Here is a 40,932-nt window from a genome sequence, read left to right on the forward strand (position 1 = left end):
GAGGGCGGACCCACCGGGGGCGCGTCGGCCGGACTGGGGCCGGGCAGCCGGAACCGGGAGGTCAGCGGGCCGCCCGGGCCGCCATCCGGGCCTTGCGGGCGGCGAGCTTCTCGTCGAACTTGGCGGCCTCGGAGTCCAGGCCGTTCATATAGAGCCCCAGCTCCTCCTGTGCCTTGAGTCCGTCCGGACCCAGGCCCTCGATCTCCAGCACCTTCAGGAAGCGCAGAACGGGGGAGAGGACGTCGTCGTGGTGGATGCGCATGTTGTAGATCTCACCGATCGCCATCTGCGCGGCGGCCCGCTCGAAGCCGGGCATCCCGTGGCCCGGCATCCGGAAGCCGACGACGACATCGCGGACGGACTGCATCGTCAGATCCGGGGCCAGCTCGAAGGCCGCGTTCAGCAGATTCCGGTAGAAGACCATGTGCAGGTTCTCGTCCGTCGCGATCCGCGCGAGCATCCGGTCGCATACGGGGTCGCCCGACTGATGGCCGGTGTTGCGGTGCGAGACCCGGGTGGCCAGCTCCTGGAAGGCGACGTACGCCACTGAGTGCAGCATCGAGTGCCGGTTGTCGGACTCGAAGCCCTCCGCCATGTGCGCCATCCGGAACTGTTCGAGCTGGTCCGGGTCGACGGCACGGGAGGTGAGGAGGTAGTCGCGCATCACGATGCCGTGCCTGCCCTCCTCGGCGGTCCAGCGGTGCACCCAGGTGCCCCAGGCACCGTCGCGGCCGAAGAGGCTGGCGATCTCGTGGTGGTAACTGGGCAGATTGTCCTCGGTCAGCAGATTGACCACGAGGGCGATGCGTCCTATGTCGGTGACCTTGGACTGTCCCTGCTCCCATGCCTCGCCGTCCTCGAAGATGCCGGGGAAGTTGCGCCCGTCGGAGAACGGGACGTACTCGTGCGGCATCCAGTCCTTGGCGACCTTGAGATGACGGTTGAGTTCCTTCTCCACGACCTCCTCCAGCGCGTACAGCAGTCGGGCGTCGGTCCACGCTTCCGAACTGCCGAGGTGGGGAGAGGTGATGCTCACGGATGCTCCTGGGGACGGGAGAGTTACCTACGGACTCGTAGGTTACGAGACCGTAGGTTAAGGGCGCGATAAGCCCCCGGCCAAGCCGGTCACGGGTGCGTCCGGCTACGTACCGTTATGTCACCAGGTCGGACAGGGTTCGGGCGCCCTATGCGTGCAGTTCCCGCAGCCGGACCGAGAGGCAGGTCACGCACCCTTCGAGCTTCTCGAACTCGCCGATGTCCACCGGAACCGGGTGATAGCCGAGATCCGAGAACAGTTCCGCGGTCTTCGGCGCGCTCGCCGCCATCAGCAGCTTGCCGTCGCCGAGCAGGACCACATGGGCGCCGGACTCCTCCGGCACCGGCAGATGGCTCGGGAAGACGGTCGGGATCTCGACCAGCGGCGGATAGCCGATGACGGTGGTGTCCGGCAGCGCGGTGACGGCCGACTTCAGATGCAGCACCTTGCTCACCGGCACGGCCACCACCCGCGCCCCCAGCGGCTCGAATACCGCGCGCAGCTGCTGGACCCCGGCCGCGTTGGTCCGGCCGCCGCGCCCCACGTACAGCGTGTCGCCGACCCTGAGCACATCGCCGCCCTCCAGGGTCCCCGGCTCCCACACCCAGTTCACCGAGCAGCCCAGCCGGGCGAGGCTCTCCTCGACGGTGACGGTCTCGGGCCTGCGGGACGCCGCTCCCGGGCGGGTGATCAGGGCGACATTGCGGAACACGACCACGGTGTCCTCGACGAAGACACCGTCCGGGCATTCGTCGGCCGGTTCGGCCTCCACGGTCTCCCAGCCGTGCGCCCGCAGGGTCCCGGCGTACGCCTCCCACTGCGCGAGCGCCAGATCCGCGTCGACGGGGGTGCGTTCGACATGGGTGACCAGCCCTTCCGCGAGGCGCGGGCTGGGGCGGCGGATCAGTGCTTTCCTGCTGGGCACGAGGACTTCTCCAGAGTGGTCGGGTCCGGTGACGCCCATCATGTCCCGGCGCACCGGGGCCAAGGAATCCCCCGGTGCCGCACCCCTGCCGGCTGTCCCGAAAGTCACCATGGCCCCTGCCGCTCCGGCGGCTCCACCGACCCGGGGGAGTGTCAGCCGGAGGTGCCGTCGTCCATCCCGAGGTCACGGCGCAGAAACTGCGCCGTGAAGGATTTATGGTGCTCAAGCAACTGCTCCGGAGTGCCCTCGAAGACCAGTTCCCCGCCGTGCTTGCCACCGTCGGGCCCCAGGTCGACCACCCAGTCCGCCCGCTTGACCACATCCATGTTGTGCTCGACGCAGATCACCGAGTTCCCCGCGTCCACCAGCCGGTCCAGCAGCGTGACCAGGGTGTCCACATCGGCCATGTGCAGTCCTGTGGTCGGCTCGTCGAGGACGTACACACTTCCCGTACGGTGCAACTGGGTGGCGAGTTTGAGCCGCTGGCGCTCGCCGCCGGACAGCGAACTCAGCGGCTGCCCCAGGGCCAGATAGGTCAGCCCGACGTCATTGAGGGCGCCCAGCCTCCGGCGCAGCGCCGGGTCGTCGATGAACTCCGCCGCCTGCGCCGCCGTCATCTCCAGGACGTCCACGATGGACCGGCCCGCCACCCGGTGGCGCAGCACATCGTCGTGAAATCGACGTCCCTCGCACACCTGGCAGGTCGTCGTCACCGGGTCCATGAAGGCGAGATCGGTGTAGATGACCCCCCGCCCGGCGCACTCCTGGCACGCGCCCGTGGAGTTGAAGCTGAAGAGACCGGGCGATACGCCGTTCTCCTTGGCGAAGAGCTTGCGGATCGTGTCCATCACCCCGAGGTAGGAGGCCGGTGTCGACCGGGTGGACGCGGTGATCGCCCCCTGGTCGATCACGATCGCCTCCGGGTGCGCGGCCGTGAACACCTTCGACACCAGCGTGGACTTCCCGGAGCCCGCGACCCCGGTCACCGCGGTCAGCACCCCGGTGGGGAACCGTACGTCGATGCCCTTGAGGTTGTGCAGCTCCGCCCCGGTCACCGGCAGCCAGTCGGCGGGGGAGCGGAACGACTCCTTCAGCGGGGTACGGCGGCGCAGGCACCGCCCGGTGAGGGTGTCCACCGTGCGCAGCCGCTCCACCGGGCCCTCGTAGACCACCCGCCCGCCGTCCCGGCCCGCCCCCGGGCCCATGTCGACCACATGGTCCGCGATCGCCATCACATCCGGGTCGTGTTCGACCACCAGCACCGTGTTGCCCCGGTCGCGCAGCCGTACCAGCAGATCGTTCAGCCGTCCCACATCGCGCGGATGCAGACCCACGCTCGGCTCGTCGAAGATGAAGGTGAGCCCGGTCAGCGAGCTGCCCAGATGGCGCACCATCTTCAGCCGCTGCCCCTCGCCGCCCGACAGGGTGGTGGTCTCCCGGTCCAGCGAGAGATAGCCGAGCCCGATCCCCACCAGCCGCTCCAGCCGTTGCCGCGCCGCCGCCGCGATCGGGGTGGCCACCGGGTCATCGATCCGTTCGAGCACCTCCACCAGATCGGCGACCTCCATCCGGGTGTAGTCGGCGATGCCCAGTCCGTCGATACGGGTGGCGAGCGCGGCCCCGTTCAGCCGGGCCCCGCCGCACGCCTCGCAGGGCTGCTGCGTCACGAAGCGCTGCGCCGCCTCCCGGCGCTTCTCCGAGAGGGTGCCGATGTCGCGCTTGAGGAACAGCCGGGTGAACCGGTTGACGACCCCCTCGAACCGCATGTCGAACGAGCCGGCCTTCATCTCCATGCGGACCGTGAAGTCCGACCCGTACAGCAGCAGCTCGCGCTCCTCCGCGGTGAAGTCGCGCAGCGGCTTGTCCGGGTCGAACCGCCCCGACTCCGCGTACAGCTTCCACTCCCAGCCGCCCACCGAGAGCCCGGGGAGCAGCAGCGCCCCCTCATTGAGCGACCTGGACCGGTCCACCGCCCGTTCGACGTCGAGCCGGACCGTCTTGCCCACCCCGTCGCACTCCGTGCACATTCCGGTGGGGTCGTTGAAGGAGTACGCGGTCGCCGACCCGGCGCTCGGTGCCCCATGGCGGGAGAACAGCACCCGGAGCACCGAGTTGATGTCCGTCATCGTGCCGACCGTGGAGCGGACATTGCCGCCGATCGCCTTCTGGTCGACCACGATCGCCACCGACAGCTCGTCGATCTCGTCGGCGTGGGGGCGCTCGTACTTCGGCAGCCGGTTTCTGATGAACCAGGTGAAGGTCTCGTTCAGCTGGCGCTGCGATTCGACGGCGATGGTGTCGAAGACGATGGACGACTTGCCGGAGCCGGAGACCCCGGTGAAGACGGTGATCCGGTTCTTGGGGATGGTGAGGGTGACGTCCTGGAGGTTGTTCTCCCGCGCACCGGCGATGACGATGTTCTGGACCATGGCCCCGAAGCTAATCGTGAATCCAGACATCCTCTGTCGGGATTTACGGTCGGCTCCGGGGCCGGTCGCACCGCTCGGGTCGTTCCCGGGCGCCGGGGCGGCCTGCCCGCGCTGTCGGTCCGCCCAGGCTGTCAGCTGTCCCCGGGCGGGTCAGCCTTCCCCGGGCTGCGGGTCCGGCAGCCGCAGCGTCCCCTCCCGCACCTCCTCCACGCCGACGTCATGAAGTCCGCCGTCCAGCAGCAGCCAGCGCGTGATGCCGATCGACTCCAGGAAGGGCACATCGTGGCTCGCCACGATCAGCGCCCCCTCGTACGCGTCGAGTGCCGCCGTCAGCCTGCGCACACTCGACATGTCCAGATTGTTGGTCGGCTCGTCCAGCATCAGCAGCCGAGGTGCCGGCTCGGCCAGCAGCAGTGCGGCCAGCGTCGCCCGGAACCGCTCACCGCCCGAGAGGGTCCCGGCCGGCTGATCGGCCCGCGCGCCCCGGAAGAGGAACCGGGCGAGCTGCGCCCTGATGCGGTTGTTGGTCGCCTCGGGAGCGAACCGGGCCACGTTCTCCAGCACGCTCAGCCCGCCGTCGAGCACATCGAGCCGCTGTGGCAGGAAGCGCAGCGGAACCTCCGCCACCGCCTCGCCGCCGACCGGCTCCAGCTCACCGGCGATGGTGCGCAGCAGGGTCGTCTTGCCCGCGCCGTTGCGGCCGACCAGCGCGATCCGCTCCGGGCCGCGCACCTCGAACTCTCCCTTCAGCTCCGGCCCGTGGCGCAGCCGCAGTTCGCTCAGCCGCAGGACGCCGCGGCCCGGGTGAACCGTGGTGTACGGCAGCTCGATACGGATCTCGTCGTCGCCGCGGACCGCCGCCGCCGCTTCGCCGAGCCGCTCCTTCGCCTCCGCGAGCCGCTCGGTGTGCATGATGCGGTGCTTGCCCGCCGACTCCTGGGCGGCCCGCTTGCGCGCGTTCATGACGATCTTCGGCTCGCGTTTGGAGTCGTTCATCTTCTGTCCGTACCGCTTGCGGCGGGCCAGTTTGACCTGGGCGTCGGCCAGCTCGCGCTTCTGCCGGTGCACATCCGCCTCGGCCACCCGGAGCATGCGCTCGGCGGCCTCCTGCTCGACGGCGAGCGCCTCCTCGTACGCGGAGAAGTTGCCGCCGTACCAGGTGACCTCCCCTTCGCGCAGCTCGGCGATCTGGTCGACCAGATCCAGCAGTTCACGGTCATGGCTGACCACGACCATCACCCCGGACCAGGTCGCGATGGCGTCGTACAGCCGCTGCCGTGCGTACAGATCGAGATTGTTCGTCGGCTCATCGAGCAGCAGCACATCCGGCCGGGCCAGCAGCAGCGCGGCGAGCCGCAGCAGCACGCCCTCACCGCCGGACACCTCACCGATGGTGCGGTCGAGCCCGATATGGCCGAGACCGAGCTGCGCGAGGGTGGCGAGCGCCCGCTCCTCGACGTCCCAGTCGTCGCCCACGGCCGTGAAGTGCTCCTCGCCGGGATCGCCCGCCTCGATCGCGTGCAGCGCGGCCCGGGTGGCGGCGATGCCCAGGACGTCATCGACCCGCAGCGCGGTGTCGAGCACCACGTTCTGCGGCAGATATCCGACGTCGCCCGTGGTGCGGACCGAGCCGTCGGCGGGCGGAAGCTCTCCGGCGATCAGCTTCAGCAGGGTCGACTTTCCCGAGCCGTTGAGACCGATGAGCCCCGTTCTGCCCGGACCGACCGCGAGCTGGAAGCCGTCGAAGACCTTGCTGCCGTCCGGCCAGACGAAGGTGAGGGAGGTACAGATGACATGGGTGGAAGAGCTGGACAAATGGGTCTCCCGGTTGCATGGAAGGGATCAGGGCAACAGGTGAGACACCGGGATACGTACGAGTGCCGACGGGAAGACTGGGGAAGTCCGGAAGAACGGCCCGGTCGGGGAGGACGGCTCGGATGCCGAGGTCGCACGCGCTGCGCACCCGCCGGAAGGGCGGTGTCGCACGGTGTCCCAAGACCTCAGACGAGCAACGTCCTTCTCCTATCGACGACAACAGAACCGCCATACACCGTACGACGACGGAATGGACGGTGTCAACGAATATCATGATCATCACCTGTGCGCACCGAGGGGGTCCGACCATGCCTGATGGAATGTTCGCACTCGCCGCCCGGCTCTATCTGCTGGCCTGGGACACCGACCGGATGAAGGTCACCGGCACCACCCATCTCGCCGATCTCGTCCGGGCCGGGGCGCTCACGGAGCTGGCCCAGCGCGGACTGCTCAGCGACGAGGACGGTTACGCACGGCCGCTCCCGGACGCCCGCACCGGCGACCCGGTGCTCGACCGGCTGCTGGAGCTGATCGAGGAATCCCGCCCCCGTAAGTGGAAGAACTGGGTGACCTACCGCTCGTCGTACACCCTGGACGCCGTCCGCGCCCAGCTCGCCGAGACCGGCTATCTGCGCGCGAGCAGCGGGCTGTTCGCCAGGACGCGGTACGACCTGGAGCGGCCCGGCGCGGTCGTGTCGCTGCGCGCGGAGGCGCGGGCCGTGCTCACCGGGTCGACACCGGTAGCGGAGACCGCCGAGCGGGACGCGGCGTTCGTCGCCCTCGCCGCCGCCGCCGAGCTGCGCACCTTCGCCACCGCCAGGGAGCGCAGGGCCTACAAGGCCAGGATCGAGGCCCTGACCGCGCGCAGCGGCGCGGCGGCCCCGGCGCTGAAGAAGGTGATCCAGGAGGTGCGGGCGGCGGTCGTCGCGGTGGTCATGGCATCGGCCGCCGGAGCGTCGGCGTCGGGCGGCACCTGACGCCCACCGGTTCGGTCCGCGCCGTCAGGCGGCGTCGCGCAGCAGCTCGGTCAGATTCTGGTCGAGGTCGAGATACAGATACTCGCGTCCGGCGGGGACCACCCCCAGCGCGCGCTTCAGAAACCGGCGCAGCTCGCTGGTGCGGACATGCAGCACGGCGACGCCCTCAGGGGCGCGGAACTCCATCACCGTACGGTCGTAGCCGTACGGCCGCACCCGTACGTCACCGACCCCGGCCGGTTCGTCGACGCCCGTGACCAGCAGCTCGCGCCCGAACGCCCAGGAGATATCGGTGCCCTCCAGCGTCGCCGGGGCCGGGAAGTCCATCCGTACGGCGAAGGGGTCCTCGCGGTCGTACCGCAGGGTCGCCGGGACGGTTTCCATCCGGGGTGCCGGCGCGACAAGCCGGGCTTGTACGGGCTGCTCTATGACAGTGGACAAGGTGCTCCTTCGCGCGGCCGACGCCTCCCTGACACCAGGGAAGACGGCTGAACGGGGCGCGGAGTGCATTCGGGGAGTGGGTGAGTTGTGTCACCGCGGGTGTGGTACGGGCGGGCAGACGCGTCCCGCCCGGGCCGGGTCGGGCCGGACGGCCGGGCTTCCTCCGGCGCGGGCCGGGTCGACACGGCCGCCACCGTCCGGCGGACGCGTCACAGTTCGGCACAGCGGCCCGAGTGGTCGCAGTACGGACGGTTCCCGGTCGCGCCGCAGCCGCACAGCGTCACCCGGGTCTCCCGGCGGACGCCGCTCCCGGTGCGGACGGCGAGATCGCCGCGCACCACCAACTGGCCGGCGGCGGTGGTGACGACGGTCGTCGGCCGGTCGGGCTGCTCCGTGCCGCCGTCGGTGTACCGGTAGCGCAGCGCGCCGGACGGACAGCGGCGGACGACCTCGGCGACCCGGCCGGCCGGGGAGCCGTCCGGCGAGACCCACGGCCTGCGCTCCAGATCGAAGGTCTCCGGGAGACCGCCCACGCACTCCGCCGCATGCAGACAGCGCCGTGCCTCGAAGGTGACGGTGATCTCCCGGCCCGGGTACTCCTTGGGTTTCTGGGGCTGGGACATGGATTCAGCCTAGAAATGGCTGCCCGGAATCGCACCCTGGACGGGGTCCGGACGGTGGGCTAGCTTCCAGCGCCATGACGACGGCCATGCGAAACACGGGGCGGACGAGGCAAACAGGGCAGCCGGGGAGGTCAGGGCAGACGGGGAGGTCAGGACAGCGGGGGAGGCCGGGGCAGCGGGGGAAGCCGGGGAGAACGAGGCGTGCGGTGACCCTAGGGCTGTGTGTGGCGGCGGTGGCCGCTGTGCTCGCGGCCCCGGCGCGGGCGGCCGGGCACCCGGAGACCGCGTGGGCGACCGGGCACCCGGAGTGGAGCGGTCCGGTCTGGAGCCTTAAGGCGGCCGGTACGGACGTACGGCTGCGGGGGCTCGCCGCCGTCAGCCGTACGACCGCATGGGTGGCGGGCTCCAAGGGGACCGTCCTGCGCACCACGGATGCCGGCCGCACCTGGCGGAACGTCTCACCGCCCGGGGCCGGGGCGCTGGAGTTCCGCGACATCGAGGCGTTCGGCTCCCGCCGGGCGGTGGTGCTGGCCATCGGCGAGGGCGAGGCGTCCCGCCTGCTGCGCACCACGGACGGCGGAGCCACCTGGACCGAGACGTTCCGCAACACCGATGCGAGGGCGTTCTACGACTGCGTCACCTTCTTCGACAGCCGGCACGGCCTCGCCATGAGCGACCCGGTGGACGGCCGGTTCCGCATCCTGTCGACCCGCGACGGCGGAAAGTCCTGGCGGGTGCTGCCCGCCGCCGGGATGCCCGCCGCCCGGCCGGGCGACGCGGGGTTCGCCGCCGGTGGCCAGTGCCTGGTGAGCGCCGGGCCGAAGGACGTCTGGCTGGCGACCGGCGGCGGCCCCACCGCCCAGGTGCTGCACTCCGCCGACCGGGGGCTGAACTGGACCGCCGCCGATTCGGCCATCCCGGCGGGCGACCCCGCGCGCGGCGTCTTCGCACTCGCCTTCCGCGACCGCCGGCACGGCATCGCCGTCGGCGGCGACTACCGCACCGGTCAGCCCTCGCCCCGCGCCGGGGCCCTCAGCCGGGACGGCGGCCGTACCTGGCGGGGAGCCACGACACCGCCGCCCGCCTACCGCTCCGGTGTCACCTGGCTGCCGCGCCACTCGTCCGCCGCGCTCGCGGTCGGGCCGACCGGCACCGATCTGACCGTCGACGGCGGCCGAACCTGGCGGACCGTCGACACCGGCTCGTACGACACCGTCGACTGCGCCCCCGACACCGGGTGCTGGGCCTCCGGCGAGAAGGGACGGGTGGCACGCCTGGAGTTCCGGCACTGAGAACCCCGATCCACCCCCGGGTGTACTCAGCCCCTCCGGGTGTACTCAGCCCGTCCGGCGTTCGCGGACACCCCGCAGGGGTGCGCGTCAGCCGACGGACAGCGCGGCTGGTTGTGGAATCAAGCCCGTCCGGTGTTTGAGGACGGACCCCGGGCCACAGGGGCGATCACCTGGCACCGCACGGGAAGCCGGCCGGCCCGCCGACAGTCACGCGGCCCTTGCCGTGCAGGAAGAGTTGCTGGCTGGCCCGGGTCGTACGGGGGGAGTCGGGTCCGGAGCCTCAGCGTTCCGCCGCCACCCGGAAGCGGATGCCCGCGGCCTGGAGCCGGGACAGCAGCGCGTCGCCCATCGCGACAGCGGTGGTGAGCTGCCCGGAGGTGTCGGGCAGCCGGTCGAAGGCCAGGCACAGCGCGGTCTCGGCGAAGATCTTCGCGGTCTCGTCGTAGGACGGATCGCCGCCCGAGACCTCCGTGTACACCCGCCGGCCGCCGCCCTCGCCCACGTACCGCAGTGAGAACCAGTTCTTCGCCCGGCGCTGCTCACCGGGTCCGTCGCCCGGCTTGAGCCGGTCGGAGAGCCGGCGCCGGGCGGCGGGCAGTTGGGCGGCACCCAGCAGCGCGCCGATGGCCGCCACCCCGCCGACCGCCCTCGGCAGGGAGGTGACCGCCGCGTAGTGCCGATAGCGGAAGTCGGGGCCGTACCGGGGCAGGGCGCTCGCCGAACGGGCGATGATCTGTCCGTCGATCAGGGGCAGCGGCAGGGCCCAGGCGCCGGTCTCCCGGCTGAAGCGGGGCCCGCCGATCGGAGCCCGCGCCCGCCGCCCCACCAGCCGGGGTTCGTGCAGCCGCCGCCGGCGTGCCGCCCGCAGTGCCTGCTCGCCCCGGCTCATCGAGTTGAGGGCGGCGGCGAGGGTGCCGCCCGAGAACGCCGCTCCGGCGGACACGAAACCGTCCACGTTCAGCGGAACACCCTCGGGCAGCCGCTGGACGGTGAAGTACGCCCCCAGATCGTGCGGTACGGAGTTGAAGCCGCAGGCGTGCAACATCCGGGCCCCCGTCTCCCGGGCCCGTGCGTCATGGCGTACGTACATCAGATCCACGAACTCCGGCTCACCGGCCAGATCGAGGTAGTCGGTCCCGGCATCCGCGCAGGCGGCGACCAGCGCCTCGCCGTACCAGAGGTAGGGGCCGACCGCCGTCGCGACCACCCGCGCCGAGCGGGCGAGCAGGGCCGCCGCGGCCGGATCGTCGGCCCGTGCCTCGATCAGCGGCAGATCCGCACAGCCCGGATGTGCCGAGGTGAGCCGTTCGCGCAGGTCAGCCAGCTTCCCGGGGCTGCGCCCCGCGATCGCCCAGCGGCACCCTTCGGGCGCGTGCGCCGCGAGGTATCGGGCGATCAGCTCCCCGGTGAACCCCGTCGCGCCGAAGAGCACGATGTCGTACGGGCGCTCCGCGCCACCGGTCACGTCCTCGCTGTCCACTGGCTCCCTGCCTCTTGCGTCGGGTTGCCGCCGTGTACGGGTGCACCTGCGAACCTGCGCACCTGTGCCGCCGTCGGCGCCGAGGTTAGCGCGCCGACGCGCCCGGGAAAACGCGAGCGCGCGCCCGGCTTCCGGTGAATCCCGGCGCCCGCCCGGCCGAGGGCCTTGTCAGTACTGAAGCACGTTCATACCATCGTTGGTGTTACATCAGATGTGTCATATCGAATGTGTCAGCGCAGAGACTGGGGAATCCATGGCGGCGACCGTGACGGCAGCGACAGGAAACGGCCCGCTCAGCGGGGTGCGGGTGGTGGAACTCGCGGGCATCGGACCCGGCCCCTTCGCCGCCATGACGCTGGCCGATCTCGGCGCCGATGTGGTCCGAGTGGACCGGCCCGGCGGCTCCGGGCTCGCGATCGACCCCGCGTACGACCTCACCAACCGCAACAAACGCTCCGTACTGATCGATCTGAAGGCCGGTGACGGGCCCGCGCGGGTCCTCGATCTCGCCGAGCGCGCCGACATCCTCATCGAGGGCTACCGCCCCGGGGTCGCCGAACGCCTCGGCGTCGGCCCCGAGGAGTGCCTCGCCCGCAATCCGCGCCTGGTGTACGGGCGGATGACCGGCTGGGGCCAGGAAGGGCCGCTCGCCGACCGCGCCGGGCACGACATCGGGTACATCGCCGTCACCGGCACCCTCGGCATGATCGGTGAGTCCGGCGGCCCGCCCGTCGTCCCCGCCAACCTCGTCGGCGACTACGCGGGCGGCTCGCTCTATCTGGTGATCGGCGTCCTCGCCGCCCTCCAGCACGCGCGCAGCGAGCACGGCCAGGGGCAGGTCGTGGACGCGGCCATCGTCGACGGCGCCGCCCATCTCGCCACGATGATCCACGGCATGATGGCGGCCGGCGGCTGGCAGGACCGGCGCGGTGCCAATCTGCTCGACGGCGGCTGCCCCTTCTACGGCTGCTACGAGACCGCCGACGGCGAGTACATGGCGGTCGGGGCGCTGGAGCAGCGGTTCTACGACGAGTTCATCCGGTTGCTCGGCATCGCCGGCCAGGCCCCGGCCCGCAAGGACTTCGACCGCTGGAGCGAACTGCGCACCGCGGTCGCCGACCGCTTCCGGACCCGGACGCGCGCGCAGTGGACCGCCGTCTTCGAGGGCTCCGACGCCTGTGTGGCGCCGGTGCTCTCCCTGAGGGAGGCCCCCGCGCACCCCCACCTCGCCGCCCGCGCCACCTTTGTCGATCACGGCGGGATCACCCAGCCGGGGCCCGCGCCCCGGTTCTCCGCCACCCCCGGTGCCGTGCGTTCCGGCCCCGCCCTGCCGGGCGCGGACAGTGCCGGGGTCGCCCGCGACTGGGGGCTGCCGCCGCGCGCCGGGGACGGCACACCATGAGCCCGGCCCGCGCACGGCACCGCGCACGGCACCTCGCCGACCCGTTCCCCATCCCAGAAAGGCTGTCGTTGTGACCACCGAAGCGTATGTGTACGACGCGATCCGCACCCCGCGCGGCCGGGGCAAGGCCAGTGGCGCCCTGCACGCCACCAAGCCGATCGACCTGGTCGTCGGACTGATCCAGGAGATCCGCGGCCGGTTCCCCGGGCTCGACCCCGCCGCGATCGACGACATCGTGCTCGGTGTCGTCAGCCCGGTCGGCGACCAGGGTTCCGATATCGCCCGGATCGCCGCGCTCGCCGCCGGACTGCCCGACACGGTCGCCGGAGTACAGGAGAACCGCTTCTGTGCGTCGGGTCTGGAGGCCGTCAACATGGCGGCGATGAAGATCCGTTCCGGGTGGGAGGACCTGGTGCTCGCCGGGGGCGTCGAATCGATGTCCCGGGTGCCGATGGGCTCCGACGGCGGTGCCTGGTTCGCCGACCCGATGACCAACTTCTCCGTCGGCTTCGCCCCTCAGGGCATCGGCGCCGATCTGATCGCCACGATGGAGGGCTTCAGCCGCCGCGATGTCGACGAGTACGCCGCGCTCTCCCAGGAGCGGGCCGCCGCGGCGTGGAAGGACGGCCGCTTCGACCGCTCCGTGGTCCCCGTGCGCGACCGCAGCGGACTGGTCGTCCTCGACCGCGACGAGCACCTGCGCCCCGGCACCACGGCCGATTCCCTCGCCGCCCTCAAACCGTCCTTCGCGGGCATCGGTGACGTCGGCGGGTTCGATGCCGTCGCGCTCCAGAAGTACCACTGGATCGAGAAGATCGACCATGTCCACCACGCGGGCAACTCCTCCGGCATCGTGGACGGCGCGGCCCTCGTCGCGATCGGCTCGAAGGAGACCGGGGAACGCTACGGGCTCACCCCGCGCGCCCGGATCGTCTCCGCCGCAGTCTCCGGCTCGGATCCGACCATCATGCTCACCGGACCCGCCCCCGCCACCCGGAAGGCCCTCGGCCGCGCCGGACTGACGATCGAGGAGATCGACCTGGTGGAGATCAACGAGGCGTTCGCCGCTGTGGTGCTGCGTTTCGCCCGCGACCTCGGCCTCCCCCTGGAGAAGATCAATGTCAATGGCGGGGCGATCGCCCTGGGGCATCCCCTCGGCGCGACCGGCGCCATGATCCTCGGGACTCTCGTCGACGAACTGGAGCGCCAGGACAAGCGGTACGGCCTCGCGACGCTGTGCGTCGGGGGCGGGATGGGGATCGCGACGGTGATCGAGCGCGTGTAGGGCCGCGCGGAACGACCGGCCGCGCCCGTGCGCCCGATCGACCGGCGGCGCCCGTGCGCCCGATCCGTACCACCGCCGCTGCCGCGGCACCACCACGACCTCCTGGAGACCGGACCATGACCGAGAGCACCACCATCCGCTGGGAACAGGACGACACCGGAGTCGTCACACTCGTCCTCGATGACCCCGACCAGTCCGTGAACACCATGAACCAGGCGTTCGGCGACTCCCTCAGGGCGGTCGCCGACCGGGCCGAGGCCGAGCAGGACTCCATCCGGGGCATCGTCATCACCTCGGCCAAGCGGACCTTCTTCGCGGGCGGCGACCTCAAGGACATGATCGGGCTGCGCCCCGAGCACGCCCAGCGGGCCTTCGACGGCGGAATGGACATCAAGCGCTCCCTGCGCCGGATCGAGACCCTCGGCAGGCCGGTCGTCGCCGCGATCAACGGCGCGGCGCTCGGCGGCGGCTACGAGATCGCCCTCGCCTGCCATCACCGCGTCGCCCTCGACGCCCCGGGCTCCAGGATCGGGCTGCCGGAGGTCACCCTCGGACTGCTGCCCGGTGGCGGCGGAATCACCCGTTCCGTACGGCTCCTCGGGATCGCGGACGCCCTGCTCAAGCTGCTGCTCCAGGGCACCCGGTACTCGCCGGCGCGCGCTCTGGAGAACGGCCTCGTCCATGAGGTCGCCGCCACCCCCGACGAGATGCTGGTGAAGGCCCGCGCCTTCATCGACGCCAACCCGGAGTCCGCACAGCCCTGGGACACCAAGGGCTACCGGATCCCCGGCGGCACCCCGGCCAGCCCGCGGTTCGCCGCCGACCTCCCCGCGTTCCCCGCCAATCTGCGGAAGCAGACGGCGGGCGCGCCCTGCCCGGCACCGCGCAGCATCCTCGCGGCGGCCGTCGAGGGCTCCCAGGTCGACTTCGAGAACGCGGAGGTCATCGAGGCGCGGTACTTCACCGAACTGGTCACGGGCCCGATCGCCAAGAACATGATCCAGGCGTTCTTCTTCGACCGCCAGGCCGTCAACTCCGGCGCCGGCCGCCCCGCCGGGGTCGAGCCCCGCCCCGTCCGCAGAGTCGCCGTCCTCGGCGCCGGGATGATGGGCGCGGGTATCGCGTACTCCTGCGCGCGCGCCGGGATCGACGTCGTCCTCAAGGATGTCTCCGATGAGGCGGCGCGGCGCGGCAAGGCGTACTCCGAGAAGCTGCTCGGCAGGGCCCCGGCCAAGGGCCGTACGACCGAGGAGAAGCGGGACGCCCTGCTGGCCCGGATCACCCCGACGGCCGACCCCGCCGATCTCGCCGGGTGCGACGCCGTGATCGAGGCCGTCTTCGAGGACCCCGCCCTCAAGCAGAAGGTGTTCGAGGAGATCCAGGACATCGTCGCGCCCGGCGCGCTGCTGTGCTCCAACACCTCCACCCTGCCGATCACCCTGCTCGCCGAGGGGGTGGCGCGGCCCGCTGACTTCGTCGGACTGCACTTCTTCTCGCCCGTCGACAGGATGCCGCTGGTCGAGATCGTCAAGGGCGGGCGTACCGGCGACGAGGCGCTGGCCCGCGCCTTCGATCTGGTCCGGCAGATCAGCAAGACGCCGATCGTGGTCAATGACTCCCGCGGCTTCTTCACCTCCCGTGTCATCGGGCAGTTCATCAGCGAGGGGGTGGCGATGGTCGGTGAGGGTGCCGACCCGGCCTCCGTCGAGCAGGCCGCCGCCCAGGCCGGCTACCCGGCGAAGGTGCTCTCGCTGATGGACGAGCTGACCCTCACCCTGCACCGCCGGATCCGCGACGAGACCCGGCACGCGGTCGAGGCGGCCGGCGGAAGCTGGACCGGGCACCCGGCGGACGGGGTCGTCGACCGGATGGTGGACGAGTTCGGGCGCCCGGGCCGCAGCGGCGGTGCCGGATTCTACGAGTACGGCGAGGACGGCAAGCGGACCGGGCTGTGGCCGGGGGTGCGTGAGCACTTCACCCGGCCGGACGCGGCCGTGCCGTTCGCCGATATGAAGGAGCGGATGCTGTTCTCCGAGGCGCTGGAATCGGTGCGCTGCCTGGAGGAGAAGGTACTGACCTCGGTCGCCGACGCCAACATCGGCTCGATCATGGGCATCGGATTCCCGGCGTGGACCGGGGGAGTGCTCCAGTACATCAACGGCTACGAGGGCGGTCTGCCCGGCTTCACGGCACGGGCCCGGGAACTGGCCGCGCGGTACGGCACCAGGTTCGAGCCGCCCGCACTGCTGGTGGCCAAGGCCGAGCGGGGCGAACGGTTCACCGACGGGGACTGAGCCGACGGCGGGGAGCGACGGACGGTCGGAGCCCGGTCCGGGCGGGGACCGGTCAGTGCCGGGGACTGATCGGTGGCGGGACTGATCGGTGGCCGGGCCCGGTCACCGGCGGGGACCGTGCCCGGTGGGGACCGGGCCCGACGGAACCGATCGCCGGGCTCGATCACCGGGCTCGACCAGCGGCCGGGCCCGGGGCGGTGAGCGCGGTCCGCGCCCCGCGCAGGGGCCGCGCCCCGCTCAGGGGCCGGGTTCCCGCTCCGGCTCCGGGTCCCCGCCCTGCTCCGGCTCCAGGTCCCCCTCAGGGGCCGGGTCCCGCTCCGGCTGCGGTTCCGGGGCCCCGCCCCGCTCCGCGTCCGCCCGGCCGGGGCCCTGCTCCGGTGCCTCATCGGCTCGGAAGGCGGCCCGCAGCTCTTCCTTAAGCGACCGCTGGAAGGCGGTGACCAGGACCTGCACCACCATCGGCTGCATATGAGCGGCCGACAGCGACCGCATCGCCGCCACCCGCTCCGGGTCTGTCTCCGCTTCCCGGTACGGCTTCCACACCTGGTCCCGGAAGAGCCGGGTCAGCTCGTACGCCGCCGAGCGGGTGTGCTCGGCCAGTACCGTACGGGCGGCCAGGATCGTCTCGTACGCGATGGGCACATCCAGCAGCTGCACCCCCAGCCGCAGCAGCCCCGGATCCACCCGGTACACACCCGGCCCGCCCGCCCGCCGCAGCACCCCCATCGCCGTGAGCCGGTCGATGTCCTCCTCGCCCAGCGCCCGCCCGGCCCGGCGCTCCAGCTCGGTCCCGGCCACCTCCTCGGCGGAGTCGGGCGCCCAGCCGGCCACCAGCGCCCGGTGGATGGCGAGATCGTGCGCGCTCAGATCCTCCGGGAGCTGTTCCAGATAGCGTTCGATCGCGGAGAGCGTCATCCCCTGGTGCTGAAGCTCCTCGATGAGAGCCAGCCGGGACAGATGATCCGGTCCGTAGTGCCCCACCCGGCGGGGGCCGATCACCGGCGGCGGCAGCAGTCCCCGGGTGCTGTAGAAGCGAATCGTCCGCACGGTCACGCCCGCCCGCGCGGCCAACTCGTCCACGGTGAGCGTCGGCTCTCCGGTCCCGGTCGCCATCCTCGCGCCTCACTTCCCGCCGCCCGCCTCAGACCATTCTGCGGTGCAACAGTATTGCTGTCTCACCAGTGTGGTGAAAGAGGCGGGAGGGCGCCCGGTTCCGGGTCGCGGGGGCCGGGGCGCGGTGCCGGGGCCCGGTGCCTGGGGCGGCCGGGGGCGACCCGGGGAAGGGTCCGGCACCGGGCGTGCCCCCGGAAACAGCCCAGGGGCACGCCCGGACGCGTCAGTACACGGCCACCCCGTACACGCTGAGCGCCTCGCTCACCGGCTGGTGGAGCGCCGAGCCGTTGGTGCCGCTGCAGCCCGAGCTGCCGGAGTGGATGCCGAGCGCGGTGGAACCCGCGAAGTGCGCGCCGCCGCTGTCGCCGCCGGCCGAACACGCGGTCGTGCGCACCAGCTGGGAGACCGGGCCGTCGGCGTAGTTCACGGTCACGTCGACGGCGGTGACGGAACCGCTGGTCAGCCCGGTCGTGGAGCCGCTCTTCTGGATGGCCTGTCCGACGACCGCGTCCGCGGCGGCCGAGATGTCCTGGAACGTGCCGTTGTAGAGGTTGACGGAGCCATCGGGCTGGGAGTTGTCGGTGTAACGCACGATGCCGTAGTCGTTGGTCGGGAAGCTGGTGCCCTCGCGGGTGCCGACCTCGGGGCCACCGTTGCTGGTCGACCAGCTGGCCCCGATATTGGTGCAGTGCCCGGCCGTCAGGAAGGAGCGGACCCCGTCCTTCGCCACGTTGAACGCGGCCGAACAGCGGTATCCGCTGCTGTAGATGGCATCCCCGCCCGCGAGTTCCTTGGTGAACACACCGGGGACCCGCGCGGTCCGTACGGCCTCGCCGAGCCCCTTGGCCACGGTGTTCAGAGTCGTCAGCGAGGCCCCGGTGACCGTGCTGTCCGCCTCGACGGCGATCTGGTTCGCCCGCGGGTCGATGCCCCAGGAGGTGCCCGCGATCTTCGCCCGCTCCTCCAGGACGGCCATGACGGCCCGGAGGTCGGCCGTGCTGCGCTTGACGACCTTGGCGCGGGCGCCCGCCTCGCGTACCTTCTCGGCCGAGGACTCGTCGGTGACGGCGACGACCAGCTCACCGGTGGCGGAATCGAGATAGGAACCGGCCGAGTGGTCGTCGCCGAGGGTCCGTTCGAGTTCGGCGGCGAGTGTGTACTGGGTCGGCGACACCGTCACCCCGGGCGAGGGCTCCGGTTCCGCCGAGGCGCTGGACGCGCCCATCGCGATGGTGGGCAGGGTGAGCAGCACGGCGAGGCCGATGCGCGCGTGAAGCGTGCGTCTCATGGGGGGCTTCTCCTTGTACGGATGTCCGGTGGGGGGACTGCTTGAGCAGCAGTGTGTGCCGACCGGCGCCCCGGCGCCCGCCGCCCCGGTCCGGTCGTGTTCCGGCGGGGGGGTGGGCGCGTAAGCCCTTCGGAGTACCGCTCACTCACGGACCGTCAGGCCCGTGCCGTCCCCCCTTCCAGGCCGTACGTCCCCGAGACCGGGCCCACGCCTGAGTCCCCGTCAGCCCGGACCGCCGCGCCGCCCGGACCGCGCGCGGACACCGGTGGCGCGGAACCACCGCCATCCGGGTGCAGTGCCCACCCACGCCCGCCGGTACGGCCGGTGAGGTGAGACGGGGCCGCCGCCTGCCGGGGCGAAGCCGCACGGGACGCCCCTCGCGATCGCGCGCCGGTCGCAGGGCTCACCGACCGCCGGGCGCCCATGGGGACACTTTCCCGCCACATCGCAACGGTTGCCCGGCTCCGCCGAACCGGACGCGATTCCTCACGGATACGAGGGGGTAGGGCACGGCCATGAACGAGAACCTGCTTCCGTTCGACATCGGACCCCTCAATCCGAGCGGATACGGCCTCATCGCCGGGTTCCTGTCCTTCGCGCTCGGCTACGCCGCCCTCGCCTGGCTGGTGCTGCCCCGTGCGGCCCGTGTCATCAAGCGTCGCGACGAGCTGACCCACGGTGTGCTGCGCCATGCCGAGACGGTGCGTGCCGAGGCCGAAGCGGTACGCACCGAGCGGGACGCCATCCTCGCCGGGGCCCGTCATGACGCGGCGCGCACCCGCCACCGGGCCAAGGAGACGGGGACGCGGCTGATCGGGGACGCCCGCGCCGACGGACAGCGCGAGCGAGAACGGATCGTGGCGGCGGGTACGGCCGCGATAGCGGCCGAACGGGCCCTGGCCGAGACCGCGTTGCGCGCCGAGGTGGATACGTGGGGGAGAGCGCTGGCCGAGCGGATACTCGGCGAACCGCTGAGCGCCCCGGTCCGTACGGACGGACCTCGCGCGACCGACGGCTGACGGGGTCCGTCAGCGGGTTTCCAGGTTCGTCATGATGAGGTCGTGGTGGCGGCGGACCGCCTCCAGCGCGGCCCTCTCGTCGGCGGACTCGATCGCGTTCATGATCGGTTCATGGACGGCGAGCAGCCGTTCGGCCTCGCCCGGGGCCAGCCAGGGCGGCATGTCCTGGGAGCGGATCCAGGGCTCGTACTCGTACCGGATCACGGCCGTGTGCACCGACTCGTAGATCGACGCGAGGAACGGATTGCCCGAGCGGCGCACGATCGTGGCGTGGAAGACGGTGTCGGCGGCGATCCACGCGGACACATTGCCCACGCTCTCCCGCAGCCGGGCGAACGCGGCGCGCACATCGGCGAGATCGGCGGCACGCGGGTCCGGCCGCGTCGCGCGCCGGGCGGTGCGGACGGCACGTACCGCCTCCTGCACGCCCACCGTTTCCAGCCAGAGCCGCAGCCGGGCGAGGTGCGGGACCGACTCCCGGTCCAGATCGAGCATCAGACCGACGGTGGCGGTCATCACCCGGTCGGGGCGGTGCACGACATAGGCGCCGGAGCCGGGGCGGATCTCCACCAGGCCCATCAGGGAGAGGGTGCGCAGGGCCTGGCTGACGGTGGGCCGGCTGGTGCCGAACCGGGTGGCGAGTTCCCGTTCGGCGGGCAGTCTGGTGTTCTCGGCCAGATCCTCGGCCACGATGAACTCACGGATCTGATCGGCGACCCGATCGGACAGCCGGCTGACGGTGAGCGGACGCACGGGCCGTACATCCGCGAGGTCCGCCGCCCGCCCGCCGGCGGAGTCCGCCGCCACCCCGCTCGCCGGGTCCGCCGACCGTCGTCTCCCCGGCGGGAGTGCGGCACCGGCCGACCGCCCCGCAGTGTCGCTCCGGTCCGTCCGTGGCGACGAGCGGTGGGCACCTGCGGACCGGCGCGGTGTCCCGCGCACCTCGTCCGGCAGCCCGTCGGCCGCCGCGGGCCGCCTCGTGCCCGCGGGCCCGCGCCCGTCCGGCGACCGGCCCCGCCCCGTCTCATCGGTCCCTGACACGGATACGCCTCTTTCCTGCGGCTTCGGCCCTGGCGGGGGGCGGCGCCACTCCGCCGTATCGCTTCCGCTCGCTCCAGGGGAACTGGAGATGGACTGTATACCGGACAGGTGGCTATATTGGCCAATTGGCTAAGCCAATTCTCGGCGCCTGGCCCCCTGCCCTCAAGGAGTGAGCACATGAATCTGCGCGACGCCCTGGACCGGTGCCCCACCGAACTCCTCATCGACGGCGCGTGGCGTCCGGCCGCCGACGGCCGGCGTATCGAGGTGCGTGACCCCGCGACCACGGAGACGATCGCCGATGTCGCGTCCGGCGGGGTCACCGATGCCACCGACGCGGTGGACGCCGCCGCGCGGGCGATGCCCGGGTGGGCGGCCACCCCGGCCCGGCAGCGTTCGACCGTGCTGCGCCGGGCGTATGAGCTGATGACCGAGCGCGCGGAGTACTTCGCCACCCTCATCAGCGCCGAGAACGGCAAGGCGCTCCCCGACGCGCGGGCCGAGGTCGCCTACGCGGCGGAGTTCTTCCGCTGGTACTCCGAGGAGGCGGTACGCCTCGCGGGCACGGTCCAGCAGGCCCCGGCGGGCGGATACCGGATCGTGGTCGACCGTGCGCCGATCGGTGTCGCCGTGCTGGTCACACCCTGGAACTACCCCGCGGCGATGGCCACCCGGAAGATCGGTCCCGCGCTCGCGGCGGGCTGTGCCGTCGTGCTCAAGCCCGCGAGTGACACCCCGCTGACCGCGCTGGCGATCGGCGCGCTGATGGAGGAGGCCGGGGCGCCCGGCGGGGTGGTCAACGTCGTGCCCGCCGACCGCTCCGGGGCCGTCGTCTCCGCCATGCTCGACCACCCGGCCGTACGGAAGCTGTCCTTCACCGGTTCCACCGAGGTCGGGCGGCGGCTGCTGCACAGCGCCGCCGACCGGGTGCTGAGCACCTCGATGGAGCTGGGCGGCAACGCTCCCTTCCTGGTCCTGGCGGACGCCGACCTGGATGCCGCCGTCCAGGGCGCGATGCTCGCCAAGATGCGCAACGGCGGGGAGGCGTGCACCGCCGCCAACCGCTTCTACGTCCATGAGTCCGTCGCCGACGAGTTCGGAGCCCGCCTCGCAGCCGCCATGGGCTCCCTGCGGGTGGGCCCCGGCCTGGAGGAGGACACCGAGGTCGGGCCCCTGGTGAACGCCGAAGCCCAGAGCAAGGTGCAGGAACTGGTCCAGGACGCCGTCGGGCGCGGCGCACGCGTGCGGACCGGTGGCCGCATCCCGGACCGCAAGGGCTACTACTACGAGCCCACCGTCCTCGACGGGGTCACCGCCGGCTCGGCCATCCTGGACGAGGAGATCTTCGGGCCGGTGGCGCCGCTGGTGCGGTTCAGCGACGAGCAGGAGGCCGTACGCCTCGCCAACGCCACCGAGTACGGGCTCGTGTCGTACCTCTACACGCGTGATCTGCGGCGCGGGCTCGCGATCGCCGGGGCACTGGAGACCGGGATGGTGGGGCTGAACCGGGGCCTCGTCTCCGACCCGGCGGCGCCCTTCGGCGGGGTCAAGCAGAGCGGGATCGGCCGGGAAGGCGGGCACGAGGGCATCCTTGAGTACACCGAGACGAAGTACATCGCGACGGATTGGTGACGGGCGGTTGGCCCTGCGGTAAGGCGCAAGGCCCCGGGGACCGGTGAGGTCGCCGGGGCCTTGTGCGTTGCCGGGCGGTCGGCACCCGCACAAAACCAGCCCCACCTGGGGGTCCCCCCAGAGGCGAAGCCCTGGGGGAGCTTGAGACGCGAGAACCCGAGCAAACCCAGCCCGTCCGGCGCTTGAGGACGGACCCGTGCGCCGGACAGCCCGCACTCTCGTCAGGGCTCCGCCCCGAACCTCCCCCTACGCCCTGCGGCGTGGGGGGACCCCCAGCGCCTCACTCTCCCTCAGGGCTTCGCCTGGGGGGACCCCCAGACGGGGCTGAGTTTGTGCTGGTCACTGTGCCGTCCGGCACGGCTCGGCGAGGCGTGAGGCGGCGGCCTCCGGACAGCGCCGCCAACCCCGGCCCAGGTCGCTGACCCCATGGAACCGCCGTGCGTGTGCCGGTCGCAGGACAGGGAGCGAACAGCACACACACGGCGGGGTCTTGGGGAGGCCGGTCGCGGCCGGAAGTGGATCGCGGCCGGGACCGGCCCCGTTCTCAGGGGGCGGGCGTCAGGCCGAGTCGTCCCCGTTGCGCATGCCCGCGGCGCGGGCCTCCACCTCGAAGAGCGCCGCGTAGTCCTGCTCGGCGAAGCCGTGGCCGATCGCGGTCTGGATGAGCTGGTGGACCATGCTGCTCACCGGCAGGGGGACCTCCAGCTCGCGGGCGGCGCCGAGGCCGAGGTCGAAGTCCTTGCGGAGCATCTTGTTGTTGAAGGTGGGGGTGTAGTCACCGTCCACCAGTGCACGGCCCTTGTGCATGATGAAGGTGGACCCGAGGACCGAGCCGTTGATGAAGTCGACGAAGGCCGCGCGGGGCACCCCGCCCTTCTCGGCCAGGGTGGTGACCTCCACCAACGCCTGGGTGATCATGCCGAGCATCAGGTTGTGACAGATCTTCACCAGCCGGCTCTGCTCCGCCGGACCCGCGTGCACCACGGTGGGCGCCATCAGCTCAAGGTACGGCGCCACCCGGTCGTAGGTCTCACGCGGGCCGGAGGCCACGATGGCGCCCTTCCGGTCGGCGACCATATGCGGGTTGCCGCTGATCGGGGAGGCCAGGAACGCCACCCCCGCCGCCTCGGCCGCCGCCCGGACCTCCGCGGACGCCTCGGCGGACACGGTGGAGCAGTCCACGATGATCTGCGGCTTGCGCTCGGCGCGCAGCAGACCGCCCTCGCCCGTCGTCACGGCGAGCAGATCCTGGCTGGCCGACACCATGACGAAGACGATGTCCGCGCCCGCCAGCTCCGTGATCGTGTCGACGGCCTTGGCGCCCTTCTCCACCAGGGGCGCGGTCTTGGACGCCGTACGGTTCCACACGGAGACATCCGCGCCACCGGCCAGCAGACTCCCGGCCATCACCGTGCCCATGCGCCCGGTGCCGAGCCAGCCGAGCCGCTCACTGCTGGTTCCACTCATCGTTTCGTACCCTCTCGATCATCTGTTGGTGAATTGGGTGGGGAAGACTTCGCCCGACGGCGAAGAGCCGTCCGGTACGGGCGCTCTGGGTGCGGGCCGCCGCGGCGTCCGGCGGGACGAGGCCCGGGACGCCGCGACGGCGCACAGGGTCGCCCCGGTCAGTACTGGTTGGCGATGAACAGTTCGTCGGCCGGGAAGCGCGTCAGCACCTCGATACCGGTCGCGGTGACCACGACCTCCTCCTCGATCCGGGCGGCGGAGACGCCGTCGGTGGCCGGGCAGTACGTCTCCAGTGCGAAGACCATGCCCTCCTCGATCAGCATCGGGCTCTCCAGCGAGGTCAGCCGGCTGATGATGGGCCGCTCGTGCAACGCGAGACCGAGGCCGTGCCCGAAGAGCAGACCGAACGCGGTCTTCTCGTCCTGGACACCGATCTCCTCGGCTGTCGGCCAGAGCCGGGCCACATCGGCGGTGGAGACCCCGGGCTTGATCGCGTCGATCGCGATGTCCATCCACTCCCGGGCCCGGGTGTACGCGTCGTGCTGCACCTGGGTGGCCCGGCCGACGTTGAAGGTGCGGTAGTAGCACGTCCGGTAGCCGTTGTACGAGTGCATGATGTCGAAGAACGCCTGGTCGCCCGGCCGGATGATGCGGTCCGAGAAGTTGTGCGGATGCGGGTTGCAGCGCTCGCCCGACACCGCGTTGATGGACTCGACATCGTCCGAGCCCATCTCGTACAGCCGCTTGTTGGCGAGCGCCACGATCTCGTTCTCGCGCACACCGGGCTTCAGGGCCTCGGTGATGTCGTGGTAGGTGCCGTCCACCATCGCGGCGGCCATCGACAGCAGGGTGATCTCGTCCCGGTTCTTGATCTGGCGGGCGTCCAGCATCACCTGCTGGCCGTCGCGGACGTCGATGTCCTGACGGGTCAGCTCGGAGTACAGCGGGATGTCCAGGATGTCCACCCCGATGGGCATACCGCCCACCCCGGCGTCGGCCAGCCGGCCCTTGATCTCGGAGACCGCGCGCGTCATCAGATCGGCGTCCGGCGGAACCGCCCCGCGCATGGTGGTCCAGGAGGAGAGACAGTTCTCCGGCTTCATCCACGGCGCGTACATCCGGTTGTGCACGGCGGCCGAACCGAAGTCCCAGAGGATCAGCTCACCGGTACGGGTGTAGATCGCGTAGCGCGAGAGCTTCTCCCGGGTCCACTCGCCGATCGAGATACCCGTCAGATACCGGATGTTGTTGTTGTCGAAGACGAGCACCGCGCCGAGGTCGCTGTCCTCCAGCGCCTGCTGGATACGCGAGATGCGGTACGAGCGCAGCCGCTCGAAGTTGACCCGCTCCTCGAAGTCGACCATGCCGTGGCCAGGGGCGGGCGCGACCGGCAGCGCCGGAATGGGGAGGTTGCCGCTCATGAGGATCTCCTATGGGGGGAGAGAACTGTGGACAAGTAGACAAATCCGGTGCGGCGCCTAGGCGTCCGCGCCGAGCTTCCGCCGCTGTGCGGTACGCGCCGCCTGGCGTGCCGGATTGGCGACCAGGGTGGAGGCCAGCAGGGTCTGGGTGTAGGAGTGCGACGGGGTGCGGTAGACCTGATCGGCGGGCCCCGACTCCATGAGCCGGCCGAGGTACAGCACCCCGATCTCGTCGCTGATGTGCCGCACCACTTCGAGGTCGTGCGCGATGAACAGATAGCTGACGCCCAGCTCGCGCTGGAGGTCCATCAGCAGATTGATCACCTGGCTCTGGGTGGAGACGTCCAGCGCGCTGACCGGCTCGTCGCACACGATCAGCCGTGGCCTGGGGGCCAGCGCGCGGGCGATGGCCACCCGCTGGCGCTGGCCGCCCGACAGCTCGTGCGGATAGCGGTCGGCGTGATAGCCGGAGAGCCCGACCTGGTCGAGGGCGTGGGTGATCTCGCGGTCCCGTTCCAGCCCGGAGAGCGGACGGTGCCGGGTGAGCGCCTGGCCCACGGTGGTGGCGATGGTCTGCCGGGGGTTGAGGGACGACATCGGGTCCTGGAAGACCACCTGTACATCCCGGTTGAACGACAGCGGGGTGCGGCGGCCGAAGGTCGCCGTATCGGTCCCGTCGAACACGATCCGGCCCTCGGAGACCGGCGCGAGCCGCAGGATCGCGCGGCCGATCGTGCTCTTGCCCGAGCCGGACTCGCCGACCAGACCCAGCGTCCGGCCGCTGCCGATGGTGAAGCTGACATCCCGTACGGCGGTGAGGGTCTTCGCCCGCCCGGTCATCCCGCGCCCCAGCTGGTAGCGCACGGTCAGGTTCTCCACGGAGAGCAGCGGAGCGTCTTTCCCGGTCGTCGGGTTCGAGGCCAACGGGTTCGAGGCCAACGGGTTCTCGGTCATCGGGCACCTGCCAGGTCGAGTTCGGAGACCCGCAGACAGCGCACTCCGTCGGCATCGAGCGGTACGGCCTCGGTGCGGCAACTGTCCGTGGCGTACGAGCAGCGCGGATTGAACCGGCAGCCCCCCGGCCACGCCCAGGCGGGCGGTACCCGGCCGGGGATCGTCGCCAGCGGCCGGCCGTCGGTCTCGCTGTGCGGCACGGCGGCGAGCAGCGCCTCCGTGTACGGGTGCCGGGGAGCGGCGAACGCGTCCGTGACGGTCCGCTGCTCCACGATCTGGCCCGCGTACATCACCGCGATGCGGTCGCAGCTGTCGGCGACGACCCCGAGGTCATGGGTGATGATCAGCAGGGACATGGACAGCCGCTCGCGCAGTGAGGCGAGCAGATCGAGGACCTGCGCCTGGATGGTGACATCGAGGGCGGTGGTCGGCTCGTCGGCGATCAGCAGCTCCGGGTCGCAGGCCAGGGCTCCCGCGATCACGACCCGCTGGGCCATGCCGCCGGAGAACTGGTGCGGATAGTCCTTCAGCCGCTCCCGGGGGTTGGGCACCCCGACGAGATCCAGCAGTTCGGCCGCGCGCTCGGTGGCCTCGTCCTTGGACAGCTCGCTGTGCGCCCGGATGGCGTCGGTGAGCTGGCGGCCCACCGTGTGCACGGGGGAGAGGGCCGAGCCCGGGTCCTGGAAGACCATGCCGATGCGCCGGCCGCGGATCTGGCGCAGTTCCTCGCCGCCGAGTCCGGCCAGTTCGGTGTCCTGGAGCCGGATGGAACCCGAGGCGATGGACACGCCCCTGGGCAGCAGCCCGAGGACGGCGGACGCGGTGATGGACTTGCCGCAGCCGGACTCCCCGACCAGGCCGAACGTTTCCCCCCGCTTGATGTGGAAGGAGACGTCCGACACCAGCTCGGCGCCGCCCGCGTCGGTGACCGTCAGCCCCTCGACCCGCAGCAGTGCGTCGGCCGGGGCCGGCAGCACCGCGTTCACCGGGGCGGGGGCGGCGGACGTGACCGGCTGCCGCGGCCGGCGGTTGTCGGCCGAGCGGGGCGAGCCCGCGTCCCGCAGCCCGTCCCCGAGCAGATTGAACACGAGCACACTGAGCGTGATCGCGGCGCCGGGGAGGATCGCCAGCAGCGGGTGCTCGGCCACGTGCTGGCGCGACGCGTCGAGCATGGCGCCCCAGCTGACCTGGCTGGCGTCGATACCGACACCCAGGAAGCTGAGGGTCGCCTCGATGAGCAGGGCGGTGCCCAGCGCGATGGACGCCTGGACGATCAGCGGCGGCGATACGTTCGGCAGCACCTGCCGCAGCATGACCCCCGAGGACCGCAGCCCGAGCACCCGGGCGGCGTCGACGTACAGCTTCTCCCGCTCCGCCAGGACCACGGCCCGGGTGATGCGCATAAAGCTGACGGCGAAGATGAGTCCCACCGCGAGCATCGCGTTGCCGAGACCGTTGCCGAGTACGGCGACCAGGGCGAGGGCGAGCAGCAGGGCCGGGATGGACTGCATGACATCGGCCACGCGCATCCCGATCCGGTCCCACCAGCCGCCCCGGTACCCGACGAACAGCCCCAGACCGACACCGAGGACCAGGCCGATCGCGACGCTCTCGCCGGAGGCGAGGAGCGCGGTGCGGGTGCCGTAGAGCAGCCTGGACAGGGTGTCACGGCCGAGGTCGTCGGTGCCGAGCCAGTGGTCCCCGCTGGGACCCTGGAGCTTGTTCTGCACATCGGGGGCGGCCGGGTCGTACGGCGCCAGCAGCGGCGCCGCCACTGCCACGACGACCTGGAGCAGCAGCATCGCCAGACAGAACAGGGTGACCGGCTGGCGCAGCATCCGGCGCAGGGTGCGGGCCCTGACCCGCGGCTCCGCCGCGAAGGAGTCCGCACCGGTCGCCACATCGGCCTTCTCGGTGAGGGTGGCGGTGCTCTGGGGAGCCCCGCTGGGGGGCATTTCGGTCATTGGGGCCTCACCTTCGGATTGATCACGCCGTAGAGGAGGTCCGCCGCCAGATTGACCAGCAGCACGATGACCGCCACCAGGACGATGGAGCCCTGGAGCAACGGGTAGTCGGCGCGTACGACGCTGTCGATGAGCGTGGTGCCGAGCCCCGGTACCGCGAAGATCCGCTCGATGACGAAGCTCGCGGCGACCAGTACGGACATCTGGATCGCGATCACCGCCAGCACCGGGACCATCGCGTTCTTGATGGCGTACCGCAGCACGATCTTCCGCTTGCGGATGCCCCGGGCGAGCAGTGTCTGGACGTACGGCGACTCCAGCGCGTCGATCATGGCGCTGCGGGTCTGCCGGGCGATGACGGCAGCCGTGTGGGAGCCCAGGGCGAAGGCGGGCAGGATCATGCCGGTCGCCCAGGCCCCGGGGTCCTCGGTGAACGGCGTATAACCGACGACGGGCAGCCAGCCGAGATTGACCGCGAAGACCAGGACCAGCAGCAGACCCAGCCAGAAGCTGGGCACCGCCAGACCGAGGGCGACCACGGCGGTCAGCAGCCGGTCGGCGGTGGTGCCCGGGCGCAGCGCGCCCAGGACACCCAGGGGAATCCCCGCCAGCAGCGCGATCGCCATACCGGCGATGGCGAGCGACAGCGTGATCCCGATACCCGTCGAGATCGACTCGGACACCGGGACGCTGGTGTAGAGGGAGTTGCCGAGATCCCCCGTCACCGCACCGCCCAGCCAGTCCCAGTACTGCTCGAACAGCGGTCGGCTCAGGCCCAGTTGCTCCGTCATGGCCGCCTTGTCGGCGGCGGGTGCGCCTTCACCCAGGATCTGCGCCACCGGGTCGGTGGGCGTCAGATGGACCAGGGTGAAGACGAACATCGACACCAGGAGCAGGGTCGGCAGCGCGGACAGCAGCCGCTGCAGGACGAACTTCGTCATCCGCCCATGCCCTTTGACGACTGGACTGACGACTGGACTGACGACTCGACGTCGGCGAAGACGCGCTCGCGGACCCGGCGGGTCGCGGCACCGGCCTCGGCCCGGTCGAGATCCGTCAGCTCGCCGCCGCGCTTGCGCACGACCCCGTCGATGACGACGGTGTCCACATCGCCGGGGGTGGTCTGGAGCACCACATGGGCGGCCGGATCGCCGAGCGACATACCGTACGGCTCGGTGTTGATGAGGACGACATCGGCGAGCTGCCCGGGGGCGAGCCGGCCGAGGTCGTCGCCGAGGCCGAGGGAGCGGGCCGCGTTGACCGTCGCGTACTCCAGCATATGGCGCGGGTAGACCAGCGGGACGCCCTCGCGGCGCACCAGCGGATAGCGGCCGGCCTCCCGCTCGCTGATGGCGTCGACATTGCGCATCAGCAGATAGGTGAGGCGCATCGCAGCGAACAGGTCGATGGAAACCCGGGAGGCGGTGTCGATGCCGAGGCTGGAGACCACCCCGGCCCGGTGGGCGCGGTTGAGGACGGTCATCGACCGGCCCCCGCCGAACTCGCCCTCAGGGGTGAAGGAGATACCGCCGCCGCATGCCGCGAGCATGTCCAGCTCACCGTCGTCGGCGGCGTTGGCGTGCGCGGGCAGGATGTCGGAGTCCAGCAGCCCGGCCTCGTGCAGGGCGCGGATCTGACCGGCCGGATTCTGGTGGACGGTCATCCGCATGCCCAGCTCGCGGGCGAGCGCGATCTCCTGGGAGATCCGGTCCATGCTGTTGTACTCGATGGAGCCCAGCGCCATGCCGATCCGCAGCAGACTGTCGTCGGCCGTCTCCTGGTGCAGCGCGCGGATGTGCTCCAGCCGCCAGGCGTGGTCCTCCGGCGGCGCGTCGAAGCTGCCGAGCATGCCGTACGCCCACAGGGTGCGCTGCCGGGTCCTGCGGTGCGCGCGCACGCCCGCCTCGGCCGCCTCGGGCGACATGACGTTGTGACAGAAGTCGAGGACGCCGGTCACCCCGCTGTCGATCATCTCGGTCGAGCCCGCGATCGTGGCGTCGTGGATGTCCTCGGGGCTGTAGTGCTCCCGCAGGTAGAAGACCTGGCTCTGGTAGTCGTCGAAGGTCCAGCCGGGAGCGTGCAGCCCCTTCAGCGGGGTCTGCCAGGCGTGCATATGGGTGTCGATGAGACCGGGGATGGCGATCATTCCGGCGGCGTCGATCACCTCGGCCGCCGGGTCGGAGAGATCGGTGCCGACGGCGGCGATCCGGTCGCCCACGATGAGGATGTCCCCGGTGGTGAGGTCGCCGAGATCCGGGTCCATGGTGAGGACGGTGGCGCCCTTGATGAGCAGTCGGGGCGCGTTGGTGGTGGTCTCAGGCACGGCTGACTCCCTGGGTGAGGGGGGCGGCGAGGGGAAGCCCGTCGAACGGCTCGGCGGTGTACACGACCCGCCCGCCGACGACGGTGAGGACGGATTCGATCCGGGGGATCCGCTCTTCGGCGACGGTGAAGTAGTCGTCGCTGAGGACGGCGAGGTCGGCGAGCAGACCGGGTTCGAGCCTGCCGCGCTCGTCCTCCTCGTAGCTGAACCAGGCGCCGGACGCGGTGTAGCCGCGCAGCGCCTCCTCCCGGGTGAGCAGATTGTGCGGCGCGAGGGTCTCGTTGCCCTGGACGCTGCGCCCGTTGAGGAACCAGGCGAGGGTGGCGAACGGGTTGTACGAGGCCACCCGCATCGCGTCCGAGCCCAGACCGAGGGGGATGCCGCGCTCGATCAGCTTGCGCAGCGGCGGTGCCTCCGCGACGGTCTCCGCGCCCCAGACGTTGAGCGCCTCCTCGCCCTGGAAGCGGAACAGCCCCTGGGCGAGCACACCCGCGCCGAGCGCCTCGATCCGGTCGACGTCGGTGAGGGTGAGCGGCTCTGCGTGCACCAGCGACCAGCGCAGCGGGCTGATGTCGTGCTCGGCGTGCACCTCCTCCCAGGCGGTGAGGACGGCGTCGATGGTCTCGTGGTGATGGGCGTGGGTGTGCACGGTCCAGCGGTTGCGGGCGAGGTCGCCGAAGAGCTTGCGCAGCTCGGCACGTACGTCCTCGCCGATCTTCACCGGCTTGGCGATCTTGTCGACGGTGCAGTAGAGGATGACCTCGCCCACGCCGAGGACCCGCAGCATGCCGTCGCCCACGTCCAGCGGGGTGAAGCGCTGGTATCCGGCGAGATCCTCCTGCTCGGTGCCGGCCCGCTCGGCGTGCACGGTCAGCCGGGTGCGCACGGTCAGCTCGCCGCGGCGCCAGACCTCCCGGATCGCCGGGTAGGCGTCGGGGCCGCTGTTGAAACCGCCGCCGTCGATCGCGCCGGTGATGCCGAGCCGGTTCAGCTGCCGGGACATCTCGGCGGTGGAGGCGATCTGCTCGGCCATGGTGGGGGCGGGCATCCGCCGGTAGAACCACTCCATCAGCGGGGTGCCGTTGACCTTGCCGGTCAGCTCACCGCTGTCGTCGGTCTCGAACAGCGACGCCTTGAAGCCCTGGCCGTCCAGCTCCCGCACCAGCGCGTGGTCGACGCCCAGTTCGCGCATCGCGGCGGTGTTCAGTACGGCCCAGTCGTACAGGAACTGCACATAGACGGGGTTGTCGGGGGCCGCCGCGTCCAGCTCCGCGCGGGTGGGACCCCGGTCCTCGGGGAACTGCGACGGGTGCCAGCCGCCGATGACCCTGATCCAGCTGCCGGCCGGCCGCTCGGCCGCCCGGCGGGTGATGGCCGCGAGCCCCGACTCCAGGGTCAGCTCGTCCTCCCAGCGGACCTCGTCCCGCCAGGTGCGCCCGGCGCGGACGACATGCACATGGGAGTCGATCAGACCGGGGACGACCCGCCGCCCTGCCAGGTCCACCACGGTGGTGGCGGGGCCTGCCAGATCCTGGATCTCACGGGTGGTGCCGATCGCGGAGATCCGCTCGCCGGTGATGGCGACGGCCTCCACCTCGGCGTCCCGCCCGTCCGTGGACATGGTGGTCACACGGCCGTTGACGAGGACGAGATCAGGGAGTGCGTTCTGAGGCGGGATATTGCTCATGGGTGGGTTTCTCCATCCAAGGGGTGTACGGAGGGACAGCGCGCGTGGCGGTGGAACGGGGGTGGTGTTCGGCTCCGGGGCCCGGACCGGCGGGGCGGTGTGCCCCGCGGCCGGACTCCCGGTGCCCGGTCCGGATGCCCGGCCGGGGTGCTCAGCCCTGGGGCCTGGCCTCCTTGTAGCGGAACACCGCCACGTCATTGGTGGTGGAAGCGATGTTCTGGACCTTCTTCGGGTCGTAGGCCCAGAAGCCGGAGTAGTCGAAGTAACCGCAGTCCAGGGCCTCCTCGTCGACGACCTTCGACATCTTCTGCCAGGCGGCGTCCTGGGCCTCGGGCGTCTTGGCGGCCACGCCTTCCTTGACGGCGGCGTCGATCTTCGGGTACGGAACCTTCAGCGGGTTGCCCGGGGCTTCGGGGGCGTACTTGCGGGTCCAGTAGTCGTACGCGCCGGAGCGGGAGCCGTCGGAGAGGATCGCGGCGGGGTACTTGCCGCTCTGGTAGGTGCTCAGGAACTGCGGGAAGTTGGGCAGTTCGAGCTTGACGTCGACACCGATCTTCGACATCTGGCTGCGGAACAGCTCCGCGATGGTCCGCTGGGTGTCATAGCTGAGCAGGGTGAACGACTTCTTCCCGCTCACTTCGGAGATCAGCTTCTTGGCCTTGTCCAGGTCGTGGGGGTAGCCCTTGAGGGACGCGTTGTAGCCGGGCTGGCCCTCGGGGAACCGCTGGAGCGGGGTCTTGCCCTTGCCGCCGAGCGCCGCGTCCACATAGTCCTGGGGCTTCATCGCGTAACAAATGGCCTGCCGGAACTTCTTGTCCTTGAACACCCCCTGTGTGTCGAACATCTGGAGGTGCCAGAGCACGGACGGGAACCAGGTGGACTTCAGGCCCTCCTTCTCGGCGCGCTCGGCGAGCGGCGGGCTCGTCCAGACCACGTCGAGCTGTCCGGCGCGCAGCGCGTTGTAGAGGCTGTCCGGGTCGTTGATCTGGGTGATCTCGACACGGGCGGGGCCGACGGCCTTCTTGTCGTAGTACTTGTCGAACGCCGTGGCGACCGTGCGCAGTCCCTTGGTGGACGCCTTCGGGTCGTACTTCCACGGTCCGGTGCCCACACCCGTGGTCTTCCAGTTGCCCGCGTCCAGCGCCTTGGGGGAGACCATGTACATCCCGAGTCGCGCCAGATTGTTGAGCAGACCCGGCGAGGGCTCCTTGAGGTCGATGCGCAGGTGCGTTTCGTCCACCGCGGTGAAGGACTTCACGGCGGAGAGCTGGTTCCGGTACTGGCTGGGGGTGGTCTGGACCCGCTGGAGGTTCTTGACCGCCGCCGCGGCGTTGAAGGGTGTGCCGTCGTGGAAGACGACGCCCGAGCGGAGGGTGAGATCGACCCGCATCGGGGTCTCCTTCCACTCCGTCGCCAGCTGGGGCTTGAGGGTGAAGCCGTCCGGGGCGACGCTGAGCAGCGACTCGTACACCAGTGAGGTGAAGGTGCTGTTCTGGTGGGTGATGGGCTCCCAGTCCTTGAACTGCTGGTTGGTGCCGAAGCGCAGCGTGCCGCTCGGCCCGTCGCCCGCCTTCCTGGTGTCGGTCGTGCCGTCGGTGCCCGTGGTGTTGCCGCTGCACGCGGCGAGGGTGACGGTCAGTGCGGTCGCGAGGATCAGCCCGCCCGTTGTCTTGGCCGCTCTGCCACGGGCCCGGCGGGCCCGCCCCTCGGGGATGGGCAATCCGTTGTCTTTCACAGCGAGAACCTCCACACGACTGCGTGAGCGCCGAAAGCGATGTGATGTGCGCTATAGTGGACGTATGTGCAGCATCCTTGTCAAGGGCTGTACAGCTTCTCTCGAAAATCTCTGCTGGGCGGCAGGAGGGAAGTGGTCAAGTGCGACAAAGGTGGGCTATACAACCTGCACATACGTCCAGTGGGTATCCCCCGGCGCGGACGGGTGTTCAATATCGCGTGCATCGCTGTACAGTCCTGTGCAGTCCTATACAGTTGTCAAGTGCGTGAACGCGGCGGATTGACTCGATCAGGAGGCGCGATGAAACCCGAGGGGGGAAGCCCTGGACTCGGCGGCAGGCTCAGAAGAGTCCGCGCCGAACGTGGTCTCTCACTGCGCGAGCTGGGCAAGATGGCGGGGTGCTCCGCGAGCCTGATCTCCCAGGTCGAGCGCGGCCAGACGGCCCCGTCGGCCGGCGTGATCTACGGGATAGCGAACGCGCTGGAGATCTCCCTCGACTATCTCTTCGGGGTCGCGGACAACGGGGAGATCCCCGCACCCGCCAGCAGGGCGACCGCCCCGCAGGTCGCCGCACCCCCGGCGACCGGGGAGAACGGGGTGCCCAGGGTGGCCACCCTGGGCGCGGTCCGGATCGGCGCGGGAGGCGACGACCACCCGGGCCCGGACGGGACGGGGCCCGACGCCGGAGCGGCACAGCCACCGGTCAACGGCAACGGCGGCACGCAGGTCTCCGGGCCCGAGCTGGCACCCGGCGTCGCGGCCATCGTGCAGCGGCGGGGGGCGCGGCGCACCATCGACCTCGCGAGCGGGGTCCGCTGGGAGCGGCTCACCCCCCAGCAGGACGCCCGCGTCGACTTCCTCGAAGTGGTCTACGCGCCCTACGGGCGGTCCACCGACACCCGCTGCCCGATCCGGCACGACGGCCGCGAGTACCAGCTCGTCCTCCAGGGCACCCTGCACGCGGACGTCGGCTTCGAGACCTACATCCTGGAGGCCGGCGACTCCCTCGCCTTCGACCCGGCGACCCCCCACCAGTACCGCAACATGACCGGCGACGAGGTCCGCGCCATCTCGGTCGTCGTCCACGCGGACTGACCTCCGGTCGGGTGCCTGGGTCGTGGGCCCTGGGCTCTGGGCCCTGAGCCCTGGCCGGGGTGCTCCCGCGCCTGCGCCCGGTCGTCCACGGGGTGCTCCCGCGCCCGCGCCGCCTGCGTTCGGTCGTCCACGGGACCCGCGCCGCAGGTACTGCTCCTCCGGCCGACGGGCCTGTCCGGCGCGCGCACCGGGGCGGCTGCCCTGGACCTCCCCCTGCTGGTACCCCCCTACGCCCTGGCGGGCGTGGAGGGCCCCAGCTCCTCAATCGCCGGAGAGGCTGAATTCGCGCACCCCTCACGCCCGCGTTACGAGACACGGGCGCGGCGGACCCGATCCTGCCCTGTCCGGTACACCTGTCCGTCATTCGAGGACCTTGCCCCGCAGTCGCCCACGCGCCACGCGCACCCGGTGCGAATCCAGCCCGTCCGGCGCTTGAGGACGGACCCTCGCGCGGGGGAGCCCGTATGTCACGGGGATCGGTCACCGATCCCAGCCCGTCCGGCGTTTGAGGACGGACCCTCGCGCGGGGGAGCCCGTATGTCACGGGGATCGGTCACCGGTCCCAGCCCGTCCGGCGTTTGAGGACGGACCCCTGGGCCGGGGTGCGGGCGCCCGGCGTGATGGGTACCCCGGGGGTGCCCGTATGTCACGGGGATGGGTCACCGATCCCAGCCTGTCCGGCGTTTGAGGACGGACCCTCGCGCCGGGGAGCCCGCGCCCCGCCTACCCGGACGCGCCGGGGAGCCCGCGCCCCGCCTACCCGAACGCGCCGAAGAGCCCGCCCCCGCCCACCCCCACACGCCGAAGTGACACCCCCTCAGTCACAGGACTCAACTGACGGCCCCCTGTTGCCAAGGAGCCGTCAGGAGTACCTTCCCGCCCATGCCGATATGTGCGCGGGGCACCCGCTTGACGTACAGATCGCTCGTGTTGGCGGCCTTGGCCGCCCTGATGGCCATGACCGTCACACCGACGGGCGCACAGGCCAAGCCGGTGCGGGAAGGCCCGGGAGAGAGCAGACCCGTCTATTCGTATGCGAACGCGATCCGCGAATCCGTATGGGTGGACACCCGGCTCGACGGCGACGGCGACGGAGCGACCGACCGGGTCGCCGTCGACATCGTCCGGCCGGAGGAGACCGACCGCCAGGGCCGGAAGATCCCGGTCATCATGGACGCGAGTCCCTACTACGCCTGCTGCGGACGCGGCAACGAGAGCCAGCGCAAGACGTACGACGCCGACGGGAACCCGGTTCAGTTCCCGCTCTACTACGACAACTACTTCGTCCCCCGCGGCTACGCCTTCGTCGCCGTCGACCTCGCCGGAACCAACCGCTCCGACGGATGTGTCGATGTCGGCGGACGCTCCGACATCCAGTCCGCCAAGGCCGTGGTCGACTGGCTGAACGGCCGCGCCCACGGCTACACCACCCGTACCGGAGCCGAGCGCGCCCGTGCCTCCTGGAGCACCGGCGACACCGGAATGATCGGCAAGAGCTACGACGGCACCGTCGCGAACGGCGTCGCCGCCACCGGTGTCGAGGGCCTCAGGACGATCGTCCCGATCGGCGCCATCTCCTCCTGGTACGACTACTACTTCGCCAAGGGAGCGCCGCTCTACGACTCGGGCCCGGAATGGCTCTCGAACTACGTGGAGAGCCCGGCGGCCCGCGCCCGCTGCCAGGCCGTACAGCAGCGGCTCGTCGACGGAGCCCCGCGCACGGGCGATCTGACCCGGCTGTGGAGCGAGCGCGACTATGTGCCGGACGCCGACAACGTGAAGGCCAGCGTCTTCGTCGTCCACGGCATGCAGGACCTCAACGTCCGGGCCAAGCACTTCGGGCAGTGGTGGGACGCGCTCGCCGACGAGGGCGTGGAGCGCAAGATCTGGCTGTCCCAGACCGGGCACGTCGACCCGTTCGACTTCCGGCGGGCCGAGTGGGTGAAGACCCTGCACCGCTGGTTCGACCACTATCTGCTCGGATACGACAACGGCATCGAACGCGAACCCATGGCCGACATCGAGCGCGCCCCCGACCGGTGGTCCACCGACCGCGTCTGGCCGCCGCGCACCACCGACAGCACCACCCTGCGCCCGGGCAAGGGGGCCGCGCCCGGCGTCGGCACGCTCACGCTCAAGCCCGCGCGCCCCGGCGCGAGCGAGACCTTCACCGACGACCGGACCCTCGACGAGACCGACTGGGCCGCCCTGGTCGACCGGTCCACCGCCGCCAAGGCCGGATTCATCACCAAGCCGCTCGGCCGCGATCTACGGCTCTCCGGCTCCTCCCGGGTGAAGGTCACCGTCACCCCGACGACCACCAGCGCCCATCTGTCGGCGGTCCTCGTGGACCTCGGCCCCGACACAATCCGTGACTACGCCGCCGCCGGCGAAGGCATCACCACGATCCCCGCCCGTACCTGCTGGGGCGCGGGCACGCCGGGCGACAGCCCCTGCTACAAGGAGACCCAGGCACGCACCAAGGCCGTCGACTACACCGTCTTCAGCCGTGGCTGGGCCGACCTCGGCAACTACCGCTCCGCCGCGAAGGGCCGCCCGCTCACCCCGGGCAGGGCCCACACCATCACCCTCGATCTGCACGCGAGCGACCATGTGGTCCCCGCGGGCCACCGGCTCGCCCTGATCGTCGCGGGTACCGACCGGGACCTCATCGACCCGCCCGCGAGCACCCCGACGCTCACCCTCGATCTGGCCCGTACCGACGCGAAGCTGCCGATCGTCGGCGGTGCCCCCGCCTTCGTCCGCGCCACCGCCGGGACCGCCGCGCAGCCCGCTCCCGGCGCCCGGCTCGAAGGCGTCGCCGACCCGCGTCCCATCCGCCCGATCCCGGGAGGCGACAGCCGATGATCCCCCGTATCAGATCCCTCGCACTGACCGCCACGGCCGTCGCCCTCGCCGTACCGCTGGTCACCGTCCCGGCGCAGGCCGACCACGGCGACCCGCCCCGTACCGGATTCGAGACCAGCGACGGTGCGCGCTGGACCAGCCAGCCCGAGGAGCAGTCCTTCCTCGCCGCCGTCGACCGGGGCAGCGACCGGGTCTCGGTCGGCCGGTTCGGCACGACCAAGCAGGGCCGCCCGCTCCAGCTCGTCCGGATCGGCAACCGGCACGCCCCCAGCACCGTGCTGCTGATCTGTTCCCAGCACGGGAACGAGCCGTCCGGCCGCGACGCCTGTCTCTCCACGATCCGCGATCTCGGCTTCGCCCGGGACCGCGACACCCGCCGGCTGCTGGCCCGGACGAACATCCTCGTCGTCCCCACCGCCAACCCCGACGGACGGGCCGCGAACACCCGGGGCAACTCCGACCGCGTCGACATCAACCGCGACCACATCGCCCTGCGGACCGCCGAGGGGCGCGCGATGGCCGCCCTGATGCGGGACGAGCGGCCCGACATCGTGTACGACCTGCACGAGTACGGGTCGACACCGCGCTACTACGAGAAGGATCTGTTCGACCTCTGGCCGCGCAACCCCAACACGGACGCGGCGGTCCACCAGGAGTCGCGGACCCTGTCCGAGGGCTATGTCCGCCCGGCGGCGCATGAGGAGGGCCACACCACCGGCACGTACGGCATCTGGACGGACCCCGACACCGGGGAACCCATCCGGCAGGTCGCCGGCGACGGACAGGAACGCATTCTGCGCAACGCGTCCGGCATCAAGAACACCATCGGACTGCTCATCGAGAGCCGCGTCGACGCACTGACGGAGGAGGAGAAGGCGGACGAGGCACTGAACAACCGCCGCCGGGTGGGCAGCCAGCTCGCCGCACTCGACGGACTGCTGTCCTTCGCGGACGAGCGGCGCGGCCGGATCGAGTCCGCGACCGCCAAGGCGAGGCTCGCGGGCTTCAAGGACCGCGGCCCGGTCTTCCTCGGCGGTGCGGACAACGACCCCCCGACCCCGGAGGAGACCCTCGCGGACCCGCCGTGCGGCTATCGCCTCGACGCGGCGCAGTTCGCCGACGTCAAGGACGAACTGGCACTGCACGGCGTGGTGTCCAGGAGGGACGGGGACGGTGCGGTGGTGCCCCTGCGGCAGTCCCAGCGGAAGCTGATTCCGCTGCTGCTGGACGCGCGTGCGACATATCACCTCACAACAGGTCAGCCTATGACAGCCTGTTGAGCCGGGTGACGTGCACATCCCGTGGTAAGGGGTAGCGGGAGCAAAAAGCAGTCCGTTCCGCGCAACCCCTGAAAGGTGCCACTCGTGTCGCACGAAGAACAACCGGATGACCGGGGAGCGAAGCCGGTGACGGCGGGCCTCCCCGGTCATCCACAGGAGACCGGGCGCCCCTCGACGGACCGCGTGGTCTTCGGTGTCACGGCGGTCCTCACCCTCGCCTTCGTGGTCTGGGGCGCCGTGGCCACCGACACGCTGGAGGACATCTCCAGCAGCATGCTGAACGGACTGATCCACAACGGCGGCTGGGCCTTCGTACTCGCCGCGTCCGGCTTCGTGGTCTTCGCCCTCTGGCTCGCCATCAGCCGCTACGGCAAGATCCCGCTCGGCCAGGAGGGCGAGGGCCCCGAATTCCGCACGGTCTCCTGGGTCGCCATGATGTTCAGCGCCGGCATGGGCATCGGCCTGATGTTCTACGGGGTGAGCGAGCCGCTCGCCCACTACATCTCGCCGCCGCCCGGCACCGGCCCGGCCGACTCGGCGGACGCCATGCAGATCGCCATGGCCACCACCCTCTTCCACTGGACGCTGCACCCCTGGGCGATCTACGCCGTCGTCGGCCTCGCCATCGCGTACAGCACCTTCCGCCGCCGCAGGCGGCAGACCATCAGCGCGGTGTTCGTGCCGCTCATCGGCAAACAGCGCGCCTACGGCGGGACGGGCCGCTTCATCGACATTCTGGCGATCTTCGCCACGCTCTTCGGCTCCGCCGCGTCCCTCGGCCTCGGCGCGCTCCAGATCGGCAGCGGCTTCACCGAACTGGGCTGGATGGACACGGTCGGCACCGGGCTGCTCGTCGGCATCATCGCGGTGCTGACGATCGCTTTCGTGGCCTCCGCGGTCTCGGGCGTCGAGAAGGGCATCCAGTGGCTGTCCAACACCAATATGGTGCTGGCGCTGCTGCTCGTGCTGTTCATCTTCATCGCGGGCCCCACCACCCTCATCCTCGATCTGCTGCCGACGTCGATCGCCGCCTACTTCGGCGAGCTGCCGCAGCTCGCGGGCCGCACCGAGGTGACGGGCGGCGAGGCCGTGGCCGACTGGCTGGGCAGCTGGACGGTCTTCTACTGGGCCTGGTGGATCTCCTGGACGCCGTTCGTCGGCATGTTCATCGCCCGGATCAGCCGGGGGCGCACGATCCGGCAGTTCGTCGGCGGCGTCATCCTGGTGCCCAGCACGGTCAGCCTGGTCTGGTTCGCCGTCTTCGGCGGTACGGCGATGAAGCTCCAGGAGCGCGGGCAGCTCGGCGACGAGGCCACCCCTGAGGGCCAGCTCTTCGCCGTGCTCCAGGAGTATCCGATCGCCACGGCGATGAGCCTGCTGGTCATGGTGCTCGTCGGCATCTTCTTCGTCTCCGGCGCGGACGCCGCGTCCGTGGTGATGGGCACCCTCTCCCAGCGGGGCACCTTCGAACCCGCCAAGCCGGTCGTCGTCTTCTGGGGCGTGGTGACCGGCGCGGTCGCCGCGATCATGCTGCTCATCGGCAACGGCAAGGGCGACGCGCTCGCGGGCCTGCAGAATCTGACGATCCTGGTGGCCGCGCCCTTTGTGATCGTCATGGTGGGCATGTGCGTGGCCCTGATGCGGGATCTGCGCCACGACCCGCTGATCGTGCGCGGCGAACGGGGCGCGGACGCGGTGGAGTCCGCGGTGATCGCGGGGCATGAGCGGTACGACGGCGACTTCGAGTTCCACATCGGCCCGGGAACCGGCCCCGACCCGGCCGACGACCGGGCCCCTTCAAGCCCCTCTGGGGGCCCCTCCCAGGCGTAGCTCTGGGGGAGATATAGGAGACGCCCGGAGGGCGTGCCACCCCACTGGGGGAGAGGGTTTCGCGTACCGGTAAGGCGGGGTTGCGGCGGTGCGGAGTTCAAGCCTCTCTGGGGGCCCCTCCCAGGCGTAGCTCTGGGGGAGTTTGAGGAGACGCCCGGAGGGCGTGCCACCCCACCGGGGTGAGGGTTTCGCGTACCGGCCGGCAGAGCTCTCGCG

The 40,932-nt window shown here is 71.1% G+C and carries 28 protein-coding genes and 1 pseudogene; 11 read left to right on the forward strand and 18 right to left on the reverse strand.

Annotated elements, in window-relative coordinates; genetic code table 11:
- Nucleotides 1-61 precede the first annotated feature (61 nt).
- The 4 genes from ACWF94_RS01075 to ACWF94_RS01090 all read right to left on the reverse strand — a co-directional run bounded on the left by ACWF94_RS01075 (nt 62) and on the right by ACWF94_RS01090 (nt 6,205).
- A complete protein-coding gene (locus ACWF94_RS01075) occupies nt 62-1,036 on the reverse strand; it encodes an acyl-ACP desaturase (RefSeq protein WP_453483448.1) in 975 nt (324 codons plus the stop codon).
- Nucleotides 1,037-1,184: 148 nt separating this feature from the next.
- Nucleotides 1,185-1,961, reverse strand: a complete 777-nt coding sequence (ddaH, locus tag ACWF94_RS01080) for a dimethylargininase (protein ID WP_453483450.1) — start codon at nt 1,959-1,961, stop codon at nt 1,185-1,187.
- A 152-nt stretch (nt 1,962-2,113) separates the two neighbouring features.
- On the reverse strand, nt 2,114-4,390 hold the full coding sequence (locus ACWF94_RS01085) for an ATP-binding cassette domain-containing protein (protein WP_453483451.1): 2,277 nt from the start codon (nt 4,388-4,390) through the stop codon (nt 2,114-2,116).
- 150 nt (nt 4,391-4,540) lie between these two features.
- Nucleotides 4,541-6,205: an ABC-F family ATP-binding cassette domain-containing protein gene (locus ACWF94_RS01090; protein WP_453483453.1), complete on the reverse strand. Its 1,665-nt coding sequence runs from the start codon at nt 6,203-6,205 to the stop codon at nt 4,541-4,543.
- A gap of 308 nt (nt 6,206-6,513) precedes the next feature.
- Here ACWF94_RS01090 and ACWF94_RS01095 point away from each other — a divergent pair, with 308 nt between their 5' ends.
- The gene (locus tag ACWF94_RS01095) at nt 6,514-7,182 is read left to right on the forward strand and encodes a GOLPH3/VPS74 family protein (protein ID WP_453483455.1); all 669 of its coding nucleotides are present in this window, start codon (nt 6,514-6,516) and stop codon (nt 7,180-7,182) included.
- 24 nt (nt 7,183-7,206) lie between these two features.
- Here ACWF94_RS01095 and ACWF94_RS01100 read toward each other — a convergent pair whose 3' ends face one another.
- The gene (locus tag ACWF94_RS01100) at nt 7,207-7,623 is read right to left on the reverse strand and encodes an SsgA family sporulation/cell division regulator (protein WP_453483457.1); all 417 of its coding nucleotides are present in this window, start codon (nt 7,621-7,623) and stop codon (nt 7,207-7,209) included.
- A 209-nt stretch (nt 7,624-7,832) separates the two neighbouring features.
- Nucleotides 7,833-8,246 carry a (4Fe-4S)-binding protein gene (locus ACWF94_RS01105; protein ID WP_453483458.1) on the reverse strand — a complete coding sequence of 138 codons (414 nt, stop codon included), beginning with the start codon at nt 8,244-8,246 and terminating at the stop codon, nt 7,833-7,835.
- Between the two features lie 206 nt (nt 8,247-8,452).
- Here ACWF94_RS01105 and ACWF94_RS01110 point away from each other — a divergent pair, with 206 nt between their 5' ends.
- Nucleotides 8,453-9,538 carry a WD40/YVTN/BNR-like repeat-containing protein gene (locus ACWF94_RS01110; protein ID WP_453483460.1) on the forward strand — a complete coding sequence of 362 codons (1,086 nt, stop codon included), beginning with the start codon at nt 8,453-8,455 and terminating at the stop codon, nt 9,536-9,538.
- A gap of 280 nt (nt 9,539-9,818) precedes the next feature.
- Here the strand turns inward: ACWF94_RS01110 and ACWF94_RS01115 are convergent, their stop codons facing one another.
- Nucleotides 9,819-11,018, reverse strand: a complete 1,200-nt coding sequence (locus tag ACWF94_RS01115; RefSeq protein ID WP_453483461.1) for a saccharopine dehydrogenase family protein — start codon at nt 11,016-11,018, stop codon at nt 9,819-9,821.
- A gap of 253 nt (nt 11,019-11,271) precedes the next feature.
- Here ACWF94_RS01115 and ACWF94_RS01120 point away from each other — a divergent pair, with 253 nt between their 5' ends.
- The 3 genes from ACWF94_RS01120 to ACWF94_RS01130 all read left to right on the forward strand — a co-directional run bounded on the left by ACWF94_RS01120 (nt 11,272) and on the right by ACWF94_RS01130 (nt 15,999).
- Nucleotides 11,272-12,420: a CaiB/BaiF CoA transferase family protein gene (locus ACWF94_RS01120; RefSeq protein ID WP_453483463.1), complete on the forward strand. Its 1,149-nt coding sequence runs from the start codon at nt 11,272-11,274 to the stop codon at nt 12,418-12,420.
- A gap of 70 nt (nt 12,421-12,490) precedes the next feature.
- Entirely contained in the window at nt 12,491-13,705 is a 1,215-nt protein-coding gene (locus ACWF94_RS01125; protein WP_453483464.1) for an acetyl-CoA C-acetyltransferase, read from the forward strand.
- Nucleotides 13,706-13,821: 116 nt separating this feature from the next.
- Nucleotides 13,822-15,999 (forward strand): 3-hydroxyacyl-CoA dehydrogenase NAD-binding domain-containing protein, encoded by a 2,178-nt coding sequence (locus ACWF94_RS01130; RefSeq protein ID WP_453483466.1) that lies wholly within the window; start codon nt 13,822-13,824, stop codon nt 15,997-15,999.
- Nucleotides 16,000-16,383: 384 nt separating this feature from the next.
- Here the strand turns inward: ACWF94_RS01130 and ACWF94_RS01135 are convergent.
- Nucleotides 16,384-17,112 (reverse strand): annotated as a pseudogene (locus tag ACWF94_RS01135) (MerR family transcriptional regulator); the annotation flags it as partial.
- Between the two features lie 223 nt (nt 17,113-17,335).
- Nucleotides 17,336-18,400 carry a S1 family peptidase gene (locus tag ACWF94_RS01140; protein WP_453483468.1) on the reverse strand — a complete coding sequence of 355 codons (1,065 nt, stop codon included), beginning with the start codon at nt 18,398-18,400 and terminating at the stop codon, nt 17,336-17,338.
- 515 nt (nt 18,401-18,915) lie between these two features.
- Between ACWF94_RS01140 and ACWF94_RS01145 the strand changes: the two genes are divergently transcribed.
- Complete coding sequence (locus ACWF94_RS01145) at nt 18,916-19,419, forward strand: F0F1 ATP synthase subunit B family protein (RefSeq protein ID WP_453483470.1); 504 nt, start codon at nt 18,916-18,918, stop codon at nt 19,417-19,419.
- A gap of 9 nt (nt 19,420-19,428) precedes the next feature.
- On the opposite strand, the gene ACWF94_RS01150 is transcribed toward ACWF94_RS01145, so the two are convergent.
- Entirely contained in the window at nt 19,429-20,172 is a 744-nt protein-coding gene (locus tag ACWF94_RS01150; protein WP_453483472.1) for a FadR/GntR family transcriptional regulator, read from the reverse strand.
- 465 nt (nt 20,173-20,637) lie between these two features.
- Here ACWF94_RS01150 and ACWF94_RS01155 point away from each other — a divergent pair, with 465 nt between their 5' ends.
- The gene (locus ACWF94_RS01155; protein ID WP_453483473.1) at nt 20,638-22,092 is read left to right on the forward strand and encodes an NAD-dependent succinate-semialdehyde dehydrogenase; all 1,455 of its coding nucleotides are present in this window, start codon (nt 20,638-20,640) and stop codon (nt 22,090-22,092) included.
- Nucleotides 22,093-22,650: 558 nt separating this feature from the next.
- Here the strand turns inward: ACWF94_RS01155 and ACWF94_RS01160 are convergent.
- The 8 genes from ACWF94_RS01160 to ACWF94_RS01195 form a co-directional block, all read right to left on the reverse strand.
- Nucleotides 22,651-23,559, reverse strand: coding sequence for an NAD(P)-dependent oxidoreductase (locus ACWF94_RS01160; protein ID WP_453483475.1), 909 nt, complete (start codon nt 23,557-23,559; stop codon nt 22,651-22,653).
- A 158-nt stretch (nt 23,560-23,717) separates the two neighbouring features.
- Entirely contained in the window at nt 23,718-24,980 is a 1,263-nt protein-coding gene (locus ACWF94_RS01165) for a M24 family metallopeptidase (protein ID WP_453483477.1), read from the reverse strand.
- Nucleotides 24,981-25,037: 57 nt separating this feature from the next.
- Complete coding sequence (locus ACWF94_RS01170; RefSeq protein WP_453483479.1) at nt 25,038-25,934, reverse strand: ATP-binding cassette domain-containing protein; 897 nt, start codon at nt 25,932-25,934, stop codon at nt 25,038-25,040.
- Nucleotides 25,931-27,898 carry a dipeptide/oligopeptide/nickel ABC transporter permease/ATP-binding protein gene (locus ACWF94_RS01175; protein ID WP_453483480.1) on the reverse strand — a complete coding sequence of 656 codons (1,968 nt, stop codon included), beginning with the start codon at nt 27,896-27,898 and terminating at the stop codon, nt 25,931-25,933. Before ACWF94_RS01175 ends, ACWF94_RS01170 begins: the two co-directional genes overlap by 4 nt.
- Entirely contained in the window at nt 27,895-28,839 is a 945-nt protein-coding gene (locus ACWF94_RS01180; protein ID WP_453483482.1) for an ABC transporter permease, read from the reverse strand. Before ACWF94_RS01180 ends, ACWF94_RS01175 begins: the two co-directional genes overlap by 4 nt.
- On the reverse strand, nt 28,836-30,221 hold the full coding sequence (locus tag ACWF94_RS01185; RefSeq protein WP_453483484.1) for an amidohydrolase family protein: 1,386 nt from the start codon (nt 30,219-30,221) through the stop codon (nt 28,836-28,838). Before ACWF94_RS01185 ends, ACWF94_RS01180 begins: the two co-directional genes overlap by 4 nt.
- Complete coding sequence (locus tag ACWF94_RS01190) at nt 30,214-31,908, reverse strand: amidohydrolase (protein ID WP_453483485.1); 1,695 nt, start codon at nt 31,906-31,908, stop codon at nt 30,214-30,216. The genes ACWF94_RS01185 and ACWF94_RS01190 overlap by 8 nt, the downstream gene beginning before the upstream one ends.
- Nucleotides 31,909-32,059: 151 nt before the next feature.
- Nucleotides 32,060-33,643 (reverse strand): ABC transporter substrate-binding protein, encoded by a 1,584-nt coding sequence (locus tag ACWF94_RS01195; protein ID WP_453483487.1) that lies wholly within the window; start codon nt 33,641-33,643, stop codon nt 32,060-32,062.
- Between the two features lie 300 nt (nt 33,644-33,943).
- On the opposite strand from ACWF94_RS01195, the gene ACWF94_RS01200 reads away from it, so the two are divergent.
- From ACWF94_RS01200 to ACWF94_RS01215, 4 genes are all read left to right on the forward strand, one after another.
- Nucleotides 33,944-34,738, forward strand: coding sequence for a helix-turn-helix domain-containing protein (locus ACWF94_RS01200; RefSeq protein ID WP_453483489.1), 795 nt, complete (start codon nt 33,944-33,946; stop codon nt 34,736-34,738).
- Between the two features lie 882 nt (nt 34,739-35,620).
- Nucleotides 35,621-37,606, forward strand: a complete 1,986-nt coding sequence (locus tag ACWF94_RS01205; RefSeq protein WP_453483490.1) for a Xaa-Pro dipeptidyl-peptidase — start codon at nt 35,621-35,623, stop codon at nt 37,604-37,606.
- Entirely contained in the window at nt 37,603-38,886 is a 1,284-nt protein-coding gene (locus ACWF94_RS01210) for a M14 family metallopeptidase (protein ID WP_453483491.1), read from the forward strand. Before ACWF94_RS01205 ends, ACWF94_RS01210 begins: the two co-directional genes overlap by 4 nt.
- Nucleotides 38,887-38,970: 84 nt before the next feature.
- Nucleotides 38,971-40,716 (forward strand): BCCT family transporter, encoded by a 1,746-nt coding sequence (locus ACWF94_RS01215; RefSeq protein ID WP_453483493.1) that lies wholly within the window; start codon nt 38,971-38,973, stop codon nt 40,714-40,716.
- Nucleotides 40,717-40,932 lie beyond the last annotated feature (216 nt).

Source organism: Streptomyces sp. NPDC055078 (assembly GCF_053607985.1).

Excerpts from the sequence above, each read along its gene's own strand:
- ACWF94_RS01085 (WP_453483451.1), bottom strand. The coding sequence starts at position 4,390 with ATGGTCCAGAACATCGTCATCGCCGGTGCGCGGGAGAACAACCTCCAG.
- ACWF94_RS01095 (WP_453483455.1), top strand. The coding sequence starts at position 6,514 with ATGCCTGATGGAATGTTCGCACTCGCCGCCCGGCTCTATCTGCTGGCC.
- ACWF94_RS01105 (WP_453483458.1), bottom strand. The coding sequence starts at position 8,246 with ATGTCCCAGCCCCAGAAACCCAAGGAGTACCCGGGCCGGGAGATCACC.
- ACWF94_RS01120 (WP_453483463.1), top strand. The coding sequence starts at position 11,272 with ATGGCGGCGACCGTGACGGCAGCGACAGGAAACGGCCCGCTCAGCGGG.
- ACWF94_RS01130 (WP_453483466.1), top strand. The coding sequence starts at position 13,822 with ATGACCGAGAGCACCACCATCCGCTGGGAACAGGACGACACCGGAGTC.
- ACWF94_RS01140 (WP_453483468.1), bottom strand. The coding sequence starts at position 18,400 with ATGAGACGCACGCTTCACGCGCGCATCGGCCTCGCCGTGCTGCTCACC.
- ACWF94_RS01145 (WP_453483470.1), top strand. The coding sequence starts at position 18,916 with ATGAACGAGAACCTGCTTCCGTTCGACATCGGACCCCTCAATCCGAGC.
- ACWF94_RS01155 (WP_453483473.1), top strand. The coding sequence starts at position 20,638 with ATGAATCTGCGCGACGCCCTGGACCGGTGCCCCACCGAACTCCTCATC.
- ACWF94_RS01160 (WP_453483475.1), bottom strand. The coding sequence starts at position 23,559 with ATGAGTGGAACCAGCAGTGAGCGGCTCGGCTGGCTCGGCACCGGGCGC.
- ACWF94_RS01165 (WP_453483477.1), bottom strand. The coding sequence starts at position 24,980 with ATGAGCGGCAACCTCCCCATTCCGGCGCTGCCGGTCGCGCCCGCCCCT.
- ACWF94_RS01170 (WP_453483479.1), bottom strand. The coding sequence starts at position 25,934 with ATGACCGAGAACCCGTTGGCCTCGAACCCGTTGGCCTCGAACCCGACG.
- ACWF94_RS01175 (WP_453483480.1), bottom strand. The coding sequence starts at position 27,898 with ATGACCGAAATGCCCCCCAGCGGGGCTCCCCAGAGCACCGCCACCCTC.
- ACWF94_RS01180 (WP_453483482.1), bottom strand. The coding sequence starts at position 28,839 with ATGACGAAGTTCGTCCTGCAGCGGCTGCTGTCCGCGCTGCCGACCCTG.
- ACWF94_RS01190 (WP_453483485.1), bottom strand. The coding sequence starts at position 31,908 with ATGAGCAATATCCCGCCTCAGAACGCACTCCCTGATCTCGTCCTCGTC.
- ACWF94_RS01200 (WP_453483489.1), top strand. The coding sequence starts at position 33,944 with ATGAAACCCGAGGGGGGAAGCCCTGGACTCGGCGGCAGGCTCAGAAGA.
- ACWF94_RS01205 (WP_453483490.1), top strand. The coding sequence starts at position 35,621 with ATGCCGATATGTGCGCGGGGCACCCGCTTGACGTACAGATCGCTCGTG.
- ACWF94_RS01210 (WP_453483491.1), top strand. The coding sequence starts at position 37,603 with ATGATCCCCCGTATCAGATCCCTCGCACTGACCGCCACGGCCGTCGCC.